General features: G+C 72.8%; 46 protein-coding genes (1 of these 46 running past the window's edge). 32 read left to right on the top strand and 14 right to left on the bottom strand.

Annotated features, from left to right (window positions below; translation table 11 throughout):
• Positions 1 to 92: 92 nt before the first annotated feature.
• From AC1WTP_RS01255 to AC1WTP_RS01245, 3 genes are all read right to left on the bottom strand, one after another.
• Positions 93 to 791: an L-ribulose-5-phosphate 4-epimerase gene (locus tag AC1WTP_RS01255; RefSeq protein WP_481647388.1), complete on the bottom strand. Its 699-nt coding sequence runs from the start codon at positions 789 to 791 to the stop codon at positions 93 to 95.
• A complete protein-coding gene (araB, locus tag AC1WTP_RS01250; RefSeq protein ID WP_481647387.1) occupies positions 788 to 2,485 on the bottom strand; it encodes a ribulokinase in 1,698 nt (565 codons plus the stop codon). Before araB ends, AC1WTP_RS01255 begins: the two co-directional genes overlap by 4 nt.
• Before the next feature lie 472 nt (positions 2,486 to 2,957).
• Positions 2,958 to 6,056 carry a beta-L-arabinofuranosidase domain-containing protein gene (locus tag AC1WTP_RS01245; RefSeq protein ID WP_481647386.1) on the bottom strand — a complete coding sequence of 1,033 codons (3,099 nt, stop codon included), beginning with the start codon at positions 6,054 to 6,056 and terminating at the stop codon, positions 2,958 to 2,960.
• Positions 6,057 to 6,528: 472 nt separating this feature from the next.
• On the opposite strand from AC1WTP_RS01245, the gene AC1WTP_RS01240 reads away from it, so the two are divergent.
• On the top strand, positions 6,529 to 7,719 hold the full coding sequence (locus AC1WTP_RS01240) for a cytochrome P450 (protein WP_481647385.1): 1,191 nt from the start codon (positions 6,529 to 6,531) through the stop codon (positions 7,717 to 7,719).
• A gap of 138 nt (positions 7,720 to 7,857) precedes the next feature.
• On the opposite strand, the gene AC1WTP_RS01235 is transcribed toward AC1WTP_RS01240, so the two are convergent.
• The gene (locus AC1WTP_RS01235; RefSeq protein ID WP_481647384.1) at positions 7,858 to 8,847 is read right to left on the bottom strand and encodes a LacI family DNA-binding transcriptional regulator; all 990 of its coding nucleotides are present in this window, start codon (positions 8,845 to 8,847) and stop codon (positions 7,858 to 7,860) included.
• 308 nt (positions 8,848 to 9,155) lie between these two features.
• Between AC1WTP_RS01235 and AC1WTP_RS01230 the strand changes: the two genes are divergently transcribed.
• The 12 genes from AC1WTP_RS01230 (at position 9,156) to mmsB (ending at position 23,038) form a co-directional block, all read left to right on the top strand.
• Complete coding sequence (locus AC1WTP_RS01230; protein ID WP_481647383.1) at positions 9,156 to 10,508, top strand: alpha/beta fold hydrolase; 1,353 nt, start codon at positions 9,156 to 9,158, stop codon at positions 10,506 to 10,508.
• Positions 10,501 to 11,829, top strand: a complete 1,329-nt coding sequence (locus AC1WTP_RS01225; RefSeq protein ID WP_481647382.1) for an aminopeptidase P family protein — start codon at positions 10,501 to 10,503, stop codon at positions 11,827 to 11,829. The genes AC1WTP_RS01230 and AC1WTP_RS01225 overlap by 8 nt, the downstream gene beginning before the upstream one ends.
• 44 nt (positions 11,830 to 11,873) lie before the next feature.
• A complete protein-coding gene (locus tag AC1WTP_RS01220) occupies positions 11,874 to 12,779 on the top strand; it encodes a dihydrodipicolinate synthase family protein (protein WP_481647381.1) in 906 nt (301 codons plus the stop codon).
• Positions 12,776 to 13,777 carry a proline racemase family protein gene (locus AC1WTP_RS01215; protein WP_481647380.1) on the top strand — a complete coding sequence of 334 codons (1,002 nt, stop codon included), beginning with the start codon at positions 12,776 to 12,778 and terminating at the stop codon, positions 13,775 to 13,777. The genes AC1WTP_RS01220 and AC1WTP_RS01215 overlap by 4 nt, the downstream gene beginning before the upstream one ends.
• On the top strand, positions 13,774 to 14,457 hold the full coding sequence (locus AC1WTP_RS01210) for a GntR family transcriptional regulator (protein WP_481647379.1): 684 nt from the start codon (positions 13,774 to 13,776) through the stop codon (positions 14,455 to 14,457). The genes AC1WTP_RS01215 and AC1WTP_RS01210 overlap by 4 nt, the downstream gene beginning before the upstream one ends.
• Entirely contained in the window at positions 14,454 to 15,611 is a 1,158-nt protein-coding gene (locus AC1WTP_RS01205; RefSeq protein ID WP_481647378.1) for an NAD(P)/FAD-dependent oxidoreductase, read from the top strand. The genes AC1WTP_RS01210 and AC1WTP_RS01205 overlap by 4 nt, the downstream gene beginning before the upstream one ends.
• Positions 15,608 to 15,913: a (2Fe-2S)-binding protein gene (locus AC1WTP_RS01200; RefSeq protein ID WP_481647377.1), complete on the top strand. Its 306-nt coding sequence runs from the start codon at positions 15,608 to 15,610 to the stop codon at positions 15,911 to 15,913. The genes AC1WTP_RS01205 and AC1WTP_RS01200 overlap by 4 nt, the downstream gene beginning before the upstream one ends.
• A complete protein-coding gene (locus AC1WTP_RS01195; RefSeq protein ID WP_481647376.1) occupies positions 15,897 to 17,396 on the top strand; it encodes an FAD/NAD(P)-dependent oxidoreductase in 1,500 nt (499 codons plus the stop codon). Before AC1WTP_RS01200 ends, AC1WTP_RS01195 begins: the two co-directional genes overlap by 17 nt.
• Positions 17,389 to 18,915 (top strand): aldehyde dehydrogenase (NADP(+)), encoded by a 1,527-nt coding sequence (locus AC1WTP_RS01190; protein ID WP_481647375.1) that lies wholly within the window; start codon positions 17,389 to 17,391, stop codon positions 18,913 to 18,915. The genes AC1WTP_RS01195 and AC1WTP_RS01190 overlap by 8 nt, the downstream gene beginning before the upstream one ends.
• Positions 18,916 to 19,038: 123 nt before the next feature.
• On the top strand, positions 19,039 to 20,181 hold the full coding sequence (gene chvE, locus AC1WTP_RS01185; RefSeq protein WP_481647374.1) for a multiple monosaccharide ABC transporter substrate-binding protein: 1,143 nt from the start codon (positions 19,039 to 19,041) through the stop codon (positions 20,179 to 20,181).
• An 80-nt stretch (positions 20,182 to 20,261) separates the two neighbouring features.
• Entirely contained in the window at positions 20,262 to 21,800 is a 1,539-nt protein-coding gene (mmsA, locus tag AC1WTP_RS01180) for a multiple monosaccharide ABC transporter ATP-binding protein (protein WP_481647421.1), read from the top strand.
• Entirely contained in the window at positions 21,797 to 23,038 is a 1,242-nt protein-coding gene (gene mmsB / locus AC1WTP_RS01175) for a multiple monosaccharide ABC transporter permease (RefSeq protein ID WP_481647373.1), read from the top strand. The genes mmsA and mmsB overlap by 4 nt, the downstream gene beginning before the upstream one ends.
• Positions 23,039 to 23,143: 105 nt before the next feature.
• Here the strand turns inward: mmsB and AC1WTP_RS01170 are convergent, their stop codons facing one another.
• Positions 23,144 to 24,088: a GlxA family transcriptional regulator gene (locus AC1WTP_RS01170; RefSeq protein ID WP_481647372.1), complete on the bottom strand. Its 945-nt coding sequence runs from the start codon at positions 24,086 to 24,088 to the stop codon at positions 23,144 to 23,146.
• Positions 24,089 to 24,230: 142 nt separating this feature from the next.
• On the opposite strand from AC1WTP_RS01170, the gene AC1WTP_RS01165 reads away from it, so the two are divergent.
• The 5 genes from AC1WTP_RS01165 (at position 24,231) to AC1WTP_RS01145 (ending at position 27,783) form a co-directional block, all read left to right on the top strand.
• On the top strand, positions 24,231 to 24,701 hold the full coding sequence (locus tag AC1WTP_RS01165) for a DUF2269 family protein (RefSeq protein WP_481647371.1): 471 nt from the start codon (positions 24,231 to 24,233) through the stop codon (positions 24,699 to 24,701).
• A 2-nt stretch (positions 24,702 to 24,703) separates the two neighbouring features.
• Positions 24,704 to 24,979 carry a DUF3817 domain-containing protein gene (locus tag AC1WTP_RS01160; protein WP_481647370.1) on the top strand — a complete coding sequence of 92 codons (276 nt, stop codon included), beginning with the start codon at positions 24,704 to 24,706 and terminating at the stop codon, positions 24,977 to 24,979.
• A gap of 93 nt (positions 24,980 to 25,072) precedes the next feature.
• A complete protein-coding gene (locus AC1WTP_RS01155; protein ID WP_481647369.1) occupies positions 25,073 to 25,528 on the top strand; it encodes a VOC family protein in 456 nt (151 codons plus the stop codon).
• A gap of 140 nt (positions 25,529 to 25,668) precedes the next feature.
• Positions 25,669 to 26,214 carry a carboxymuconolactone decarboxylase family protein gene (locus tag AC1WTP_RS01150; protein ID WP_481647368.1) on the top strand — a complete coding sequence of 182 codons (546 nt, stop codon included), beginning with the start codon at positions 25,669 to 25,671 and terminating at the stop codon, positions 26,212 to 26,214.
• 267 nt (positions 26,215 to 26,481) lie between these two features.
• Positions 26,482 to 27,783, top strand: a complete 1,302-nt coding sequence (locus AC1WTP_RS01145; RefSeq protein ID WP_481647367.1) for an MFS transporter — start codon at positions 26,482 to 26,484, stop codon at positions 27,781 to 27,783.
• A gap of 19 nt (positions 27,784 to 27,802) precedes the next feature.
• Here the strand turns inward: AC1WTP_RS01145 and ligD are convergent, their stop codons facing one another.
• Positions 27,803 to 28,768, bottom strand: coding sequence for a non-homologous end-joining DNA ligase (gene ligD, locus AC1WTP_RS01140; RefSeq protein WP_481647366.1), 966 nt, complete (start codon positions 28,766 to 28,768; stop codon positions 27,803 to 27,805).
• A 142-nt stretch (positions 28,769 to 28,910) separates the two neighbouring features.
• Here ligD and AC1WTP_RS01135 point away from each other — a divergent pair, with 142 nt between their 5' ends.
• The 4 genes from AC1WTP_RS01135 (at position 28,911) to AC1WTP_RS01120 (ending at position 32,749) form a co-directional block, all read left to right on the top strand.
• Entirely contained in the window at positions 28,911 to 29,435 is a 525-nt protein-coding gene (locus AC1WTP_RS01135; protein ID WP_481647365.1) for a hypothetical protein, read from the top strand.
• A 63-nt stretch (positions 29,436 to 29,498) separates the two neighbouring features.
• Complete coding sequence (locus AC1WTP_RS01130; RefSeq protein ID WP_481647364.1) at positions 29,499 to 30,245, top strand: hypothetical protein; 747 nt, start codon at positions 29,499 to 29,501, stop codon at positions 30,243 to 30,245.
• A 193-nt stretch (positions 30,246 to 30,438) separates the two neighbouring features.
• Positions 30,439 to 31,326 carry an ion transporter gene (locus AC1WTP_RS01125; protein WP_481647363.1) on the top strand — a complete coding sequence of 296 codons (888 nt, stop codon included), beginning with the start codon at positions 30,439 to 30,441 and terminating at the stop codon, positions 31,324 to 31,326.
• Between the two features lie 199 nt (positions 31,327 to 31,525).
• Positions 31,526 to 32,749, top strand: coding sequence for a multidrug effflux MFS transporter (locus tag AC1WTP_RS01120; RefSeq protein ID WP_481647420.1), 1,224 nt, complete (start codon positions 31,526 to 31,528; stop codon positions 32,747 to 32,749).
• A 48-nt stretch (positions 32,750 to 32,797) separates the two neighbouring features.
• Here the strand turns inward: AC1WTP_RS01120 and AC1WTP_RS01115 are convergent, their stop codons facing one another.
• From AC1WTP_RS01115 to AC1WTP_RS01085, 7 genes are all read right to left on the bottom strand, one after another.
• Entirely contained in the window at positions 32,798 to 34,036 is a 1,239-nt protein-coding gene (locus AC1WTP_RS01115; protein WP_481647419.1) for a golvesin C-terminal-like domain-containing protein, read from the bottom strand.
• Positions 34,037 to 34,619: 583 nt separating this feature from the next.
• Entirely contained in the window at positions 34,620 to 36,554 is a 1,935-nt protein-coding gene (locus AC1WTP_RS01110; protein ID WP_481647362.1) for an NHL repeat-containing protein, read from the bottom strand.
• A 209-nt stretch (positions 36,555 to 36,763) separates the two neighbouring features.
• Positions 36,764 to 37,384: a LutC/YkgG family protein gene (locus AC1WTP_RS01105; protein ID WP_481647361.1), complete on the bottom strand. Its 621-nt coding sequence runs from the start codon at positions 37,382 to 37,384 to the stop codon at positions 36,764 to 36,766.
• Entirely contained in the window at positions 37,371 to 38,834 is a 1,464-nt protein-coding gene (locus AC1WTP_RS01100) for a lactate utilization protein B (protein ID WP_481647360.1), read from the bottom strand. Before AC1WTP_RS01100 ends, AC1WTP_RS01105 begins: the two co-directional genes overlap by 14 nt.
• Positions 38,831 to 39,562, bottom strand: coding sequence for a (Fe-S)-binding protein (locus AC1WTP_RS01095; RefSeq protein ID WP_481647359.1), 732 nt, complete (start codon positions 39,560 to 39,562; stop codon positions 38,831 to 38,833). The genes AC1WTP_RS01100 and AC1WTP_RS01095 overlap by 4 nt, the downstream gene beginning before the upstream one ends.
• 1 nt (position 39,563) lies before the next feature.
• Positions 39,564 to 40,235, bottom strand: a complete 672-nt coding sequence (locus AC1WTP_RS01090) for a GntR family transcriptional regulator (RefSeq protein ID WP_481647358.1) — start codon at positions 40,233 to 40,235, stop codon at positions 39,564 to 39,566.
• Positions 40,236 to 40,349: 114 nt separating this feature from the next.
• The gene (locus tag AC1WTP_RS01085) at positions 40,350 to 41,963 is read right to left on the bottom strand and encodes an FAD-dependent monooxygenase (RefSeq protein ID WP_481647357.1); all 1,614 of its coding nucleotides are present in this window, start codon (positions 41,961 to 41,963) and stop codon (positions 40,350 to 40,352) included.
• Between the two features lie 130 nt (positions 41,964 to 42,093).
• On the opposite strand from AC1WTP_RS01085, the gene AC1WTP_RS01080 reads away from it, so the two are divergent.
• Positions 42,094 to 46,731: a family 78 glycoside hydrolase catalytic domain gene (locus tag AC1WTP_RS01080; protein WP_481647356.1), complete on the top strand. Its 4,638-nt coding sequence runs from the start codon at positions 42,094 to 42,096 to the stop codon at positions 46,729 to 46,731.
• A 57-nt stretch (positions 46,732 to 46,788) separates the two neighbouring features.
• On the opposite strand, the gene AC1WTP_RS01075 is transcribed toward AC1WTP_RS01080, so the two are convergent.
• Positions 46,789 to 47,823: a LacI family DNA-binding transcriptional regulator gene (locus AC1WTP_RS01075; protein ID WP_481647355.1), complete on the bottom strand. Its 1,035-nt coding sequence runs from the start codon at positions 47,821 to 47,823 to the stop codon at positions 46,789 to 46,791.
• A gap of 220 nt (positions 47,824 to 48,043) precedes the next feature.
• Between AC1WTP_RS01075 and AC1WTP_RS01070 the strand changes: the two genes are divergently transcribed.
• The 9 genes in view from AC1WTP_RS01070 to AC1WTP_RS01030 are tightly spaced (at most 55 nt apart) and all read left to right on the top strand, a layout consistent with a single transcriptional unit that may run on beyond the window.
• Positions 48,044 to 49,540 (top strand): sugar ABC transporter ATP-binding protein, encoded by a 1,497-nt coding sequence (locus AC1WTP_RS01070; RefSeq protein ID WP_481647354.1) that lies wholly within the window; start codon positions 48,044 to 48,046, stop codon positions 49,538 to 49,540.
• A 55-nt stretch (positions 49,541 to 49,595) separates the two neighbouring features.
• Positions 49,596 to 50,639: an ABC transporter permease gene (locus tag AC1WTP_RS01065; protein WP_481647353.1), complete on the top strand. Its 1,044-nt coding sequence runs from the start codon at positions 49,596 to 49,598 to the stop codon at positions 50,637 to 50,639.
• Entirely contained in the window at positions 50,629 to 51,639 is a 1,011-nt protein-coding gene (locus AC1WTP_RS01060; RefSeq protein ID WP_481647352.1) for an ABC transporter permease, read from the top strand. Before AC1WTP_RS01065 ends, AC1WTP_RS01060 begins: the two co-directional genes overlap by 11 nt.
• Positions 51,640 to 51,653: 14 nt before the next feature.
• The gene (gene rhaS, locus AC1WTP_RS01055; RefSeq protein WP_481647351.1) at positions 51,654 to 52,706 is read left to right on the top strand and encodes a rhamnose ABC transporter substrate-binding protein; all 1,053 of its coding nucleotides are present in this window, start codon (positions 51,654 to 51,656) and stop codon (positions 52,704 to 52,706) included.
• Between the two features lie 20 nt (positions 52,707 to 52,726).
• A complete protein-coding gene (locus AC1WTP_RS01050) occupies positions 52,727 to 53,068 on the top strand; it encodes an L-rhamnose mutarotase (protein ID WP_481647350.1) in 342 nt (113 codons plus the stop codon).
• Positions 53,065 to 54,246, top strand: a complete 1,182-nt coding sequence (gene rhaI, locus AC1WTP_RS01045; protein WP_481647349.1) for an L-rhamnose isomerase — start codon at positions 53,065 to 53,067, stop codon at positions 54,244 to 54,246. Before AC1WTP_RS01050 ends, rhaI begins: the two co-directional genes overlap by 4 nt.
• Before the next feature lie 4 nt (positions 54,247 to 54,250).
• Positions 54,251 to 56,281, top strand: a complete 2,031-nt coding sequence (locus tag AC1WTP_RS01040) for a bifunctional aldolase/short-chain dehydrogenase (protein ID WP_481647348.1) — start codon at positions 54,251 to 54,253, stop codon at positions 56,279 to 56,281.
• A 39-nt stretch (positions 56,282 to 56,320) separates the two neighbouring features.
• The gene (locus tag AC1WTP_RS01035) at positions 56,321 to 56,536 is read left to right on the top strand and encodes a helix-turn-helix domain-containing protein (RefSeq protein WP_481647347.1); all 216 of its coding nucleotides are present in this window, start codon (positions 56,321 to 56,323) and stop codon (positions 56,534 to 56,536) included.
• A 30-nt stretch (positions 56,537 to 56,566) separates the two neighbouring features.
• A protein-coding gene (locus AC1WTP_RS01030; protein ID WP_481647346.1) for a rhamnulokinase crosses the window boundary here: on the top strand, positions 56,567 to 57,671 show its 5' portion. Its footprint extends 377 nt past the window's final position; 1,105 of the gene's 1,482 nt are visible here — the first part of the coding sequence; its start codon is at positions 56,567 to 56,569; its stop codon lies off the right edge, out of view.

Raw genomic sequence — 57,671 nt, 5'->3', positions numbered from 1 at the left:
TGGACGGTCAAGCCACTGGTGGTGCCGGACGGAGGTGCGTCGGACCAGGCCGACCCGGGGGGAGCGCGGGGCCGGCCGGGGGACCGGCCGCGCTACCGGCGGGCCGACGGGATGCTGGTCTGGCCGTAGACGTTCTGGTAGCGCGCGTGGAGCGAATCGATGTCCTGGGCGGCGATCGGCAGCGGTTCGCCGAGCGCCCGGGCCAGGTGGGCGGTACGGGCGACGTCCTCACACATCACCGCGGCCTTGACCGCCGCCTTGGCGTTCGGCCCGATGGTGAAGACGCCGTGGTTGCGCATCAACACCGCCGGTGAGCGGTGCCCGGACAGGGTGGCGACGATGCCCTTGCCGATGTCGTCGCCGCCGATGAGCGCGAACGGGCCGACCGGGATCTCACCGCCGAACTCGTCGGCCTGCGCCGTGAGGTGGCAGGGGATCGACTCGCCCCGGGCGGCCCAGGCGGTCGCGTAGCTGCTGTGGGTGTGCACGACGCCACCGACGTCGGGCATCGCCCGGTAGACGTAGGCGTGCGCGGCGGTGTCGCTCGACGGCGACAGGTCTCCCTCGACCACGACTCCGTCCAGGTCGCAGACCACCATGTTGTCGGGCCGCAGGTCGTCGTACGACACGCCGCTCGGCTTGATCACCATCAGGTCCCGACCGGGCACCCGCGCGGAGACGTTCCCCGCCGTCCAGGCGACCAGGTTGTACCTGACCAGCTCGGCGTGCAGGGCGGCCACCGTCTCGCGCAGCCGCGCCACCTCGGCGCCCATGACCGACCGGTCGCTCATGCCATCACCTCCAGGGAAAGCGCGGCCTCGTCGGCCGGCGGGGGAGTGGCCGCCGATCGGGCGGCGTTCCGAATGGCGCGCAGGCGCAGCAGCACGTCGTCGCCGCCCCGGCCGAAGTGGTCGTGCAGTCGCCGGTACTCGGCGTACAGCGCGTCGTAGGCGCGGACCCGCTCCGGATCGGGCAGGAACGCGTCGCGGTCGACCCGGCCCATCGCCGCGGCGGCCGTCGGTACGTCGGGATGGGCCCCGGCCGCGACCGCCGCGTGGATCGCCGAGCCCAGCGCCGGACCCTGGGTGGAGCCGATGATGCCCAGCGGCCGGTCGGTCACGTCGGCGTAGATCTGCATCAGCAGGGGATTGCTGGTCAGTCCGCCCGCGACGATCAGCTCGTCCACCGGCACACCCGCCGCCGTGAACGCCTCGATGATCATGCGGGTCCCGTACGCGGTGGACTCCAGCAGCGCACGGTAGATGTCCGGCGGCCGGGTGGCCAGGGTCAGCCCGACGATCACCCCGCTCAGGTCGTGGTTGACCAGCAACGACCGGTTGCCGTTCCACCAGTCCAGCGCCACCAGCCCGTGCGCGCCCACGGGTTGCGCGGCGGCCTGCTCGCTGAGCAGCTCGTGCGAGGCGTACCCGTCGGGTGCGGCGTGCTCGACGTACCAGCCGAAGATGTCGCCGACCCCGCTCTGGCCGGCCTCGTAGCCCCAGTGGCCGGCGCTGATGCCGCCGTCGACCACGCCGCACATGCCGGCAACCTCGGCCAGCTCCCTGCCGTTGACGACGTGGCAGGTGGAGGTGCCCATGATGGCGACCAGCCGGCCCGGTTCGAGGGCCTGCGCGGCCGCGGCGGTGACGTGCGCGTCCACGTTGCCGACCGCCACCGCGATGCCCTCGGGCAGGCCGGTCCACGCCGCGGCCTGCGCGGTCAGCCCACCGGCCCGCTCACCCAACGCCGCCAGCGGACCGTCGATCTTTTCGACGAAGTCGGCGAAGTCCGGGTTCAGCGCGGCCAGGTACTCCCGGGACGGATAGCGGCCGTCCTGCCGGATGCCCTTGTATCCCGCGGTGCACACGTTGCGGGTCTCGGTACCGCACAACTGCCAGACGATCCAGTCGGCGGCCTCGATCCACCGCTCCGCCCGGGCGTAGACCTCGGGGTCCTCCTCGAGCAGCTGCAACGCCTTGGCGTACTGCCACTCGGCGGAGATCTTGCCGCCGTAGCGACCGATCCACGGCTCCCCGCGCTGGTGGGCCAGGGCGTTGATCCGGTCGGCCTGGTGCTGGGCGGCGTGGTGTTTCCACAGCTTGACGTAGGCGTGCGGGCGGACACGCAGGTCGGGCAGCTCGCACAGCGGGGTGCCGTCGGCCAGGGTGGGCAGCACCGTGCAGGCGGTGAAGTCGATCCCGATGCCGATGACCTGGTCCGCGGCGACACCGCTCGCGGCGAGCGCCGCGGGGACGGCGTGCCGCAGCACGTCCCGGTAGTCGTCGGGATCCTGCAGGGCCCAGTCGGCCGGCAGCGCCTGCCCGTCGGCGGCCAGCACCTGGTCCATGACGCCGCTGCGGTAGGCGTGCACCGCGGTGCCCAGTTCGGCGCCGTCACGCACCCGTACCACCAGGGCACGCCCGGACAAGGTTCCGAAGTCGACGCCGATGACGAACCGGTCGTCCGGCTCCGCCGACACGCTCATGACATCCTCCGCTCGCCTGCTGGGCATTAGTGTTAGCGCTCACATTCGTGCTCGTCAAGGGGCCTGTTGGAAACATGCTCGCAACGCCGCTGCCGCCGACCGTCGTACCAGCGACTATCCGGTTTGTGCGGCCCAGTGCGGTCCCCGGCAGGTGAAGGGCCGACGCCGCTGTTGTCGCGGCCGACCAGACATGTGCGCGCTCACCGGCCGCGACTGGGGGGTGTCATCGCCGAGCTCGGGCGCGACCGGCCCCCGGCCGCGCCAGCGGATGTCGACGGCTGTCCTTCGACGGGCATCGGCCTCTGCCGTCACCCGCGTCTGTGAGCGCGCGCCGGGACGGCGGCGTTCCTGATCGCCCCGGCCCGGGCACGGCCGGGGCGGCGGTCCGGTCGACGAGGTCGTCCGAACCGCCGCCCGCCAGGGGGTCGGTGCCGGTCAGGGGTCGGTCCCCGACGGGACGCCCCCGGTGCGCCTACGGCGCGAGTTCGCCGCCCGCCCGGGCGGCGTTCGAGACGACGCGGTCCTTCTCCGCACCGGTGAAGATCCCCGCGTCGAGGAACGCCTCCGCGGTGCGGGCGACGACCGACACGAACTGCCCGTGCTCGGCGAAGGGCGCCTCGTCCCACACCAGGTCGAGGAAGGTCGGACCGTCGGTGCCGGGCGAGGGGACACCCGTCACGGGGACGTCGTAGCGCGGCAGTCCGTCGTTCCGCTTGTAGTTGGGCACGCCGGTGTCGATGGACCCGAACACGATCGTCGGCTCGACCCGGCGGAAGTACGACGACACCGGCTGCGAGTCGCTGATGTGGTACGGCCGCAGGGTGAAGCCGTGCGTGGTGAAGAGCGGGTCACCGGCCCCGGTCGTGCTTGCGTGGGTGATCGCCGAGCGGGCGTAGTCGCCGTCCCGCTTGAGGTGGCGGTAGAGGGTCAGTTCGCGGTAGCCGCCGTTGCCCGGGTTCCCCAGGATCTGCATGAGGACGGGACCCCAGAAGATCGCCTGCGTGTCGGGGCGGTCCAGCGCCCGCTCGATCCTGATGCTGAACGGCATCCGGACCTCGATGGTGTCTCCCGGCGACCACGACCGGCTCAGCGTCAGGTAGCTGCCCGGCTTGGCCTCGACGTTCTGGGCGACGCCGTTGACGGAGACGAAGAACCCCTTCTGCACCCATCCCGGGACCCGCAGCTTGATGTCGAGCCGGCCGCTGCCGTTCACGACCAGCCTGGTGCGGTCGCTGCGGGGGTAGCTCGTCTCCTGGGTGATGGTGAAGCCCTTCTCGGCCCAGGTCAGCGTCGACGACGCGAACAGGTTGACCCACAGGGTGCTGCCGTCGGCGGACCTGAGGTAGATCGTCTCCTGGTACTTGGTGTGGTTCTCCAGGCCGGTCCCCCCACAGCAGGTGCCGGTGTTGCCGTAGCTGCGGTTCGCGCCCGGGGTCAGCGGCTGGAAGTAGGTGACCTGCGGGTTGCTGACGCTCGTGGTGTCCGCGCGGGAGCCGGTGATCATGTTGAGCAGGCCCCGCTCGTAGTAGTCCATGTACGCCGGGTCGTGCTCGTGCAGGAACAGGTTGCGGGCCAACTTGATGAGGTTGTACGTCGTGCAGGTCTCCGCGCCGCCCTGGGCGATCGCGTTCGCGATGTTGCCCCGGTTCTGGAACAGCTCGATGTTGTTGTTGGAACCGGGGTAGTTGCCGCTGGTCCCGCCGTTGGCGAACATGCGGTGCGGGACGACCATGCCGAAGAAGTTCTTCGCCGCCTGGAAGTACTCCTGGTCACCGCTGTGCTCGTAGACGCGCAGGTATCCGATGAACTGCGGCACGTGCGTGTTGGCGTGCAGCCGCTCCGGACGGCGACGGCCGGGCCGGTTCTGCGGCGTCACGACGAGGATGTCCCGGTTCTCCACGCAGGCGCCGAACAGCGACTCCCGGTTGTCGAAGCACTTGGCGGTCTCCAGGTGCTTCGCGTCGCCGGTGAGCGCGTAGATCTCGGGGAACACCTCGTTCGCGCCCCCGAACTCGCCGGCGATGTAGAGGTCCCACATGTAGTTCAGGTTGTCCCGGGTGATCGGACCGGTGTAGTTGGGATGGTTCTTGTCCCCGACGGTCAGCGCGAGATGCGCCCAGTTGGCCATCTTGACGACCACGTCGAGTGCCTTCTGGTTGTCGGTGTGGTAGTAGGCGTCGAGCAGACCACGCATGATCTTGTGCTGGGTGTACCAGGGAGCCCAGGTGTTGGTGCTCGCGTTGCCGCCGTAGACGGCCCACCGCGGCGGGCCGAGCCGGAGCACCGCGTCCTCCGGGATGGCGCCCACGTAGCCCGGGTGGGTGGGGATCCACAGCTGCGTCCCGCCGCTCTGGCTCGGCACGATGCCGCCGTCCCGGCCGTTCGGGGAGGCGTCGCGGATGGTGGTGCCCCCGTCCTCGTCGAACCGGTACCAGGCGATCGTCCCACCGCCGGTGGTGCCGGCCGGCGAGTCCAGCAGCGACTGGATCTGCTGCTGGGTCAGGGCCCGGTCGAAGATGTGGAACTCGTCGACGGTCGCGTCCAGGAACGGGTCGCCGTACTGCGACCGCCCGATCCACCGGTTTCCCGGGTTTCCGAGGTTGGACGGGTTGAGGGTCATGTTCGCGTTCGTGCCGGCCACCTGACCGTTGACGTACAGCGTCCCGGTGTTCTGTGACAGCGTGACCGCCAGGTGGACCCACTGGTTCGTCGGCAGTGCCGCGTTGCCGTTGATCTGCTGCTCGCCGCCGGACCCGCCGACGGTGATCGCGAACCGCGGCACGTTGCCGGTGACGCCGGCACGCGGGGTGAGGAACATGTTGACCGTGGTGTTCTGGCCGAAGTCGAACAACCGGCTCCAGTTCTGGGCGGACGCGAGGTTCACCCAGGTGGCGATGGTGAAGTCGCTGAGCTGGCTGATCGCCTCCTGGGGGAGGGTCACGTACTGCGCCCGGCTCGGGCCGTTCAGGCGCAGCCCGCTGCCGAACCGGCCCGGCACGCGGCCGATCTGCGGCTCGTCCGGATCCTCCTCGCCGGGGCCGCCGGTGCCCATCCGGGCGGTGATCGCGGCCTGGCAGGCGGCCAACTCGTCGACCATCCAGTCGAGCTTGGTCTTGAAGATGGGCTCGCGCTGGTCGGCGTAGCCCTGTGCCAGGGCCGTCATGAAGTGGCCGGCCCAGTGGCCGCTGAGCAGCCCGCCGTCCTCCCAGCCACCGGGCACCGCGACACCCGGCGGGTTCGGTCGACCGGCCTGGTTGTTGAACAGCACCAGGAAGCGTCGCTCGTCGTACTGCCGCAGGAAGTTCTTCATGCGGTCGCGCTTCTCCTGGAGCAGGCCGTTGCCCAGCGTCACGTCGCGCAGCGGGAACGGCCGGACCGGGGCGGTGCCGCCGGGACCGGGGTCGGGCGGGGTCAGGCTGAGCGCCGTCGGGCCGGTCGCCGTTCCGGTCTCCGGTGCCGCCTGGGCAGCGGCCGCCGGAAGAACACCGGCGCCGGCCACCGCGGCCGCACCGATCGCTGAGGCCTGGAGCAGTTGACGTCGATTGACGGAGAGCTTGTCGGACTGGGCCACTTTGGATCGTCCTTCCAGGTGGGTGTCGGGGGCAGACCGCCTGCCCAGGCGTCTGCTCGCGGTATCCGGATCCACAGGATCGGGTGACCCCGGCAACGTGCCGGCCGGTGTCGGGCGGATGCCGTCGGGCCAGTTCGGGGTCGTCAAGCTCGGCCAGTTGTCGGCGGTTCCAACTGCGGGTCGGGCGGGTCGGCGGAAGCCGGCGTCCCGGGGTCCGGAGAGGTGGGTGCGGCACCTGCATCCGGGCCACCGTTGTCAGGAGTGTGAGCGTTAACTTGAGCAGCCGTCAATCCCTACGGACAGGTAAAGTTCCGTGTTTGACACGGCCCTGAAACGTATCTATGTTAACGCTAACTGAGCTGCCTGGCCTCGCGCGGGTGCCGTACCCGGCGGGCGTTTCCGACGCCCCGGGCCGCCGGCACCCGGCCGGAGGCGGGTGGGCGGCGGTCGTGAACCCGATCGAGGAGGCAGCGTGGCCGCCACGTTCGACCTGTCGGAGCTGTGGTGTCCGGCGGTCCACCGCGACCCCCACGAGTTCTACGACCGGGTACGCGACAGCGGGGGACCGGTGCTGCAGATCGACCCCGCGGGCAACCGGCTCTGGGTGGTCGCCGGCCATGCCGACGTGCTGGCGGGGCTGCGTCATCCGGCGATCGGGCACGAGGTGTACCGACACCACCCCGACCTGCACCCGCCACCCGGGCACCAGCTGGACGAGATGGCGAGGATCGAGGCCCGCCAGCTCATCAACCTGGATCCGCCGGACCACACGCGGCTGCGCGGGCTGGTCAGCGGCGGCTTCACGGCCCGCGCGGTGGCCCGGTTGGAGCCGTGGATCGGCGATCTCGCCGACCGGCTGGTCGCGGACGCGCGCCGGCGGGGACGGGTCGACGCGGTGACCCACCTCGCCGATCCGGTGCCGGTGAACGTCATCGCCGAGCTGGTGGGCATTCCGGAGGCGGACCGGTCGCGGTTCCGGGCCTGGTCCGCCGCGATCGTGTCGGCCAGCATGGACGGCCCGGCGGCCACCATCGCGTTCGCGGCCTACCTCGACGAGCTGGCCGCCCGGCGTCGGGCGGCACCGGCGGACGACCTGATGTCCGAGCTGGTGGCCCTCGAGGACCAGGGTGACCGGCTCGACCGTGACGAGTTGGTGGCCCTGGTGCAACTGCTGCTCATCGCCGGCCAGGAGACGACCGTCGACCTGATCGTCAACGGCCTCCGGCTCCTGCTCACCCACCCCGAACAGTGGCACGCGCTGCGGGCGGAGCCGGCGCTGGCGGCTGCGGTGGTCGAGGAAACCCTCCGGTTCCGGGGGCCGGTCGAGATCGTGCCACCGCGGTTCGCCTTCCAGGACGTCGAGATCGCCGGTGGCCGCATTCCGGCGTTCGACCGGGTCGGGTTGTCGCTCTGGGGAGCCAACCGGGACCCCGCGGTGTTCGACCAGCCGCACGAGTTCGACATCCACCGCTCGGACGTCCGGAGGCACCTCGCCTTCGGGTACGGGATCCACTTCTGCCTGGGGGCCCACCTCGCCCGGCTGGAAAGTCGGATCATGTTCGAACGGATCGCGCAGCAGCTCCCCAACCTGCGACTCGCGGCCGGTCCGGGTGACCTCGACGCCTTCCGTCTCCACCGGAACCAGCTGCCGCTGCAGGTGTGACGGCGGACCCGGTGCGCAGCCGAACGGAGAACGAGCGCTCGACGATCCTGCGCGCGCCGCCGGGGAGCTGCTCCCGGCGGCGCGTCCGCGACCGCCGGGCCGACCCGGCGCGGTGCTCCGCCGCGCGCGACCGTCCGGTCAGGCCCGTGCGCTACCGGCGCTCTCCCGCCGGATGAGTTCGGGCTCCAGCAGCATGTGCTCGGCCGAATGACCGGTTGAGCCGATCCTGCGAAGCAGCATGTCGATGCTGCGCCGGCCGAGTTCGGCGAAGTCCTGGCGGACCGTGGTCAGCGGAGGCAGGAAGTATTCGGAGTCGGGCATGCCGTCGAACCCGACGACACTGACGTCTTCGGGCACCCGCCGGCCCGCCTCGTGCAGTGCTCGGAGCACACCCAGCGCGATCTGGTCGTTGGCGCAGAAAATCGCGGTGACGGTCGGGTCGGCAGCCAGCTGCCGGCCCTGCTCGTAACCCGATCGGGCGCTCCATTCCCGGGGCCGGATCGGTGGCACGACCGCGCCGGCCGCGTACAGGGTGTCGCGCCAGCCGTCGACCCGCTCCACCGCCTCGGGCCAGTCCGGCGGGCCGGCGACATGGTGCACGGTCGCGTGACCGAGCTCCAGGAGGTGGCGGGTGGCCAGGGCCGCGCCGGCGCGATTGTCGACCCGGACCGTCGGGACGCCGTCGTCGCCGGGGCCCCCGCCCACGCCGACGCAGGTGAGAACCGGCGCCACCTGAACCAACGCGTTGGTGACGGCCGGTTTCGGCGAGATCGCGATGATGCCCTCGACCGACTGCTGGGTGAGCCGGTCGACCGCGTCCAGGACCGACTGCCGGTCGAGCCGGCGGACCGTCGCCACGCTGACGAAGTATCCGGCGGCGCGGGCGGCGTCCTCGATGGCGTACAGCATCGAGGCGGGCCCGAACAGGGTGCTTTCGAATCCGACGATGCCGAGCGTCCCCGAGCGTCGGGTGACCAGCGTGCGGGCGGCCAGGTTGCGGCGGTAGTTGAGCGCCTCCATCGCCTGGACGACGCGCTCCCTGGTCTCCTGCCGCACGTTGGGATGATTGTTGAGCACCCGGGAGACGGTCTGGTGGGAAACCCCGGCGAGCCGCGCGACGTCCTGCATGACCGTGGCGCGCGGCCGGCTCGCGCTGCCGGTTCCCGCCTGACTCGCTGAACCGCCTCCGGACAACTGCTCCCGCCTTCTGTTCGACGTCGTCGATCACTGTAACGCTGCTGGGAGCGCCCCATGCTCCGGCGTTGCCGACGGGTGTCGGCGAGCCGCCGCCCTGCCCCGCCCGCCCGGCCTGGTCGCGTTCGAGTGGCAGCAGATCCCGAGGAAGAGTCGCATTCCCCTCTTGGCAGGTGCTGCCGGTCATGCATAGGGTTCAGTGCAATGGCACACCTTACTGAAGCCCCAGCGGCTGATGCCGGATGACCGTCACCGCTAGCTACACCATCCCCGGCATGCGCATCCGGGACCATGTGAGCGAGGTGCCGCTGGACTGGTCCGACCCGGCGCGGGGCACCATCCAGATCTTCGCCCGAGAGATCGTCGATCCGGTGCGGGCCGGCGAGGACCTGCCGTGCCTGGTCTACCTGCAGGGTGGTCCCGGCGGGAAGGGCCCGCGTCCGCTCGACCGGTCGGGCTGGCTCGGCCAGGCGCTGCGCGAGCACCGCGTCGTCCTGGTCGACCAGCGTGGCACCGGCCGCAGCACCCGCGTCGACGGTCGCCGGATGAGCGCGTTCGCGTCGGCCGAGGCGGCTGCCGCCTTCCTCGCGTGCTTCCGGGCCGACTCGATCGTGGCCGACCACGAGCACCTGCGGAAGACCGTCTTCGGCGGCAGGCGCTGGTCCACCCTCGGGCAGTCGTACGGCGGCTTCATCACGCTGACCTACCTGTCGACGGCCCCGGAAGGCCTGAGTGCCTGCTACGTCACCGGCGGCCTGCCCGGTCTCGACCCGTCGGCCGCGGAGGTCTACCGGCGCACCTATCCCCGCGTGGAGGGGAAGAACAGGGAGTTCTACCGGCGGTATCCGCATCAGGTCGGCCAGGTGGGTCGGATCGCCGACCGGCTGGCCGAGGGCGACGTGCTGCTGCCCGACGGTGACGTGCTCACGGTCCGGCGGCTGCAGTCGCTCGGCATCGACCTCGGCATGAAGCCCGGTTACCAGCGCATGCACTGGCTGCTCGACGAGGCCTTCGCCGGGGACGAGCTGTCGGCGACGTTCCTGCACCAGGTGCTCGCCAGGAGCGCGTACAGCGAGAACCCGCTGTTCGCCGCCCTGCAGGAGAGCATCTACGGGCACGGCTCGGGCGCCACCGGTTGGGCGGCGCAGGCCGAACGGGGCAGGCACCCGCAGTTCGCCGAGGAGGCCAGGCCGCTGCTGTTCACCGGCGAGATGATCTATCCCTGGATGTTCGAGGAGATCGCCGAGCTGCGCCCGTTCCGCGCCGCCGTCGAGCTGCTGGCCACCCGGGACGAGTGGCCGCGGCTGTACGACCTCGACCGGCTGGCCGCCAACGAGATCCCGGTCGCCGCCGCCGTCTACTACGACGACATGTACGTGGACGCGGGCCTGCAACTGGACACCGCCGCCCGGGTCGGCAACGTCCAGACCTGGATCACCAACGAGTACGAACACGACGGCATCCGCGACGACGACCGGGTCTTCGCCCGGCTGACCGAGCTGGTCCGCGACGTGGGTGGCGGAGTCACCGGGACCGGGGGCGCCGTCAGACGGCCCGACCGGGGCCGGTCGCGGGAAGGAGCTCCCCATGCGTGACGGCAGGCCGCCGAAGCTGTCGGAGATCCCGGCGTTCGCGGAGTACATGACGACGGGCTGGGGCGTGCCCGACCGTACCCCGCCGGTCGTGCCCGGCGCCGCCGAGGCGGCCGCCGCCCACCGGGCTCGGCTGGCCGAGGCGCTCCCCGGCCGGACCATCGTGCTGGCGGCGGGGGAGGCGCCCGTGCGCAGCAACGACACGACATACGACTTCCGTCCGGACAGCGACTTCTTCTGGGTGACCGGCTGTGCGGCGGAGAACGCCACGGTGGTGCTGCGCGGCGGCGAGGCCACCCTCTACCTCCCGCCGCCCGCCCATCCCGGTGACCCGGGGTTCTTCACCGACGCCCGGCACGGCGAGCTGTGGGTCGGGGCCGCACCGGGGTCGGCCGACTGGGCGCGGGCGCTGGGCGTCGAGGTCCGGCCGCTCGCGGAACTCACCGAAAGGGTGACCCGGGACGAGGAGGTCGCCCGCACCCTCGCGGAACTGCGCATGCACAAGGACGAGTGGGAGATCGGTCAGCTCCGGCAGGCGGTGGACCGCACGGTCGAGGGCTTCGCCGCGGTCGTCCGCGAGATCCCGACCGCGATCGCGGGACCTGGGGAGCGGTGGCTGCAGGGCACCTTCGACCGGCACGCCCGGGCGTACGGCAACGGCCCCGGCTACGCCACCATCGTCGGCAGCGGCCGGCACGCGCCCACACTGCACTGGGTGCGCTGCGACGGTCCGGTGCTGCCGGACGAGGTGCTCCTGCTCGACATGGGCGTCGAGGTGAACAGCTACTACACCGCCGATGTCACCCGCACGTTTCCCGCCTCCGGGCAGTTCTCGCCCGTCCAGCGGCAGGTGCACGACCTGGTGGAGCAGGCCCACCGGGCCGGGCTGGCGGCGGTGGGACCGGGCCGCCGGTTCACCGAGTTCCACCACGCGGCGATGGAGGTGATCGCACGGGGACTGGCGGACTGGGGACTGCTGCCGGTCTCGGTGGACGAGGCGCTCTCGGACACCGGGCAGCACCACCGGCGCTATCTGGCGTGCGGGATCGGCCACCACCTCGGGCTGGACGTGCACGACTGCGGCCGGGCCGCGGCCGAGGCCTATCAGGGCGCGGTCGTGGCACCCGGCATGGTGCTCACGGTCGAGCCCGGGCTGTACTTCCACGCGCACGACCTGACCGTGCCGCCGGAGCTGCGCGGGATCGGCGTGCGCATCGAGGACGACCTCCTGGTCACGCCGGACGGCCGGGAGGTGCTGTCCAGCGCGCTGCCGCTGGAGGCCGCCGGCCTGGAGAAGTGGATGGCGGCCGCTCAAGCTGTGTGACACGGCACCGCGAGCGTCCCCTACGAGCGCTGAGGAGAGCCAGCATGACCACCCCCGCACGGACCTGGCGCGGCGTACACGTGGCGACGGCGCTGCCCCTGCACGACGACCTCTCCATCGACTACGACGCGTTCGCCGAGCACGTCCGGTTCCTCGCCGCCGCCGGCTGCGACGGGGTGACGCCCAACGGCTCGCTCGGCGAGTACCAGACGCTGACCCCGCAGGAGCGGGCGCGCGTCGTCGACACGGCCGTCCAGGCCGCCCCCGCCGGATTCGGCGTGATGCCGGGCGTCGCCGCCTACGGCGCGCTGGAGGCCCGCCGCTGGGCCGAGCAGGCCGCCGCGGCGGGAGCCACCTCCGTCCTGCTGCTGCCGCCGAACGCCTACCGCGCCGACCGCCGGGCGGTCGTCGAGCACTACCGCGAGGTCGCGCGGGTCGGGCTGCCGGTCGTCGCGTACAACAACCCGGTCGACACCAAGGTCGACCTGACCCCCGCGCTGCTCGCCGAACTGTTCCACGAGGGACTGGTCGTCGGCGTGAAGGAGTTCACCGGCGACGTCCGCCGGGCGTACGAGATCGCCGAGCTGGCCCCCGGCCTGGACCTTCTGGTCGGCGCCGACGACGTGCTGCTCGAACTGGGCGTCGCCGGAGCCGTCGGCTGGATCGCCGGCTACCCGAACGCGATTCCGGCGAGCACCGTCGAGCTATACCGGCTGGCCACCTCGGGCGACCCCGCCGACATCGCCCGGGCGCTGCCGATCTACCGCGACCTGCACCCGCTGCTGCGCTGGGACTCCCGGACCGAGTTCGTCCAGTCGATCAAGCTGTCGATGGACGTCGCCGGCCGCAGGGGCGGAGCCTGTCGCCCGCCACGCCTGCCGCTGCCGCCCGAGGTGGCGGCGCGGATCACGGCCGACACCGAAGCCGTTCTCAACAAGGGCTACAAATGAGGTCCCGGCGCACGTTCCACGCCGTCGACTCGCACACCGAGGGGATGCCCACCCGGGTCGTCGTCGGCGGCATGGGCACGATCCCGGGGGCGACCATTGCCGAGCGCCGGCTGTGGTTCATGGCGAACAGCGACGACGTCCGCACGTTGCTGATGTACGAACCGCGGGGCCACGCCGCGATGAGCGGTGCGATCCTGCAGCCGCCGACCCGCCCGGACGCCGACTACGGCGTGCTCTTCATCGAGGTCTCCGGTCTGCTGCCGATGTGCGGCCACGGCGCGATCGGCGTCGCGACGGTCCTCGTCGAGACCGGGATGGTGCCCGTCGTCGAGCCGGTGACCACGATCCGGCTCGACACCCCCGCCGGGCTGGTCGTCGCGTCCGTGGCGGTACGCGACGGCGCGGCGGAATCGGTCACCATCCAGAACGTTCCGTCGTTCGTGCACGCGTTGGACCGGACGGTCGGGGTGCCGGGCTTCGGCCCGGTCGGGTACGACATGGCCTTCGGCGGGAACTTCTACGCGATCGTCGACCTGGCGGAGCTGGGATTGCCGTTCGACCGCGCCCGCGCCGGTGACCTGCTCGCTGCCGGCCTGGCGATCATGGACGCGGTGAACGAGCAGGACCGGCCGGTCCACCCCGAGCGCGACGACATCAACGGCTGCCACCATGTCTACCTGAAGGCCCCCGGCTCGACCGCCCGGCTGTCGCGGCACGCCATGGCCATCCACCCCGGCTGGTTCGACCGTTCCCCCTGCGGCACGGGCACGAGCGCCCGGATGGCGCAGCTGCACGCGCGGGGCGAACTGGGCATCGGTGCCGACTTCGTCAACGAGTCGTTCATCGGTACCCGCTTCACCGGGCGGCTGCTCGGCGAGACCACGGTCGGGTCGCATCCCGCGGTGCTGCCGTCGATCACCGGCCGGGCATGGGTCACCGCGACCTCGCAGTTCCACCTCGACCCCAGCGACCCGTTCCCCGCGGGTTTCCTGCTGTGAGCCCGGCGCCCGTCCCGGATCTGCCCGGCGTCGGCCGCAGGGAGAACCTCCGCGACCGGATCAGGGACGCCCTGCGCGCGGCGATCATCTCCGGCCGGCTGGAGCCCGGCGTGGTGTACTCGGCTCCGGCGCTCGGCGCGCGGCTCGGCGTCTCACCCACCCCGGTCCGGGAGGCGATGCTCGACCTGGTGAAGGCAGGCCTGGTCGTCCCGCAACCGAACAAGGGCTTCCGGATCACGGAGGTGTCCGACGAGGACCTGGACAACCTGGCCGGCGTGCGGCTGCTCATCGAGCCGCCGACGGTGCGGAACGCCGTGGCGGTGATCCCGAAGGAGGACTTCCCCGAGCTGCGGACGCTGGCCCAGGCCATCGTCGACGCGGCGCAGCGCGGCGACCTGATCGGCTACATCGAGGCCGACCACGTCTTCCACCTGACCCTGCTCGGCTACAGCGGTAACCGTTTCCTGGTGGACGTCGTCTCCGACCTGCGGTCGCGGACCCGGCTGCTCGGCCTGACCCCGCTGGTGGAGAGCGGCAGGTTGGCTCGCTCCGCCGCGGAGCACCACGAGCTGCTGGACCTCGTCGAGGCCCGCGACCCGGCCGGGGCCGAGCTGCTGATGCGCCGCCACATCGGCCACGTACGGGGTCTGTGGGCCGGCGGCGCCGAGGACCCGGCATGAGCGTGGACCTCGTGGTCGTCGGGGCGGGCGTGGTGGGCGCGGCCAGCGCCTACTTCGCCACGCTGGCGGGGCTGCGGGTGGTCGTCCTGGAGCGCGGCGCGATCGCCGGCGGCACCTCCAGCGCCGGGGAGGGCAATCTGCTGGTCTCCGACAAGGAGCCCGGCCCCGAGCTCGACCTGGCGCTGTACTCGCGGCGGATCTGGCGGGCGGATCTGGCCGAACACGGCGACCTGTGGGAGTTCGAGGCGAAGGGCGGGCTGGTCGTCGCGGCGTCGGAGCAGAGTCTCGCGTCGCTGCGCGAGCTCGCCGTCCACCAGCGCCACGGCGGGGTGGCGGTCCGCGACGTCGGGCGGGCCGAGTTGCGCGATCACGAGCCGCATCTCTCCCCGCGGCTCGCCGGCGGCGCCTTCTACCCGCAGGACGCCCAGGTCCAGCCGATGCTGGTGACGGCCCACCTGCTCCGCCTGGCCCGCGAGCGCGGCGCGCGGGTGCGCACCCGCACCGAGGTGACGGGGTTCCTGCGCGACGGCGCCCGGGTGACCGGCGTGCGGACCCCCGCGGGTGACATCCCCGCCGGCGCGGTCCTCAACGCCGCCGGCACGTGGGCCGGGGCCGTCGCCGGCCTCGCGGGGGTGCGCGTCCCCGTGCTGCCCCGGCGCGGCTTCATCCTGGTCACCCAGCCGATGCCGCCAGGGACGATCCGGCACAAGGTGTACGCCGCCGAGTACGTCAACGACGTCGCCAGCTCGGATGCGGCCCTGCAGACCTCGCCCGTGATCGAGGCGACCGCCGGCGGCACCATCCTCATCGGCGCGTCGCGCGAACGCGTCGGATTCGACCGGACCGTCTCCGTCGCCGCGATCGGCGCGCTCGCGGCCAAGGCGATCGCGCTGTTCCCGATGCTGTGGCAGGTCCGGGCGATGCGCAGCTACCTCGGCTTCCGCCCGTACTGCCCCGATCACCTGCCGGTCGTCGGTCCCGACCCCCGTGCGCCCGGCCTCTGGCACGCCTGCGGCCACGAGGGCGCCGGCATCGGCCTGTCCGCCGGGACCGGCAAGCTGATCGCCCAGGCGCTGGTGGGGGAGGAGACCGACCTGGACCTCACGCCGTTCGCCCCGGATCGGTTCGCCGAGGCCGAGGAGACGGACCGATGACGTACCGGTTGACCTTCCGCGGTGCCGCCGTCGCGGCCGAGCCCGGCCAGAGCGTCGCCGCCGCCCTGGTCGCCGCCGGCATCCTGGACTGGCGCACCACCCGCAGGGGCGGCCGGCCGCGGGGACTCTTCTGCGGCATCGGCATCTGCTTCGACTGCCTGATCACCGTCGACGGCGTGCCCGATCAGCGCGCCTGCCTGGTCGCCGCCGCCGACGGCATGACCCTCGGCGACGCCGCCGGGCCGGGCGCGGACCTCGACGACGCCGGCGAACGGGGGAGCGGCGATGCCGCGCGGGCATGACGTCGCCGTGGTCGGGGCGGGCCCGGCCGGCCTCGCCGCCGCCGTCGAGGCCGCCGAAGCCGGGCTCGGCGTCGCCCTGATCGACGCCGCCGCGCAGCCCGGCGGGCAGTACTGGCGGCACTACGACCAGAACCACGCCCGCCCCGACGATCCCGCCGGCCACCACGGCTGGTCGAGCTTCAGCCGGCTGCGGGACCGGATGGCCGCCCTCCGTGCCGGCGGCCGGATCCGCTATCTCCCCGGCCGTCAGGTCTGGCTCGTCACCGGGGAGGCGGGCGCGTTCACCCTCCGGGTGACGGCCACGTCGACGGTCACCGCCGGGCCTGTCCTGGACGATCGGATGCTCGTCGCGCGAGCGCTGATCGTGTGCCCGGGCGGATACGACCGGCAGCTGCCCGTCCCCGGCTGGGACCTGCCCGGCGTGCTGACCGCGGGGGGAGTGCAGGCCCTCCTCAAGGGGCATCGCACGCCGGCGGGGCGGCGCGCGGTCGTCGCCGGCACCGGCCCGTTCCTGCTGCCGGTGGCCACCGGCCTGGCGCGGGCCGGGGTGCGCGTCGCGGCCGTCGTCGAGGCCAACGGCACGCGGGGCTGGCTACGGGACCCGGTCGGCGCGATGTCCGCGCCGGGCAAGGGCGTCGAGGCACTGCGGTACGCGGCGCTGATGGCCAGGTACCGCATCCCGTACCGGACCAGGACCGTGATCCGCGAGGTGCTCGGTACGGACCGGGCGGAGGCGGTGTGGATCGCCCGGGTGGACCGCGACGGTCGCCCGGCCGGACCGGACGAGGAGATCGCCGCCGATCTCGTGGCGTTCGGTTGGGGATTCACCCCGTCGCTGGAACTGCCGCTCATGCTCGGCGCCGAGACGGCCAAGGACGCCGACGGGTCGCTCGTGGTGACGGTCGACGAGCGTCAGCGCAGCAGCGTCGAGGGGCTGTACGTCGCCGGCGAGGCGACCGGTGTGGGCGGCGCGGCACTGGCCGTCCACGAGGGTCGGCTGGGCGCGCTCGCCCTCGCCGCCGCGCAGGGCCGCCGGGCCGATCCGGCCGTGCTGAGGCGGTTGCGCAGCGCCGTCCGGCGGGGGCGCCGGTTCGCCACCGCGATGCACCGGACCTACCCGGTGCCACCCGCCTGGCCGCAGTGGCTGTCGGCGGGGACGCTGGTCTGCCGCTGCGAGGAGGTCTCCTACGGTGACCTGCGCCGGGCGCACCACGACCTCGGTGCGGAGGACGCGCGCACGCTGAAGATGCTGGCGCGGCCGGGGATGGGCTGGTGCCAGGGACGGGTGTGCGGATTCGCCACCGCGGGGATCGCGGCCTGCCTGAGCGGGCGGGAGGCCACCCCGGAGGAACTGCGCCCGCTGGCCACCCGCAGTCTCGCGGTGCCGGTGCGCCTGGGTGAGCTCGCCGACCTGGCCGAGGGCCCGACGCCCGTCCGGGCGGCGGAGGACGCGACGGAAGAAGGAGGACGAGACGGTGAGTGACGTGCTGAGCGTGGATCCCCGTACCGGTAGGCCACGGGGACGCGTCGCGACCGAGTCGACAGCGCGGGAGGTCGATCGGGCGGTGCGCGCCGCCGCGGCTGCCGGGCCGGCACTCAGGGACCGCGCCCGACGCGCGGACCTGCTCCGCACGGCCGCCACGCTCCTGGAGAAGAACGGCGAGGAGATCATCGCGACCGCCGACGCGGAGTCGGCGCTCGGCCCGGTGCGGCTCACCGGCGAGCTCGACCGCACGTGCTACCAGCTCCGCGCGTTCGCGGACGTGGTCGAGGCCGGCGCCTACCTGGACGTGATCATCCACCACGCCGACCCGTCGGCGCAGCCCGCGCCCCGGCCGGACCTGCGGCGTTACCAGGTGCCGCTGGGCGTGGTCGCGGTCTTTTCGGCGAGCAACTTCCCGCTGGCCTTCAGCGTGCCGGGCGGCGACACCGCGAGCGCGCTGGCGGCGGGATGCCCGGTGGTGGTGAAGGCGCACCCGGACCATCCGGCCACCTCGGTCCGGTGCACCCGGGTTCTCCGCGCGGCCGCGGCCGAGGTCGGGTTGCCCGAGGACGTCGTCGGCCTGGTCCACGGCTTCGACGCGGGTCCGGAACTCGTCCGCCACCCGCTGACCGCGGCGGTGGGATTCACCGGCTCGGTGCGCGGCGGCCGCGCGCTGTTCGACATCGCGTCCGCCCGGCCGCGGCCGATCCCGTTCCACGGCGAGCTGGGCAGCCTCAACCCGGTGGTGGTGACCGCCCGAGCGGCCGAGACCCGGGCGGACGAGATCGGAGCGGGGCTGGCGGCCTCGTACACCCAGGGCCTGGGTCAGTTCTGCGTCAAGCCGGGTCTCGCCCTCGTCCCCGAGGGACCGGCGGGTGACCGGGTCGTCCGGGCGGTCGTCACGGCGGCGGTCCCGTCCGGGCCGTTACTCGACCCGCGTATGCGCGCGGCGTTCCTCGCCGGAGTGCGCTCCCGTGCCGCCCTGCCGGGCGTGGCGGAGGCGCTGGTGGCGAGCGAGGCCGGCGACGACGCGACACCGCTGGCCGTACGGCCGGGCGTGCTGACGGTCGCGGCGTCGCGGCTCGTCGCCGGCGGGCCCCACCGGGAGCTGCTGGAGGAGTGCTTCGGACCGGTCACCGTCCTGGTCCGCTACGGCTCGGTGGCCGAACGGGACGCGGTGCTCGCCGCCCTGCCGGGCAACCTCACGGCGACCGTGCAGCTGGCGGCCGACGAGCGGGACGGCGCGGCGGCGGACCTGGTCGCCGCGCTGAGCGGGATCGCGGGACGGGTCGTCGTGGACGGCTGGCCCACCGGGGTGACGGTCTCGCCCGCCATGCAGCACGGCGGGCCCTACCCTGCCGCCACGAGTGCCTCGACCTCGGTGGGCAGCACCGCGATCGAGCGGTGGCTACGCCCGGTCTGCTTCCAGAACGTCCCCGACCCGCTGTTGCCTCCGGAGTTGCGCGAGGCCAACCCGCTCCGCCTGCCCCGCACGGTCGACGGCGTCCGGACGACCTGACCGGCACCGTTACGAGACCGTGACGGGCGCATTTCGCGGACGGGTGTTGACGCCGCCATTGTGAGCGCTAACACTACGGCAGGGTCGCCCGTGTCCGGCGGGTCCGGAGAGGAGAGACAGCTCGTGGGTAGACGATTTCTGGCCGCTCTCGGTGGGACGGTGCTGGCCCTCGGCCTCGCGGCCTGCAGCGGCGAAGGAGCCGGTGGCGGCGGCGACACCAGCGGGGACCGGCCCGCCGACCTGACCATCGGCGTCTCGATGCCGACGCAGACCTCGGAGCGGTGGATCGCCGACGGCAACTCGGTGAAGGAGAAGCTGGAGGCGAAGGGATACAAGGTCGATCTCCAGTACGCCGGGGACGACATCCCCACCCAGTCGCAGCAGGTCGACCAGATGATCACACAGGGCGCCGACGTGCTGGTCATCGCCGCGATCGACGGCACCGCGCTCAGCGGGCAGTTGCAGGCGGCGGCGGAGGCCAAGATCCCGGTCATCGCGTACGACCGGCTGATCCGGGACAGCCCCAACGTCGACTTCTACGTCAGCTTCGACAACTACAAGGTCGGCGTCGCCCAGGCCACCGCGCTGCTGGCCGGCCTCGGCCTGCAGAACAAGGACGGCTCCAAGGGCTCGGCCGCCGGGCCGTTCAACGTCGAGCTGTTCGCGGGCTCGCTCGACGACAACAACGCCCACTTCTTCTTCGACGGGGCGATGGACACGCTCAAGCCGTTCCTCGACGCCGGCACCCTGCGGGTGAAGTCCGGGCAGACGAAGATCGAGCAGGTGGCGATCCTGCGGTGGCAGCAGGAGACCGCGCAGAAGCGGATGGAGGACCTGCTGACCTCCAGCTACAACGACGGCACCCGGGTCGACGGGGTGCTGTCCCCGTACGACGGCCTCTCGCGGGGAATCATCACGGCGTTGCAGAACGCCGGGTACGGCGGCGCGCGCACCAAGATGCCGGTGGTGACCGGCCAGGACGCCGAGATCGCCTCGGTCAAGCTCATCAACGACGGCGTCCAGAACTCCACGATCTTCAAGGACACCCGGCTGCTGGCCGAACAGGCGGTGCTCGCCGCCGAGGCGTTCCTGCAGGAGAAGCAGCCGCAGGCCAACGACACCACCACCTACAACAACGGGGTCAAGGTCGTCCCGTCGCACCTGCTACCGGTCCAGACCGTCTACAAGGACGACATCAAGCCCGTCCTCGTCGACTCCGGTTACTGGACCGCCGAGGAGGTCGCCGCCGGCCAGGCCAAGGGCTGACCGGCCGCCGGGCTCGGTGGCGCATCCCCACCGAGCCCGGTCGCACCGCAGTCGAGCCCGCAACGATCAGGACGGTGACCATGGACGACCACATCCTCGAGATGCGGCAGATCACGAAGACCTTCCCCGGGGTGACGGCGCTGCGGGACGTCTCGCTCGCGGTGCGACGCGGAGCGATCCACGCGATCTGCGGTGAGAACGGCGCCGGCAAGTCCACCCTGATGAAGGTGCTGTCGGGCGTCTATCCGTCCGGCAGCTACGACGGCGAGATCGTCTTCGACGGCGAGCCGGTGCACTTCCGGGGCATCCGCGACAGCGAGGCGCGCGGCATCGTCATCATCCATCAGGAACTCGCCCTGGTGCCGTACCTGTCGATCGCCGAGAACATCTTCCTCGGTAACGAGCGGCGCGGCGCCGGCGGCCTGATCGACTGGAACCGGACCAACGCCGAGGCGGCGCGGCTGCTGGAGTCGGTGGGGCTGCACGAGAGCCCCGTCACGCCGGTCATCCAGCTCGGCGTGGGCCAGCAACAGCTGGTGGAGATCGCCAAGGCGCTGTCCAAGAAGGTCCGCCTGCTCATCCTCGACGAACCGACCGCCGCGCTCAACGACATCGACTCCACGCATCTGCTGAACCTGATGCGCCGGCTCCGGCAGCAGGGGATCACCTGCATCATGATCTCGCACAAGCTCAACGAGATCACCGCGATCGCCGACTCGACCACCGTCATCCGCGACGGGCGGACCGTCGAGACGCTGGACGTGCGCTCCGCCGCCGTGACGCAGGAGCGGATCATCCGCGGGATGGTGGGCCGTGACCTCGCCAGCTTCTACCCGGAGCGGGTGTCGTCGCCGGGGGCGGAGGTGCTGCGGATCGAGGACTGGACCGTGCGGCACCCGACCCAGGACCGGAGGGTGGTCGACGGGGTCAGCCTGAACGTCCGGGCCGGCGAGGTCGTCGGCATCGCCGGACTCATGGGTGCCGGGCGGACCGAACTCGCCATGAGCGTGTTCGGCCGGTCCTACGGGCGCGACATCGCCGGCCGGCTGTTCGTGCACGGCCGCGAGGTCAGGGCCCGCACGGTGGCGGAGGCGATCGACAACGGCATCGCGTACGCGACGGAGGACCGCAAGCGCTACGGACTCAACCTGATCGACGACGTACGCCGCAACATCTCGGCGGCGGCGCTGGGCAAGCTCGCCCGCCTGGGTTGGGTGAACGGCAACCAGGAGATCAAGGTCGCCGAGGCGGGCCGCCGTGACATGAACATCAAGGCACCGAGCGTCATGGCGCTGGTCGGCAAGCTGTCCGGCGGCAACCAGCAGAAGGTCGTCCTGTCGAAGTGGCTGTTCACCGACCCGGACGTGCTGATCCTGGACGAGCCGACGCGCGGCATCGACGTCGGGGCGAAGTTCGAGATCTACACGATCGTCAACCGCCTGGTGGCGGACGGCAAGGCCGTCATCCTCATCTCCTCGGAACTGCCGGAACTGCTCGGGATGTGCGACCGGATCTACACCCTCGCGGCCGGCAGGATCACCGGCGAGCTACCGGTCGGGGAGGCCACCCAGGAGAAACTCATGGAACTCATGACGAAGGACAGGGAACCCGTCGGATGACCAGCACCAAGCCTCCCGCGGCTCCGCACCGTACGTCGTCCGACGGCGCGGCCGCCGCCCTGCACACCGGGACCAGCAACCCACGAACCCTGATCCTGGGCAACCTTCGGCAGAGCGGGATCTACATCGCCCTCGTCGTGATCGTCGCCCTCTTCGCGATCCTGACCGACGGCGTGTCACTCAGCCCCGGCAACATCACGAACATCGTCCTGCAGTACTCGTACATCCTGGTGCTCGCGATCGGCATGGTCATCGTGATCATCGGGGGACACATCGACCTCTCGGTGGGGTCCGTGGTCGCGCTCACCGGCGCGGTCTCCGCCGTGCTCGTCATCCGGGAGGGCTACCCCTGGTGGATCGGCGTCCTGGCCGCACTGGCCGTCGGCATCGCGGTCGGGGCCTGGCACGGGATCTGGGTGGCCTACGCGGGAATACCCGCCTTCATCGTCACCCTCGCCGGCATGCTCCTGTTCCGCGGGCTCACCCTCCGCGTGCTCGACAACATCTCCCTGTCGCCGTTCCCGGCCGAGTACCAGCGGGTCGCGGCCGGGTTCCTCAACGGGCTGCTCGGCGGCCAGGGCTACGACGCCTTCACCCTCCTCATCGGGGCCGTCGCGGTGGCGGGCTACGCGGTGAGCGGCTTCCGGACCCGGGTGGCCCGCATCCGCTACGAGCAGCCCGTCGAATCGTTCCCGCTGTTCGTCGCGCGGGTGACGCTGGTGGCCGCCGTCGTCATGTACTTCGCCTGGCAACTGGCCCACGCCCGTGGGCTCCCCATCGTGCTGATCGTCCTGGCCGTGCTCGTGCTCGTCTACGGCCTGCTCACCCGGCGTACGGTCTTCGGTCGACAGGTCTACGCGATCGGCGGCAACCTTCCGGCGGCGATGCTCTCCGGGGTGCGGGTTCGTACCGTCAACTTCTGGGTCTTCGTCAACATGGGCTTTCTCTCCGCCGTCGCCGGGGTGATCTACTCGTCGCGATCCAACGGGGCCCAACCCGCCGCCGGCAACATGTTCGAGCTGGACGCGATCGCGGCGGCCTTCATCGGCGGCGCGGCCGTCACCGGCGGGGTCGGCACCGTCGTGGGCGCCATGGTGGGGGGCCTCATCATGGCCGTGATGAGCAATGGCATGCAGCTCATGGGGGTCGACCAGTCGGTGCAGTCGGTGGTGAAGGGACTGGTGCTGCTCGTCGCCGTGGCCTTCGACGTGTACAACAAGCGGCGCGCCGCCCGTTGACGCCGGGAGATGGCATCGAGCCGGCCACCGCGGCGTGGTCAGGGAGTTCGGCGAACAGCCTGGGCGCCACCACCACGTGGCGCGTGAGAGTCGGTCGTCACCGGCCTAGCTGGCGCGGAAGGCGGCCCGGTACGCCTGCGGGCTGGTCCCGACGACCCGCTTGAAGCGGTCCCGGAAGGCCGTCGGTGAGCCGAACCCGACCTGCGCGGCGATGCGTTCCACGGGGTACGTCGTCGTTTCGAGCAGGTGTTGGGCCTGCCGGACGCGGGTCCGCTGCAACCACTGCAGCGGACTGGTGCCCGCCTGCTCTCGGAAGTACCGGTTGAGGCTGCGGGTGCTCATCCCGGCGTGCGCGGCGATGTCCCGCAGGGTCAGGTCCCGGTCGAGGTTGTCCTGCATCCACCGCAGCACCGGTTCGAGGACAGAGCCCTTCGGCGCGGGCGGGGTGTCGTGGACGATGAACTGTGCCTGGCCGCCCTCGCGTTCCAGAGCCATCACCGCCAGCCGGGCGGCGTCGGCGGCCACCGCGGAGCCGAAATCCCGGCGGACCAGGTGCAGGCACAGGTCCAGGCCGGCGGCCGCGCCGGCCGAGGTGAGGAGTTGTCCATTGTCGACGTAGAGCACGTCGGGATCCACCCGCACGGCGGGATGCCGGCGCGCGAGCAGGTCGGCGACGAGCCAGTGGGTGGTGGCGCGCTGCCCGTCGAGCAGCCCGGTCGCGGCGAGGACGAACGCGCCGACGCAGATGGACGCCAAGCGGGTGCCGCCGGCGGCGGTCTGTCGGAGCGCCTCCAGCACCACGTCGGGTACGGGCGCGGCGGGGTCGGCGCGCCCGGGCACGACGACGGTGTCGGCCTGCGCCAGCGCGTCGAGACCCCAGGGTGCGTGTAGGCGGAACAGGCCAGCCTCGATCATCGGGGTGGGCGCGCACACCCGGACCCGGTACGCCTGGCCCCCGCCGGGCAGGCGGGCCCGGCTGAACACCTCGATCGGGGTCGCCAGGTCGAACGGAATGAGCCCGTCCAGCGCGAGCACGGCCACGGTGTGCATGGCACGACAATAGGGAGCCCGCCGGTTCGCGCCAAGCGTGCCGACGAGCCCAATCGATCCCGATCCCGGGCTGGCGAGAATCCGTTGAAAGGTGGCAATCCCGCCGCTGGCCGATGATCCTCGTGGGCTCTAGCGTCGGCCCGTGACCAAGCTCCTGCTCTCCCTGCACGTCCTGGCCGCGATCCTGGCGGTCGGACCGGTGACCGTGGCGGCCAGCATGTTCCCGGCGGCGGTCCGCCGGCTGCGCGCCGACCCGACCGCCCGGCGGGCCGCCGCGCCGGCCCTGCTGCACCGGATCTGTCGCGTCTACGCGATGCTCGGCGTCAGCGTCCCGATCTTCGGCTTCGCCACCGCCAGCAGTCTCGGCGTCCTGGGTGACCCGTGGCTGATCACGTCGATCGTGCTGACCGCCGTGGCCGCGGCGACCCTGGCCTTCGGCGTACTGCCCGGCCAGGCGGCGCTGCTCGCCGACCCGGCTGCCGCCCTGGGCGGGCCGGCCCCGGCCGGGCGACCGGCAGCCCGGCTCGCGATGCTGACCGGCGTGTTCAACCTGGCGTGGGCCACGGTCACCGTGCTGATGGTCTGGCGTCCCGGCTCCACCACGGGAGGGTGACCGTGGACAGCGGGATCCGGCTGCTCCGCGTCGCCGCCCTCGTCGAACTCGCCTCTCTGGTCGTCCTGCTGGCCAACCTCGCCACGGCGCACTGGTCGGCCGTGTCGTCCCTGGCCGGGCCGGTGCACGGATGCGCGTACCTCTTCGTGGTCGGCGTTGCCGCGAGCCGTCGCCCGGTGACAGCCGGAACGATCCTGACCGCGCTCATCCCGGGTGTCGGTGGGTTGCTCCTCGACCGCAGACTCATGTCGGCCCGGGTCGACGAGCCGGTGCGGTAGTGCCTGCCAGCAGAGTGCACCCGCCCGCCCGCCGGCAGGTGTGCCGGCACCGCGAGCGGGTACGCCCTGCCGACCGGACCGGGGGAGGCGTGGATGGCGACCGAGGCGCCGGACTACTTCCAGCCCGAGGGCGGGCTGGTGCTCACGCACCTGCTGATCGTGCGGGACGTGGACCGTTCGCGGGAGTTCTACCAGCGGGTGCTGGGCGCGACGGTGGTGCGGGAACGCCAGCCGGCGATCCTGCGGTTCCACAACAGCTACATCGTGATCAACGACGAGGGCGGCCCGACCGACGACAAGCCCGACGTACGCGCACAGGCGCCGCCGGATCCGAACACGCTCAGCGGCGCGATGAACGTCCGGGTCACCGACGTCCGGAAGGTCTACGAGCTGTGGCGGTCCCGGGGTGGGGAGTTCCTGACCGAGCCGAAGGACCACGGCGTCGAGATCCGCTGTTACCTGCGGGATCCGGACGGCTACCTGATCGAGCTCGGGCAGGGCACCGGCATCCTCGCCGAGATGGGCCGGGCCGGCCCCGCCGCGGCCTGACGAGCCGCCAACCCGGCACGCGCGGCATCGTCGCGCCCACCTCCGGACGAGAGCGGGGGAGCGCCGGAGAGACAGCGCGAACGGGCCGGCTGTGGCAGGGTGCGGGGCACCCACCCCAGACCTGACCGGAGCGTGACCGGATGGCGCACATTCCCCTTGGAGTCGACGAGCAGCAGTTCCCCGGCATCGTCGGGCTGATGCGGTTCCGCCCCGAGACGGCGCGGCCGCTCAACGAACTGGCCGAGGTCCTGCTGCGCGCCGAGCCGCACCCGTTGACTCCGGGGGAGCGCGAGCTGATCGCCGCCTACGTCTCCCGGCTGAACGGGTGCGGCTACTGCGCGTCAGGTCACTCCGCCGTCGCCGCGGCCCGACTCGACGGCGGCATGACGCTGGTCGAGCAGGTCCACGCCGATCCGGAGAACGCGCCGATCCCCGGCAAGCTGCGCGCCCTGCTGCGCATCGCCGCCGCCGTCCGGCAGGACGGCCGCAAGGTGACCACCGACCTGGTAGCGGGGGCGCGCGCCGAGGGCGCGACCGACCTGGAGATCCACGACACGGTGCTGATCGCCGCGGCCTTCTCCATGTTCAACCGGTACGTCGACGGTCTGGGCGCCGTCGCGCCCGCCGACCCGCAGGCGTACGCGGCGGCGGCGCGCCGGATCGTCGACCACGGTTACGCACCCTGACCGGTCCGGGCCGGACGTGCCCGTGAAGGGCGGGCACCACCCAGGCGAGCGCGGACCGGGCGGCCTCCGGGTAGGACGGTGATCGCGGTGCGGCCACGGGCACGTGCCGGGGCATCCTACGAAGGTGCGGTGCGGCGAGCACCGGCGTCGCCGCACTCGCCTATGGTCTGACTCGGGGCGAGACTCCGAGCGGGCGGTATCCGGACCGCCCGGAGGCGCCGCGCGTAGCCAGCCCACGCGGCGGGTCCCGCCTCGGGGAGGCGTTTGATGGCGGCACAGATCGACGCCCCGCCGGGCCCCGGCGGCGGCCGGAGAGCGCACGCGTGGCGGGCCTCGGCGCCGTACCGGCCGCTGATGGTGCTGATGCTGGTCAGCTCGACGGCGTCGTTCGCGGCGCTGGGCGTGCTGGCGCTGTACGCCCGCACCGAGTTGGGCGCCTCCGACACCGAGGTGACGGTCAACTTCGCCCTCGTCGCGGTGGCCAGCATGGCGGCGCTGCTCGCGACCGGCCACCTCTCCGACCGCGCCGGCGTCCGACGGCTGCTCATCCCCGCCGGTCTCGGGTGGCTCGGGATCGGCTACGCGATCCTGGCGAGCGTCCGGTCGTACCCGGCGATGCTCGCCGTCGGGATCGTCTTCTTCTGCGCGGTCGGCGTCCCCAACGCGCAGCTGATGGCCCACGCCCGTGACCTCGTCGACCGGCAGCGGGACAGCGCCACGTCCACCGCCGTGATCGCCCTGCTGCGCATGCTGTTGTCGATCGGTTCGTTCGCCGGATTCGGCCTCGGCGGTCTCGGTCTGGCCTACCTCGGGCCACGGTCGCTGCTGCGGGCCGTGGCCGTCGTCTGCTTCTGCTGCGTGGCGCTGTCGTGGTACCTCCTGCGCGTGGGCGACATCCGCGTCGCCGGGACACCGCCTCCGGGCCTGCCCGAGCACACCGGCGGACCCGCCGCCGCCCGGACGAGAACGGGGAGCGGTCAGCGGCTGCTGCTCGTCCTCGCGGTCGTCATGGTGTTGTTCTCCAGTGGACGCGTGATGCAGTTGGCCCAGCTGCCGATCCTGATGAGCGTCTCCCTGCACGCCCCGCCGCAGCTGACCGGCCTCGCGCTGGCGGTGCCACCGCTGTGCGAGCTGGTGCTGATGCCGGCGATGGCGTTCGCGGCCCAGCGCTGGGGACGCGGCACGGTGTTCCTGGCCGGCGGTGCCGCGAGCGTGCTCTACTACGGCGGCCTGGTCGTCGTGGCCACACCCGGCCAGCTGATGCTGTTGCAGGTCGGGTACGCGATCTTCGGCGCGGCCACCGTGATGGTCGGCATCGACCTGGCGCAGCGGTTGATGCGGGGACGGCCCGGCGCGGCGACGTCGATGTATCTCAGTCACGAGAACGTGGCGACGGTCAACGGCAGCCTCGTGGCGACCCTCTCCGTCGCCGCGCTCGGCCACCAGGTCGGCTTCGCCGTCCCGGGAGCGCTGTGCCTGGTGGCGCTCGCCCTCGCGGCGTGGATGTTCGCCCGGCATCCGGACGCGTTCGACCTGCGTCGCCGGCGCCCGGCGCAGCAGCGGCCCTGACGCCCGCGGCGGCTCCGGTTCAGCGTCGCAGCCGGATCTCGGTGGGTTCGCGGTCGCTGCGGAGCCCCTTCCAGGACGGGTGACGCAGTCGCTGATCGGGGGTCCAGGACCGGAAGGTGACGTCGCCGACCAGGACCGGGTCCACCCAGACGGCGTGCCGGGCGTGCGCACGCGGCACCGGAGAGTCGAACGGTGGGTCCGGGCGGCGTAGCGGGTTCAGCCGCTGCTGCAGGTCGCTTAGCGCGGTCTGGGTGAAGCCGGTGCCGACGTGGCCGATGTAGGTCAGCCTGTCGGTGCTGTCGTACATGCCGAGCAGCAGGGAACCGATGGTGCCGGCGCGCCGGCCGGCGCCGGGCTGGTAGCCGCCCACGATGACCTCGACGGTGTCGTTGAGGGGCACCTTCACCCAGGCCGGAAAGCGGCGGCCAGGTTCGTAGGGTGCGCCGAGTCGCTTGGCCACGACCCCTTCGAGGCCGAGGTCGGCGGCGGCCGTGGCCAGGTCCCGACCGGCGTCGCCGGTCCAGTAGGGCGGGGTGTCGACGCCCTGCCCACTGAGGTCGAGTTCCTGCAGCGCGCTGCGGCGCTCGGTGTACGGCAGGGCGGTGAGGTCCCGCCCGTCGAGGTGCAGGAGGTCGAACAGGTACAGCCGGACCGGGGTCGCGGTGACCAGTCCGGCGGACGGCGCCCGGACGTGCATGCGGCGCTGCAGCGCGGAGAAGCTGGGCCGGCCCTGGTCGTCGAGGGCGACGATCTCGCCGTCCAGCACCGCCCGGCGGCCCGGTAGCAGCCGGGCCAGCTCGCCCAGTTCCGGGTACGCCCGGGTGACGTCGCGGTCGTTGCGGCTGAGCAGCCGCACCTCGCCGGCGACGTAGGCGATCGCGCGCACGCCGTCCCACTTGAACTCGTACCCCCAACCGGACCCGCCGGGCAGGGCGCCGCTGGTGGCGAGCATCGGGCGCACGAGGGTCGGCATCCTGGCAGTCACGCCTCGATCATGACCAACTCCACGTCCCGAGATGCGGCCTTCGGTCAAGCCGGCGCACCGGGTTCCGCCGGGGAACCCGGAAGACCCGGCCGGTGTCCTGATAACGGCAGGAGTCAACGGCGGGCACGACGGGGGGCGCGAGATGCGGTCATGGGGCAGGTTGTTGCTGGGGTCGGCGGTCCTGCTGGCGGCGTGCACGCCCACGGGCCGCCCGACCACACCGGCCGGCGCCTCGGCCACCACGGCCCCGGCGGGCGCGGCGGCGGGGGCCGCGACCGGGTGCGGCTCGCGGATCGAGACCGGGTCGCTGCCTGACTGGGCGGACGCCGGGTTCAGCGGGGACGCCCGCGTCCCGCACGTCTTCGGCGCGAAGGGTGACATCGTCGCGGTGCTGTTCGGTCACCCGCTTCGCCCGGACCGGAAGGACGGGTCCAACAACAAGATCCTCTGGGTCTCCCGTACCGCCGACACCCCGTCCGACCCGACGTCGTCGGCCACCTTGACGATCGCCGCGACGCTCGACGGCACCGACACCCGGGTGACCCGCGAGGTCGCCGGCGGTCCGGGCCCGTCGATCATCGACATGCCGCGGGCGGGCTGCTGGCGCCTCGACCTCCGCTGGTCCGGGCGCACCGACACGCTGGACCTGGTCTACGCCGACAGCTGAGCGATCCTGAACAGCGGGGACACCGGGGGTTGGACCGGCGGCCGGTCCGGGTACGCGGCGCGGGTGGCCGAACTGCTTGAGGACGGGGACATCTACTTCTTCTACCGCCCGCGGGTGGCGGAGGAGCACGTCGACTCGCTCGACGAGGTGCAACGGCTGTTGGTGGTGATGCACCCGTGGCGGGGGCGGCACCTGCGGCTGCTCGTGGTCGGGCGCAAGCGGCTGCCCGGTATCGACGAGCACGACCGGTTCTGGGCGTTCGTCGACGAGGTGGTGGAGCGGCCCGAGCAGTTGCACGAGACGCTGCGGACGCGCACGTACCGGACGAAGACCCGCGACCGGCGGGAGCAGCCACCGGCCCGGCCCGCGGCGGAGGGGGCGTACGTGATCGCCCGGCACGACGACCACACCCACCTCGCGTACGAACTCGAACTGCCCCTGCACCCCGGCCCACCGCAGCACGAACTGAGCATCGAGCCGGAGGCGAGCTACATCGTCACGGTGAAGAACCCGCAGGCGCCCTCCCCGCCCGGGGTCGGCCTGCGGGGCTCCCGGAAGGTCACGCTGCCCGCCACGTTGCAGGAGAAGTTCCACGGCCGCCGCTTCGCCCCGCTCGACCCGCCCGGCTTCCTCGACCACGCCGGGACCGAAGTCGTCCTCATCGGCGCGGCGCACGACGCCTCCGAGGAGTTGCAGATCGACCTGGACGCGGAGGTCGAGCGGGCGGAGCGGAGCACCGTCTTCGGGGACCTGCGGATCGGGCGCCGGGAGCGCCCGGTCGAGCCGCTGTTCGAGGGGAAGTGGGCCTGAGCACCGGCGGCACACCGGCGGAATCAGCCCCGTCACCGTCGGGCGGCGCCGCTTAGGCTGTCGGCATGCTTGCCCGGCGCCCTTCCGATGCCCGGTCCGCGGTCTGCGCTGCGCGTGCGGACGTGTGGGGGCGGTGAGCCGGCCGTCCCTACCCGTGCAGCGGGGTTCCGGTCGGCAGCCGCCTGCCGGGCCCGTGAGCCTGGCGGAACGCTGTGCGCGCATCGCCGGGTCCCGCCCGTTCGAGGCGGTCATCGTCGTCGCCATCATGGCCAACGGGGTGGTGCTCGGTGTCGAGACGTACCGCGATCTCGGGGCGGCGGAGCCGGTGCTGCACTGGCTGGAGCGGTTCTTCCGGCTGGTCTTCGTCGTCGAGATCGCGATCCGGGTGCTGGCGTACGGCCGCCGGCCGCAGGACTTCTTCCGGCACGGCTGGAACGTCTTCGACTTCCTGGTGACCGCGGCGATCTTCATCCCCGGGCTGCACGGCGACTCGGCCGTGCTGCGCTTCCTGCGGGTGGCCCGGGTGCTGCGCCTGGTGCGGTTCTCGCCCGGGCTGCGCACCATCGTGGCGGCGCTGTGGCGAAGCCTCCCGGGCGTCGCGGGCTTCCTCGCCCTGGCGGCGGTCACCCTCTACGTCTACGGCATGGCCGGCTGGTTGATCTTCGGGGAGCGGTTTCCGGAGCAGTACGGGGACATCGGCCGCTCCCTGCTCACCCTGTTCGTGCTGTTGTCGCTGGAGACCCTGCCGGATCTCATCCAGCAGGGCATGACGGTGTCACCGTGGACCCTGCTCTACTACGTCAGCTACGTGATGATCACCGTGAACCTGCTGTTGAACATCCTGATCGCGGTCATCGTCAACTCGATGGAGGAGGCGCGCCGGCTGGAGATGACCGAGCGGCTGTCGCCCGACTACGACGAGGACGGCGACGGCGTGCCCGACGAGGTGGACCGGATCGCGCTCACCCAGCGACTGGACGACCTGCGGGCGGTCATCGTCGAACTGGAGCGGGAACTGCGGATCGACCGCGACGACGGGCCCGGCCGGCCGCGCCCGCACCAGGGCGAGCGCACGAGCTGAGGGCGTCGGCGCGCGCCGCGGCCCGGCTGTGACCTGCGGCACCTCCCACCCGATCGGGAATCAGATCACCGGATCGGGACCTGGAGTCAGATGTGACTCCTGCGCTGTTTCCCGCCCGCCGGCCCGACGACCGGCCGGAGCTGACCCGATGACCGCCGGCGTCGAGGCTCCGGCGGCTCCGCCGACGCCGGGTGACCTGATGAGCCCCCGGCAACGCCTGCGCCTCGTCCTCGTGCTCGGATCGCTGATCGCGGTGGGGCCGCTGACGATCGACATGTACCTGCCCGCGCTCCCCGCGATCGTCGCCGACTTCCAGACCACGTCGGCGGCGGTCCAACTGACCCTCACCGGCACGCTGGCGGGGCTCGCGCTCGGCCAGTTGCTGATCGGCCCGCTCTCCGACGCCGTCGGCCGGCGCGCACCGCTGATCGCCGGCATCGCGTTGCACGTCGTGGCGTCGGTGCTCTGCGTCCTCGCACCGAACATCACGGTGCTGGGCGCGTTGCGGGTGCTGCAGGGCCTCGGCGTCGCCGCGGCCACGGTGGTCGCGATGGCCGTGGTCCGCGACCTGTTCAGCGGCGCGGCCTTCGCCCGGCTGCTCTCCCGGCTGCTGCTGGTGATGGGGGCGGCGCCGATCCTCGCGCCGACCCTCGGTGGCGGGGTGCTGCGCTGGACGGACTGGCGCGGCGTGTTCGTGGCGCTGGCCGCCTTCGGTGCGCTGCTCATCGTGGTCGCCGTGCTCGGCCTGCGCGAGACGCTGCCGGCCGACCGCCGCCAGCGCGGCGGGGTGGTCGCCACGCTGACCGTGTACGGCTCGCTGCTGCGGGACCGGACCTTCGTGGGCCTGGTCCTGGTCGCCGGGCTCGCCATGGCGGCGCTGTTCGCCTACGTGGCCGGGTCGTCGTTCGTCCTGCAGGAGCAGTACGGACTGGACGAGCAGCAGTTCGGGCTGGCCTTCGGCGCGGGCGCGGTCGGGCTGATCGCGGCGACCCAGGTCAACGTACGACTGCTGCGCCGTTACTCACCGCAGCGGATCCTCGTCACCGCCCTGGGCGTCGGGACCGCGGCCGGTCTGGCGCTGCTCGCCTTCGCCGCGACCGGCCTCGGCGGCCTGCCGAGCCTGCTGGTGTCGCTGTGGGTGGTGCTCGCCGCGGCGGGCCTCGCCATGCCGAACGCGCCGGCCCTGGCCCTGTCCCGGCACGGGGAGGCGGCCGGTACGGCATCCGCGCTGCTCGGCGCCGTGCAGTTCGGCGTCGGCGCGCTGGCCGCACCCCTGGTGGGTGTGCTGGGCAACGGCGCGGTCGCGATGGCCCTGGTCGTCGCCGGCGGCATGGTGGCGGCGATGGTGGTGCTGTTCGTGGTCGTACGCCCGGCCCGGCTCGTCGACCTCGAACCGGACGCGCTGGTCGTGCCGGCGCACTGACGGTGCGGACGGTGGCGACGCTCGTGACGCCGCCACCGCCGGCCCCGGTCAGACGCGGGTGATGCGGACGGCGTCGGCGATGACGTAGCCGGTGCCGCTGGTCCACCGGCTCACCCCCACCTTGTCGCCGTCGCCGCCGGCCAGGGTGAACACGCCCAGCGACACCCACTGACCACCGTTGACCCGCTGGTTCACCCGCACGGTCTGGTTGCCGCCGGTGGTGGCCACGACGTACGGGGTCGAGTCGTTGTAGCCCGCGTCGGCCGGATACCAGACCGAGACCTGGTAGCTGCCGGTCTCCGGCAGGTCCGCCTTGTACCAGGCGACATCGCTGGCCGGGGTCGGCGTGGCGAACCGGTAGTCGGGACCGAGCCGTTGACTGGAGTAGGTCGAGGTGCCCCAGTTCGCGCTCGCGGTGAACCGGCCCGTGGTGGTGTTGTCGACCGTGACGCTGAAGCCCGGCGGGGGTTCCGTGGTGCCGGTCGAGACGTCGAGATAGTCGCGGTCGATGTAGATCCGCACGCCGCCCCAGGTCTCGTAGCTGTCACCGGTGTACTGGTGGATGCGCTGACGGTTGGCGTAGTACCCGTCCGGGCAGTAGTCGCCGGCGTCGGTGTCCGCCGCGCCGTTCCACCAGGCGAAGAAGAGGTGGTCGACCCGGGTGTACCGGGTGTCGTGGTAGGCGCCGCAGAGATCCCGGAAGCCCGAGGAGCCGCTGGAGTACATGCCGGAGAGGTAGCCCAGCGCGTGCAGCCGTTCGGTCCAGCCGGAGAGGTACGACAGCACCGCCGCCTTGCACGACTCACTCGACGGGTAGTGCTCGATGTCATTGTAGATCACGCTTCCGGCGGGGATGCCCAGCGCCTGAGCCGCGCTCACCGCGCTGGTCGCCCGGGTCGCCCCCTCGGACCGGGCGGTGGCCGGGTCGTACGACATCTTCGGCGTGCGGGTGCCGCACGGCGCCTGACGGTCGAGCTCGATCGGGATGAGGTGCCAGCCGTTGTTGGTCTGGTTGGTCACCCAGGTCGAAGTGAGGTTGGCCTGGGCGCAGGACCGGCTGGCGCCGCTGATGTAGATGCCGACCGCACGGTAGGGCGACGCGTTGCGCCACGTGTTCATGGTCGACTGCGACGGGGCGGTACACGTGTCGAAGCCCTTGCCGGTGTAGGTGCCCGGCTGTGGACCGGACGCCGCCAACGGCAGCGCCGTGGCGGGCTTCGAGGCGGCGCGCACGGCGTCCAGCGACACCGGCGTGGCGCCCGGTCCGAGCCGGGCGGAGTCCAGGATCCGCCGGACCGTCGACTCGGTCTCCGGGGTGTGGAAGGCCGTGACGAGCACGCCCGCGTCGCGGACCGCGACCTGGATCGATCCGTCGCGGGACACCGGGCGCTCCGCGGTCGCCCGGCCGCTCGTCGTGACGGCGGTGTCCGTGCCGACCCGCTCGGCGGTGACGGCGTCGATCGGCTCGATGATCAGCCCCGCCGTGCGCCCGACCAGCCCGGACGGGCACCAGGGCTCGTCGCCCGGATGGCCGAGGTAGACCGCGGGCCGGTCGAACCGGACGCACGCGTGCGGGTCGGTGGAGAGGTCGACGATCTGCCAGTCCGCCGGCACCGGCACCCGGTAGCCGTGGTAGCTGACGACCCGGTCGTCCGTGGGGGCGGCCCGGGTTGGGGTGGCCGCCACCGCCAGACCGACGATGGCGGCCGCCAGGCCGGCCATGATCCTGCTTGTCCTCATCGACGCCCCTCCGTGGGAAACCTTCGCACACGATGGCTTCTTTGGCAGATTCCTACCATGAGAGGACGCGCAGCGCCAGAGACCGACGTCAATGTGGTGGCCCCCGGCCCGACCGGTGACGGATCGCCGGTCAGCCGGGCAGGTCGATCAGTGCCAGGTCGCGGTCCACCGCGGTCCACGCCTTCCGGGCGCCGGCGACCGGCTCGATCCGGGGAACCGTGTACCAGTTGGTGCCGATGCCGGTGTACAGCGGCACCGCCGACTCCAGCCCCGGCCCCAGCTCGTAGATGTTGTCGCCGAAGTTCGCTGCGGCGTAGACCCGGCCGTGGTGCGCGACGACCTCCCCGTACCCGCTGAGCCTGCCGGACCGCAGCACGCTTCGGGTGGTCAGGTCGTACGCGGTCCACGTGCCGCTCGTGCGCTTGTACAGCGCGTAGAGCACGCCGTTGAACACGTCGACGTGTTGCACGCTGGGCTGGTTGGGCAGCGGCGCGAACCGGTCGACCACCTCCCGGCGGTTGAGGTCGAAGACCGCCACCTGGGAGGTCGGCTCGGTGGGCGGGGTGCCGTTGCCGCCCCAGGTGTCCCCGGCGAGGTAGGCCAGGTCCCCGTCCAGCGCGATGGCGTTCAGCGCCTGGTTCGGCAGGATGTCGAGGCGTACCTCCATCTGCCCGGTCGCCGGGTCCAGCAGCGTGAGCGCGCCCTGCAGGCTGCCGTACCGCGGGGCCGAGGCGATCAGGACGAGGCCCGACGGCTTGTGGTGCACCACGTCCCAGGGTCGCTGCTGGTTGTGGCCGATCCTGCCGAAGCTGCGGACCCGACCGGTGCGGGGGTCCAGTTCGACGACCTCGCCGCTCGGGTACAGGGCGCTGATCATCCGGTCCCGCCAGGCGACGATGTCCTTCGCCTCGCCCGCGACCGGATAGCGACGGCTGACGCCACGGGCCGGCTCGTGCACGGTGATCGCGAAGTGCCCGCCGACGTACACCGAACCATCGGGAGCGGCGCACATCGACTGGAGGAGTTCGGGTCCGGCCGCCCGCGCGTCGTCGGTCAGGTCGTCCTGCTCCACCGCGTCCCGGCCGGGCGCGAGGATCGACACCCGACCACTGCCGTTCGCGGCGAAGACCGTCCCGTCGGCAAGCAGCGCCACGCCGCGTCCCTCGTCACCGGTCGGGCCCTGGGCGATGGCGGCCAACCGGTCGCCCTCGCGGCGGAGGATCGATCCGGTCAGCCGTCCCAGGGCGAGCAGCCCACCGCCGTCGGTGACGGTGAGCGAGTCGACCAGGTACTCCCCGTCGGCGGGCACCTCGACGTAGCCGGTACCGTCGCGGGCGATGTCGTGGACGCCGAAGGCGGATGCGGCGTAGACCCGCCCGCCCGCCGCGGCCAGCGCGCCGAGGCCCGCGTCCAGCGGGGTACCGACGGGCATGATGTCGACCTTCGCCCCGGTGCCCCGGTCGATCCGCACGATGTGCGCCGGGATCGTGCCCGCGTACACGTAGCTCTCGTCGGCGGCCAGCAGCCGGGCGTACTGGGACCCGGGAAACGCGCGCCCGAGGTTGGTCAGGGCCCCGGTCGCCGGTTGCAGGGACCAGACCTCACCCCGGGGGTAGGTGCCGAAGTAGACGACGCCGTCCGGGGCGGTGGTGGCGGCGAACACGATCGTGCCCGACGGGCCGATGCTGCCGAGCCGCCGGGCGGTCCTGCTCGCCGGGTCGTACTCGACGATGTCGCCGAACGAGTACGTGCCGATGTAGACCTTGCCGCCGGAGACGGTGCAGGCCCACGCCCCGTCGCCCCGTTCGAGCGACACCACGTCGGTCACGGCACGGGCCACGATGTCGTACGTGACCACCTTCGGCGGCGTCTGCCCCCGGGTGACGAAGTAGGCCGTGGTGCCGTCCACGGCCATGCCGACGATCGCCGCGCTCAGCGACGCCGGGCCGAACCGCCCGGGCTGGCGCGGGCTCCCGGCCGCGGCCGGCAGCTCGCCGAGCGCGGCGCCGCCGAGCGCGGACAGGGCCGTGAGCCGGATCAGGTTACGCCGGTTGAGATGCGTCATGGCGCATGCTCCTCATCGGTAGGTGAGGTCTCGGGAAGGGCGTCGAACCGCGACCGAGCGAACCTTTCGGTCGGGACCGTAATTGCGGCAAAGTCTAGTACGGTCGCTGCCTTTCGAGACAGGGATGAAGAGGACCCTCTAGTGGGGAATTTACGGACGGCCCGTAACCGGCGCTCAGGCCGGGTGGCCGTGGCGTCGTGCCCGTCGGCTCACGAGCCGTCCACGATCACGACCTGCAACCGGCGCGGGCCGTGCACCCCTTCCACCCGGTCCAGTTCGATGTCGCTGGTGGCGGACGGGCCCGAGATCAGGGTCAGCGGGCGGGTCGGGTCGGCCAGCCGGGCCAGCCCCTCCGGCAGGCCGCCGACGATCTGACCGGTGTGGACGACGCAGATGTGGTGGTCGGGCACCAGTGACAGCAGCCGGCGTCCCTGCTCCGGCCCGGTGTCCAGGATCAGGGTGCCGGTCGCCGCGATCGCGACCGCGCAACCGGTGAGCACGGCGAGCCCGGGGGCGTCCAGGTCGGTCACCGCGAGCGGCCGCGCCGGGTCGTCGCGCCGCACCGTCCCGGGGTAGCGGGCCAGCCAGCCGGTCGGCGCCGCGGCCGGTACGGCCACCGCCGGCACCTCCGCCAACAGCCGCGCCAGCACCGCCGGCAGCTCGCCGGCCGCGCACCGGTGCACCGTGGCCCGGTAGTCCGCCACCCGGTCGACGAACAGGCCCACCGGGTCCGCGTACCCCGTCGTGCGGTCGTACCCCCTGGGCACCTCCACCGGCGCGGCCGGCCGGGCCGCGCGGAGCCGGGCCAGGATCTCCTCACGCGCGTCCATCGCGTTCCCCATCTCGGGCCGCCCACCAGTCACGGAAGGTCTGCCGGGCCGGCAGCGGCGCGTCGCGGCTGTCGGTCCACGCGGAGAGCGGCCAGGGGAGGCGGCGCAGGGCGGCCCGGTCCCCGGCGACCAGCCGCAGCGGCGCCGCGCCCCGTCGGGCGGCGCGCAGCGCGGCGGCGTACCGCTTGCGCTCGCGCATGACCCAGGACATGGTCCGCATCGCGGTCCGTTCGGCGGACGGTCGGCCGCGGCGCGCGTCCACCCCGGCCTGGCGCAGGTGGACCAGCACCTCGGGGATGTTGATCCGGACCGGGCAGGCGTCGTAGCAGGCGCCGCAGAGGGTGGACGCGTACGGCAGGGTGCGGTTCGCCCCACCGCCCGGGCCGGTCAGCTGGGGGGAGAGGATGGCGCCGATCGGCCCCGGGTAGACCGAGCCGTAGGCGTGGCCGCCCACCTTCTCGTAGACCGGGCAGACGTTGAGGCACGCGGAACAGCGGATGCAGCGCAACGCCTGGCGGCCGACGCCGTCGGCGAGGGTGCCGCTGCGGCCGTTGTCGACGAGCACGATGTGGGCCTCGCCCGGGCCGTCCCCGGCGGTGACCCCCGTCCACATCGACGTGTAGGGGTTCATCCGCTCGCCGGTGGAGGAGCGCGGCAGCAGTTGCAGGAAGACCTCGAGGTCGGTGAAGCGCGGCAGGATCTTCTCCACCCCGACCACCGAGATCAGCGTCTCGGGCAGGGTCAGGCACATCCGGCCGTTGCCCTCCGACTCCACCACCACCAGGGTGCCCGTCTCGGCGATCGCGAAGTTGGCGCCGGAGACGGCGACCCGGGCGGAGAGGAACCGCTGCCGCAGGTGCCGGCGGGCCGCTTCGGCCAGCGCCGCCGGCTCGTCGGTCAGCCGGCCCAGCTCCACCCCGGGCATCCGGCGGGCGAAGATGTCGCGGATCTGGGCGCGGTTGTAGTGGATCGCCGGCACCAGGATGTGCGAGGGCGTGTCCCCGGCCAGCTGCACGATCAACTCGGCCAGGTCCGTCTCGACGGCGCTGATGCCGGCCTCGGCGAGCGCCTCGTTCAACCCGATCTCCTGGGTGGCCATCGACTTGACCTTGACCACCTCGTCGGCCCCGGTCCGCCGGACCAGCCCGGTGACCAGCTCGCACGCCTCGGTCGCGTCGCGCGCCCAGTGCACCACGGCGCCGGCCGCGGTCGCGGCGGCCTCGAACTGCTCCAGCAGCTCCGGCAGCCGGCTGAGCGTGTCGTCCTTGATCGCGGCCCCGGCCAGCCGCAGCCGTTCCCAGTCGTCGACCTCGCCGACGACCCGCAGCCGCTTGTCCCGGATCGTCCGGGTGGCCCGGTGCAGGTTCGCCCGCAGCTGCGGGTTCGCCAGCTGCTCGCGGGCGGCGGTGGGGAAGGGGAGCCGAGCGGTGATGTTGCCGGTGCCGGTCACGTGCTGCCTCCCGTACTGGCCAGGATCTCGGCGTAGTGGACCGGTCGGGGCGCACCGGCCCGGCGGGACAGCCCACCGCCGATGTGGGCCAGGCAGGAGTTGTCGGCCGCGGCCAGGAACTCCGCCCCGGTGTCCACCGCGGCGGTGCACTTGTCGGCGAGCATCGCGGCCGACACCTCGCTGTTCTTCACCGCGAACGTGCCGCCGAACCCGCAGCACTGCTCCGCGTCGGCCAGCGGCAGCAGGTCCAGCCCGCGCACCGCGCGCAGCAACCGCTGCGGCCGGTCGCCCAGGCGCAGCATCCGCAGCCCGTGGCAGGTCGGGTGGTAGGCGACCCGGTGCGGGAACTCGGCGCCGACGTCGGTCACCCCGAGCACGTCCAGCAGCAGCTCGGAGAACTCGAAGGTCCGCGGGGCGAGGGCGGCGACCGCCGCCGCCAGCCGCGCGTCCGGTGCCGCCAGCCGGGGGTACGCGTCCCGGACCATCGCCACGCACGAGCCGGACGGGGCGACCACCACCTCGTACCCGGCGAACGTCTCGACGAAGCCGCGCACCATCGGCAGCGCCTCGGCCCGGTAGCCGCTGTTCGCGTGCATCTGCCCGCAACACGTCTGCGCCTGCGGAAAGTCGACGGTGTGCCCGAGGCGTTCCAGCACCCGCACCACCGCCTGCCCGGTGCCCGGGAACATCAGGTCGTTCACGCAGGTGACGAAGAGCGCGACCCGCATCTCACGCTCCTTCGAAGTAGGGCAGGTGGCGCTCGCGGGCGGCGAGCAGGTGGGCGCGCATCGCGGCATCGGCGTCGTCGGGGTCGCCGGCGCCGACCGCGCGGACGATCCGGTGGTGCTCGGCCGTGCTGACTCCGTAGTGGCTGGTCGGGAAGTGCAGCCGGAACAGGTGCAGGTGGGCGCGGAGCCGGACCACCGCCTGGTGCAGCATCCGGTTGCCGGCCAGGTCGGCGAGCAGGTGGTGGAAGCGGGCGTCCTGGGCGGTGAACGCGGCGATCGCCGCGAACCCGGTCGCGTCGGGGGTGGCGCCGGGCAGGTCGGCCTCGCAGCGGAGCCGGGACAGGCCGTCGGCGGCGATCGTGCCGGCGCCGACCGCGGTGGCGGCCCGGCGGGCGGCGGCGGTCTCCAGGACCAGTCGCATCTCGACCAGATCCTCGAACTCGGCGCGGCTGAGCAGCGGGGTGGCGGTGTAGCCGGCCAGCGGGCGTTTGCGGACCAGCCCGTCGGACTCCAGCCGGGCCAGTGCCTCGCGGACCGGGGTCGGTGACACCGCCAGCCGCCGGGCGAGCGCGTCGATGCCGATCCGTTCGCCGGGGGCGACCTCGTGATCCATGATCAGGGCCTGGATCGCGGTGTAGACGTCCTCGGTGAGGATCCGCCGGCCCGGGCGCATGGCCGGATCCTATAGGATCCGCAGTCCACGGCGGAAGGCGTCGCGGCCAGCCGTCCGGCCGCCGCCGGGCGAAGCGGCTCGGTGACCTCCGCGCCCGGCGGACGGCTGCCGGCGTCACCGGTCCCGCGAGCCGGGCAGCCACTGCGCCAGGTAGCGGGTCAGGCCGTCCAGGTTCGTTCCCCCCGACCGGTAGCCGACGTGCCCGTCGGGTCGGATCAGCCAGGCGGCGGTGTCGGCCGGCGTCAGGCCGAGCCGCCGCAGCGCCCGGCCGGTCGGGTCGTGCAGGACACCGACCCCGTCGCCGGCGGTCAGCCGGTGCACGGCGACCACGCCGGCCAGCCGGTCCGTCACCGGGGCGGGCCAGCCGTCACCCGGTCCACAGAGCAGCAGGTGCCAGCCCGGAGCGCGCAGCGCCTCGTGCAGGGTGGTCGTCGCCCCGTCCCGCACGACCGGGGCGTCGGGCAGCCGGTCTCCGGCGCGCGGGCCCCGCCGGGGCGCGCCCGCGCCGTCGCGCGACAGCGGGCTGCGGCGGTACCTGATGGTCAGTTCCGACACGCGGCGGAAGGCGGTGCCGCGGGCCCGCAGCGCCAGGGGGGCGACCACCGGGGCGAGGTGGGTCCGCGCGAAACCGATCACCGGGTTGGTGGAGGTGGCGACCCGGAAGGCCCGGTCGGTGAACCGCACCACCGTCCGGCCCACCGGCGCCCGTTCCGGTTCGTAGGTGTCCAGCAGGCGCGGATCACCCCGACCGGTCAGCGCGTCGGCCAGCTTCCAGCCGAGATTGACCGCGTCCTGGATCCCGGTGTTCATGCCCTGCGCGCCGACCGGGCTGTGGATGTGCGCGGCGTCGCCGGCCAGGAACACCCGTCCGGCGCGATACCGGGTGGCGGCGCGGTGGTGCAGTCGGAAGTTCGTCATCCAGGCCGGGTCGTGCAGCCGCACCGAGCCGCCCGTGTAGCCGTCGGCGAGGGCCTGGACCTCGTCGAGGGCGAGCGGGGCCGCCGGGGGCGTCCGGTCGGTCGGTGGCCGCATCGCGATCAGCCGCCAGCTCGTGGGCGAGCCCAGGGGGAGGATCAGCAGCACCCCCAGGTCCGCGAGGAACGCGTGCCCCGCGCCGGGTTCCACGCCGTCGGCCTCCACGTCGGCCAGGACGAAGGTCCGCGGGTAGCGGCCGCCCTCGAACCCGATCCCGGCGAACCCGCGAACGGCGCTGTGCGCGCCGTCGCAGCCCACCACGTACCGGGCGGAGACCTCCTGCTCGCCGCCGTCGGCGCCCCGCAACCGGCACCGGATCCCGTCCTCCCCGGTGGTGAGACCGATCAGCTCGGTGTGGCGCTCGATCCGGATGCCGGCGGCGGCCAGCCGGTCGCCGAGAATCCGTTCGGTCTCCGCCTGGGACAGGAACAGCAGGTACGGGTACGCGGTGTCGGCGAGGCCGAGGTCGAACAGCGGCACCGGGACGACCCGGCGCGGGGTGTGCAGACACAACCGGACGGTCGGATTGCCCCGGGCGACGAGCTGGCCGGTGACGCCCAGGCCGGCGAGCACCTCCAGGGTGCGGGGCTGGATGGCCAGGGCCCGGGACTCGTGGACGCGGTCGCCCGCCCGGTCGACGATCCTGGGCCGGACGCCGTGGGCGGCGAGCTGCGCCGCGAGCGCCAGGCCGGTGGGGCCCGCGCCGACGACGAGCACGTCGACGTCCCCGGGCGGGTGCGGGCGAGTGGTCACCGCTTCACCGTACGACCGGTGGGCCGTGCCGGATCCGGCCACGGCGATTTGTTGCTCCCGGCCACCGGACTTGTCACGATGCAGATCGATGGGTCATTAGAACGTTTCATAGAGGGTGGGGACTCGGCGTATGAAACTCACAAGACGGCCTCGGCCCGGACTGCCCGCCGTACTGGCGTTGCTGCTCACCCTCACCGCGACCGTGCCCGCGGCCGGCCCGGCCGCCGCCGAGCCGGCGGTCCACGAACTGGCGGCCGCGGACCTGACCACCGAGCGGGCGACGAACCCGATCGGACTGGACGTCGCCCGGCCGCGGCTGGGCTGGACGATCACCGCCGCCGCCCGGGGCGTGCTCCAGCAGGCCTACCAGCTGCGGGTGGCCACCAGCGAGGCCCGCCTCGACGACCCCGACGTCTGGGACAGCGGCCGGGTCACCTCCCGGCGCAGCTCACTGGTCGGCTACGGCGGGCCGCCGCTGCAACCCCGGACCCGCTACCTCTGGCAGGTCCGGGTCTGGGACACCGCGGGCCGCACCTCCGACTGGAGCGCCCCGGCCTCCTGGGAGACCGGCGTCAAGGGCGCCGACGGGTGGCGGGCCGACTGGATCGGCATGCCGTCGCCCACCGAATCCTGGACCGACTACACCATCCAGACCACCGTGCGGCTGGAGGCGGAGGCCGCGGGGGTCTTCTTCCGCGCCCGCGGGCCCGCCAACGCCTACATGTGGCAGTTCTCCATCACCGGCGGCACCGCCAAGCTGCGCCCGCACGTGCGCACCGGCGGCAACTGGGCGGTGCTCAAGGAGGTGCCACTGGGCAGCGTGGTGCCGGCCGACAAGCTCACCACGCCGCACAGCCTGCGCATCACCGCCGCCGGTGACACCATCACCACCTGGGTCGACGGCGTACAGGTCGACGTCACCCGCAGCACCGCGCACCGCGCCGGCTCGGTCGGCCTGCGCACCAACGGGCCCGAGTCCGCCGTCTTCTCGGATCTCTCGGTGACCAGCGGGGACGGCACCCTCTACGCCGCTCCGCTCACCGACGGCGAGAACCCGTTCGCCGGTGGCTCCCCGACCCCCGCCGGGCTGCGCGTCTCCGGCAACACCGAGGCCATGCTCACCGCCCTGGACGCGAACCCGCTGCTGCGCCGCGGCTTCCAGGTCGACGGCGAGGTCGCCCGGGCCCGGGTCTACGCCACCGCGCTCGGCGTCTACGAACTCTCGATCAACGGCCAGCGCGTCGGCGACCACGAGCTGGCCCCCGGCTGGACCGACTACCACAAGCGGGTGCAGTACCAGACCTACGACGTGACCGGCCAGCTCCGCCGGGGCGACAACGCCTTCGGCGCGATGCTCGGCGACGGCTGGTACTCGGGCAGCATCGCCTGGTTCGGCACCGACAACTACGGCTCCCGGCCGCACCTGAGCGCGCAACTGGTCATCGACTACACCGACGGCCGGACCGAGACGGTCCGTACCGACGGCACGTGGCGGGTGACCCCGGGGCCGTTCGCGCAGAGCGACCTGATCCACGGCGAGACCTACGACGCCCGCCGGCTGCCGGCCGGCTGGGACCGGCCCGGTTTCGACGACTCCGGCTGGGCACCGGCCACGGTCGACGACACCGGCGCCACCGGGAAGCTCGTCGCCCAGGTCGACCCCCCGGTGCGGGTCGTGCAGGAACTGCCCGCCAGGACGCTGACCCAACCCACGCCGGGCACGTGGATCTTCGACCTCGGCCAGAACATGGTCGGCAAGGTCCGGCTCACCGTCGACGGGCCCGCCGGCGCCACCGTGCGCATCCGGCACGCCGAGGTGCTCAACCCCGACGGCACCGCCTACACCGCCAACCTGCGCTCGGCGCAGGCCACCGACCACTACCGGCTGGCCGGCGGTGGTCCGGAAACCTACGAGCCGACCTTCACCTTCCACGGCTTCCGCTACGTCGAGCTGACCGGCTTCCCGGGCACCCCCGACCTCGGCACCGTCACCGGCCTCGTCATGCACACCGACGGGGCACTCACCAGCGAGTTCGAGACCTCCAACGCGATGGTGAACAAGCTGCACAGCAACATCACCTGGGGCCAGCGCGGCAACTTCCTCTCCATCCCCACCGACACCCCCGCCCGGGACGAGCGCCTCGGCTGGACCGGCGACATCAACGTCTTCGCCGAGACCGCCACGTTCAACATGGACAGCCTGACCTTCCTCACCAAGTGGCTGCAGGACCTGCGCGACGCGCAGTCGGCCAACGGCGCCTACCCCGACGTGGCTCCCCGCGCCTGCTGCGGCGACGGCGCCACCGGCTGGGCCGACGCCGGCACCACCGTGCCGCACACGCTCTGGCAGCGCTACGGCGACACCCGGGTGATCGAGGAGCACTACCCGTCGATGGTGCGCTACGCCACCTGGCTGGAGAACACCAGCTCGGGCCACCTGCGCACGAACGCCGGCCCGTACCTCGACTGGCTCAACCTCGACGACCCCACCCCCGCCGGTGTCATCGGCACCGCCTACTACGCCCACAGCATCCGCCTGCTCGGCGAGATGGCCGCCGCCATCGGGCGGACCGCCGACGCCCGGCGCTACGCCGCGCTCGCCACCGACATCGCCGAGGCTTTCGTCGCGGAGTACGTCGCCGCCGACGGGACCGTGCGGGGCGACAGCCAGACCGGCTACGTCCTGGCCATCGGCATGGACCTGCTCCCGGACGGGCTGCGCGCCAGGGCCGCCGACCGGCTGGTCGCCAACGTCGAGCGCCACGACTGGCACCTGGCCACCGGCTTCCTCGGCACTCCCGACCTGCTGCCGGCGCTCAGCGACACCGGGCACCTGGACGTGGCCTACCGGCTGCTGCTCAACGACACCTACCCGTCGTGGGGCTACGAGATCGCCAAGGGCGCCACCACGATCTGGGAGCGCTGGAACTCGATCATGCCGGACGGCAGCTTCGGCGACGTGTCGATGAACTCCTTCAACCACTACGCCTACGGTGCGGTGGGCGACTGGATGTACCGCACGGTCGCCGGCATCCAGCCCGACCCGGCGCATCCCGGCTACGTCCACGTCACGTTCGCCCCCCGACCCGGCGGCGACCTCACCGCGGCCCGCGCGTCGTACCGCTCCGGGCACGGCGCCATCAGCACCGACTGGACGCTCGACGCCCGCGGCGACATGCGGTTGACCGTGACCGTTCCGGCCAACACCACGGCGACCGTCCGGATCCCGGCGCCGAGCCGCCACGCCGTCACCGAAGGCGGCGGGGCGGCGGAGCAGGCCGCCGGGGTGCGGTTCGTGCGGATGGACGGCGACACCGCGGTCTTCGACATCGGCTCCGGGTCGTACGCCTTCGCCGTCGACCGGGTGCTCGGCGACCTCGGTGACGCCGCCGACGCGGTACGGGCCGCGGTCACGCTGACCGACGAGGTCGCGGGCGAGCTGAACCGGGGCGTGGTCGAGGCGCTGCGGGCGCGGTTGGCGAAGCTCACCGACGAGACGGCGACCGCCCGGACGTCGTACCCGGCGGGGGAGAGGCCCGCCACGGCGGCGGACGTGCACCGGGCCCTGGCCACCGGATCCGACCTCGGTCGGTGGCTGCGGACGCAGGTCACGGTCGACCGCATCCCGAAGGCGACCGCCGACCGGTTCGCCGCGCTGCTCAACCGGGTCGACGAGCGGCTCTCCGCCGCGTCCTCGGCGCTGATCGGCGCCGTGGGGAAGCTCGACCTCCCGGTCGGCGAGCGGCTGCCCGGCGACGTCGTACGGGCGACGGTGCTCATCTCGAACGGCGGCACCACGCCGCTGACCGGGGTGAGCTCCACGCTGAGCGCCGGTGACGGCTGGACCGTCACGCCGGTGGACGGACGCGCCACCAGCATCCCGCCGGGCGAGACGGTCAGCCACCGGTACGACCTGACCATCCCGGCCGGGCAGGCACCCGCGACGGTGCCGGTCACCGGCTCGACCAGCTACCGCCACCAGGCCGGCACCGCGACCCTGCCGGTCGCCGGCACGCTGACCACGGTGCCCGCGGTCGCGATCGTGTCGACCGCCGCCACACCGACCACGGTCACCCCGGGCACCCCGACGACCGTCCGTACCGTGCTGCGCAACCGGGCGACGGTGCCGGTGACGGGTCAGCTCACCACCACCGCTCCGGACGGGTGGACCGCCGAGCCGGCCGCGAGCACCTACCAGTTGCCCCCGGGCGCCGAGACCACGGTGTCGACAGTGGTCACCGCGCCGCTGGCGGTCGGCGAAGGCCCGGCCGACGTCACCGTCGCCACCGGCGCCACGGCCGCGGAACGCCGCACCCTCGCCGTGCCCGTCCGGTTCACCAATCCACCCGCCGTGGTGCTCGACCACGTGGACCTCGGCGACCCGGCCTCCGAGCAGGCCCACCGTCTCGCCGCGTCGACCCACTCGGGCAGCAACACCGAGGCCGGCCTGACCCGCCGCTACACCAACGTCAGCCATCCCGGCGGCTGGTTCGAGTTCGACCTCGCCGTCACGCCGGGCAGGCCGTTCGTGCTACGGGCGGTCGAGACGTACGACCGGGCGCAGCTGAAGGACTACCAGGTCCTCGTCGACGGTGCGGTGGTGCACACCCGCGCCCACCAGCGCACCGCCGGCGGCGTCGGCACCGTCAGCTACCAGTTCGTGGTGGACCGGCCGGAGGCGACGCGGGACGGGGTCGTCCGGGTCCGGTTCCAGGACGTCGGCGAGGGATACGACCCGTCGATCGCCGACGTCTGGTCGATGCCGTGACGCGGGCGCCGGGGGAGTGAACGGCGGTCGGCCCGCCCCGGGGTGGGCCGACCGCCGTCACCTGCGGGGTGTGGCGCGGGCGGGCCGCCGGCGGCTGCTCGACTCGCGGACCACCAGCTCCGGCTGGAACACCACGTGCCGGTGCCGGTGCCGGCCCCGGTCGTTGACCTCCTCCAGCAGCAGCTGGGTCGCGGTGCGGCCGAGCTGCTCGCGGGGCTGGCGCACCGACGACAGCGGCACGGCGGCCGCCGCGGCGAACTCGATGTCGTCGTAACCGACGATGGCGATGTCGCGGGGAACGCGCACGCCGCGCAGGGTCATCTCCTGCAGGACGCCGAGGGCGAGCAGGTCGTTGGCGCAGAACACCGCGGTGGGCCGGTGTCGCGCGGGCAGGTCGGCGATCTCGCCGGCGGCGCGCCGACCGGCGGCCACGGAGAGCGTCGCCGTCTCGACCACCCGCAGGTCGCCGGCCGTGCCGACGGCGTCGACGAGACCGGCGAGCCGGTCGGCGACCTGCCGGATGGAGACGGGTCCGCCGACGTACGCGATCCGGGTGTGGCCCTGCTCGAGCAGGTGCGCGCCGGCGAGCCGGCCGCCGAGCACGTCGTCGACCGCCACCGAGCAGCGGTTGTGGTGGCCGGTGCCCCGGTCGACCAGGACGACCGGGGTGCCGCGGGCGATGAGCTGCTCCAGGCGGGAGTCGGGGCCGTCGTGCACCGGCGTGATGAGCACACCCTGGACCCGCTGTTCCTCCAGGATGTCCAGGTGGCGGCGTTCCCGGGTGGCGTCCTCGCCGCTGTTGCAGACGACGACCACCCCGCCGGCCTGCTCGGCCTCCATCTCCGCGCCGCGGACGACGTCGGCGAAGAACGGGTTGGCCACGTCGAGGACGACGATCGCGATGGTGCGGCTGCGGCCGGCGCGCAACTGCCGGGCCGAGTCGTTGCGGACGTAGCCGAGCTGGTCGATGGCGTCGAGCACGCGCTGGCGGGTCGTCGGCGCGACCGCGTCCGGTCGGTTCAGCACGTTGCTCACCGTGCCGATCGACACGCCCGCGTACCGGGCGACCTCCTTGATGCTCGTGGTCGGCATGCTCACCAGTCTCTCGGTCGGGCACCAGGGTCGCGTGGACGGGGCGGGTGTGAACCGTTCCACTGCGGACGTTGCCGGTGGGTGCACGTAACGACCAGGTAACTCCCGGGAAACCCTTGACGTATCGATGCGGTCGTCCCTAGTGTCGTGGCCACGAAGATATGAAACGTTTCATTGCTTCGTCAAGTCGTCATCCCTCGATGTCGCGAAGGGGGCCGCGGTGGGACCGGTGCTGTCACTGCACGGCGTGCGCAAGTCCTTCGGCGCGGTCGCCGCGTTGCGCGACGTCCGGCTCGACCTGCACGCCGGCGAGGCGCACGCGCTGGTGGGGGAGAACGGCGCCGGCAAGTCCACCCTGGTGAAGATCCTGGCCGGCGTCCACCGGCCCGACGCCGGCACGGTGACGCTCGACGGACGCGAGGTCGTCTTCGGCGGCCCCGCCGACGCCCGGGCCGCCGGCATCGCCGTGATCTACCAGGAGCCGACCCTCTTCCCCGACCTGTCGGTGGCCGAGAACATCTTCATCGGCCGGCAGCCCCTGCGCGGCCTGCGTCGCATCGACCGCGCGGCGATGCGCTCCCGGACGGGGGAACTCTTCGCCCGCCTCGGGGTGCACCTCGATCCGGACCGGCCGGCCCGCGGGCTCTCCATCGCCGACCAACAGCTGGTGGAGATCGCCAAGGCGCTCTCCTTCGACGCCCGGGTGCTGGTGATGGACGAGCCGACCGCCGCACTCTCCGGAGTGGAGGTGGAACGACTCTTCGCGGTCGCCCGGTCGCTGCGGGACAACGGCGCGGCGGTGCTGTTCATCTCCCACCGGTTCGACGAGGTCTACGCCCTCTGCCAGCGCATCACCGTCATGCGCGACGGCCAGTGGGTCTCCACCGACCCGGCGGCCGAGCTGACCGTCGACCAGTTGGTCCGGCGGATGGTCGGCCGGGACGTCTCCTCGCTCTACCCCAAGACGCCCGCCGAGATCGGCGAGGTGCGGCTGGAGGTGCGCGACCTGACCCGGCACGGCCACTTCGACGGTGTGAGCCTCACCGTCCGCAGCGGCGAGATCGTCGCCCTCGCCGGTCTCGTCGGCGCCGGCCGCAGCGAGGTCGTCCGGGCCATCTTCGGCATCGACCGCTACGACCGGGGCGAGGTCCTCGTGGGCGGACGCCGGCTACCGGCCGGCAACACCCCGGCGGCGATCGCCGCCGGCCTCGCGCTGGTGCCCGAGGACCGCCGCCAGCAGGGCCTCGTGATGGACCTGTCGGTGGCGCAGAACACCACACTGCCGCGGCGCTGGTCGCTGAGCCGGCTCGGCCTGTTGTTCGGCCCGGCCGAACGCCGGTCGGCGCGGACCTGGACCGGGCGGCTGCAGGTGAAGGCGGCCCGGCTGACCGACCCGGTCGCCACCCTCTCCGGCGGCAACCAGCAGAAGGTCGTGCTGGCCAAGTGGCTGTCGACCGCGCCCCGGGTGCTCATCGTCGACGAACCCACCCGCGGCATCGACATCGCCACCAAGGCCGAGGTGCACCGGCTGCTGTCCGGGCTGGCCGCCGAGGGCGTGGCCGTCCTGATGGTCTCCAGCGAGCTGCCCGAGGTGCTCGCCATGGCGGACCGGGTGCTGGTCATGCACGAGGGCCGGCTGGTCAGCGAGATCGACCGCGACCGGGCCGACGAGGAGTCGGTGATGTTCGCGGCAACCGGACAACGGGAGGGATCGTGAGCGCGAGCGGCGCAGCACGGCCGGGCACCGCCGGCGCGAACCGGGGCGGGCGCCCGTGACCACCACCGACGTACGCCGGGCCGAGCCGACGGCCGCGGCCGGGGCCGGCGCGCGGGCCGCGCACCGCCTCTTCGTCGTCCGAGAACTCGGCATCGCGCTCGCCCTCGCGCTGCTGGTCGCCGGCACGGCGCTGACGAACCCGAGGTTCCTGTCCGCGCAGAGCGTCAAGGACCTGCTGCTGGGCTCCACCATCCTGGCGATCCTCGCCGTCGGCCAGGCCATCGTCATCATCACCCGCAACGTCGACCTGTCGGTCGGTTCCATCCTCGGCCTGTCGGCGTTCGCGACCGGCACCCTGTTCCTCGCCGCCCCCGGCCTGCCCATCCCGGTCGCCGTCGCGGTCGGTGCCGCGCTCGGCGCGGTCTGCGGCGCCGTCAACGGCGCCCTGATCGCCGCCGCCCGGGTGCCCGCGCTCGTGGTCACCCTCGGCACGCTCTACGTCTTCCGCGGCATCGACTACACCTGGGCCACCGGCCGGCAGATCAACGCCGCCGACATGCCCGCCGGATTCCTCCGGATGGGCACCGCCACGGTGCTCGGCGTCCCGGTGCTCACCCTGTTCGCCGTCGCGGTGCTGCTCGTCGCCGGGTTCGTGCTGCGCTCGTACCGCGCCGGCCGTGAGCTCTACGCGATCGGCTCGGATCCCGACGCCGCCCGCCTCGCCGGCATCCCCGTCGGCCGGCGGGTCTTCGTCGCCTTCGTGGTCAGCGGCGCGCTCGCCGGGCTCGCCGGCGTGCTCTACGCCGCCCGCTTCGGCACCCTCGACGCCAACGCCGGCCTCGGCTCCGAACTCAACGTCGTGGCGGCGGTCGTGGTCGGCGGCGTGGCCATCTTCGGCGGCAGCGGCTCCGTCTACGGCGCCGCGCTCGGCGCCGTGCTGCTCACCACCATCGGCAGCGCGCTGCCGGTGCTCGGCATCAACCCGTTCTGGCAGCGCGCCGCCGTCGGCGCGCTGATCCTCGCCGCCATCGGGCTGGACCGCGCGCTCGCCGTGCGGATGGCCCGCCGACTGCAGGGAGGCAAGGCCCGTGGCGCCTGAGCAACCCGTGCCCACCCGGCCGGCCTGGCGGTCGGTGCTGGGATCCTGGGACGCCGTCGTCATCGTCGCCCTCGTCGCCGTGATCATCGTGGGCAGCCTGACCATCGACGGCGTCAGCAACCCCCGGTTCTACCGGTTCCTGGTGCTGGAAGCCATCCCGATCGCCCTGATCGCGCTGCCGCTGACCCTCGTCGTGATCACCGGCGAGATCGACCTGTCGGTCGCGAGCACCGTCGGCCTGACCTGCGCCGTGCTCGGACAACTCTGGCACCTCGGGGTCAGCTCGCTGCCCGTGCTCATCGTCGCCAGCCTCGCGCTGGGTGCCCTCCTCGGCGCGGTCAACGGCCTGTTCGTCACCGTGTTCGGGCTCCCCTCGCTCGCGGTCACCATCGGCACCCTGGCCCTCTACCGCGGCCTGGCCTACGTGGTGCTCGGCGACCGCGCGGTGGCCGACTACCCGACCGACTGGACCCGCCAGGCGATCAGCCCGATCCCGGGCACCACCATCCCGTGGTTCGTCCTCGTCGTCGCCGCCCTCGCGGTGGGTTTCGGCGTGGTCCTGCACGCCACCCCGATCGGCCGGGGCCTCTACGCGATGGGCAACAACGCCGAGGCGGCCACGTTCTCCGGCATCTCGGTGGCCCGCACCAAGTTCTGGCTCTTCGTCGCCACCGGCGCCGTCTCCGCGCTGGCCGGCGTGTTCTGGACCTTCCGGTTCGCCAGCGCCCGGGCGGACAACGCCACCGGCCTGGAACTCTCCGTGGTCGCGGCGGTCCTGCTCGGCGGGGTGTCCATCTTCGGCGGGCGCGGGGGTCTCGTCGGAGTGCTCGCCGCCGTCGCCCTGCTCGGAACCCTGCGCAACGCGCTGCAACTGGCCGACGTGCCGGCCAACGCGCTGACCATCGTGACCGGATCCCTGCTCATCCTCTCCGTCGTCGGGCCGAACGTCGTACGCCGGGCCCGTGACCGGCTGAGCCGGCGACGACCAATCCCCGCCTGAGAAAGGACACCCCCATGAGCACCAGACGCATACGGACGATCGCGTCGGCGGCGTTGCTGGCGCTGCTGTTCACCACCACCGCCTGCGCCGACGACTCCGGCTCCGGCAGCGGCGACTCCGGCTCCGGCGACGGCACCATCAAGTCCGGGCTGAAGATCGCCTTCCTGCCCAAGCAGGTGAACAACCCGTACTTCGACACCTCCGACAACAAGGGCGGCAAGGTGGCGGTGGAGGAGTTCAAGGGCTCCTACAGCCAGACCGGCCCGTCGGAGGCCAGCCCCTCGGCGCAGGTGAGCTACATCAACACCCTCTCCCAGCAGCAGACCGACGTCATCGTGGTTTCCGCCAACGACAAGGACGCGATCTGCGGCGCGCTCGAGGAGGCCCAGCAGAACGGGGCGAAGGTCGTCACCTACGACTCGGACACCAACCCGTCCTGCCGGGACTTGTTCATCAACCAGGCCACCGCCGAGGGCATCGCCAAGTCGCAGATCAAGCTGATCTCCGAGGCGGTCGGCCCGGAGGGCGGCGAGATCGCCATCCTCTCCGCCACCGCGAACGCGACGAACCAGAACGCCTGGATCGAGATGATGAAGACCGAGCTGGCCAGGCCGGAGTACGCCAAGCTCAAGCTCGTCGACACCGTCTACGGCGACGACGACGACCAGAAGTCGTTCCAGGAGGCACAGGGCCTGCTCGCCAAGCACCCCAACCTCAAGGGCATCATCTCGCCGACCACCGTCGGCATCGCCGCGGCCGCCCGCTACCTGTCCGGCTCGACGTACAAGGGCAAGGTGCAGCTGACCGGCCTCGGCACCCCGAACCAGATGCGCGCGTACGTCAAGGACGGCACGGTGCAGTCGTTCGCCCTCTGGAACCCCGCCGACCTGGGCTACCTGGCCGCGTACGCCGGCGGCGCGCTGGCCTCGGGCCTGATCACCGGCAAGGAGGGGGAGACGTTCACCGCCGGCAAGCTCGGCGAGTTCACCGTCGGCGCGGAGGGCGTCGTCGTCCTCGGCGACCCGTTCACCTTCACCGCCGAGAACATCGACCAGCTCAACTTCTGACCAACCGCGGGAGGCTTGGCGTGCGCCGGATCTGTTTCACCCTCCAGGTCCGTCCGGAGCGACTGGAGGAGTACCGGCGCCGCCACGCCGCGGTGTGGCCCGAGATGCTGACCGCGCTGCGGGCGGCGGGCTGGCACGACTACGCCCTCTTCCTCCGCGAGGACGGCCTGCTGGTCGGCTACCTGCACACCGACGACTTCGCCGCCGCGCTGGCCGCGATGGACGCCACCGACGTCAACCGCCGCTGGCAGGCGGAGATGGCCCCGTTCTTCGCGGACCTGCCCGACGGGCGCCCCGATCGCGGCATGCACGTGCTGGCCGAGATCTTCGATCTGAACGAACAACTGGGGAGACACGGATGACTGACCTGGCCCCGGCGACCCGGGCACGGGTGGCGGCGGCGCTGCGCGACCAGCGGATCGAGACGGCGTCCTGGGCGTACGGCAACTCGGGCACCCGGTTCAAGGTGTTCCCGCAGGAGGGCGTGCCCCGCGACCCGTACGAGAAGGTCGCGGACGCGGCCACCGTGCACCGGTTCACCGGCGTGGCACCCACCGTCGCGCTGCACATCCCGTGGGACCTGGTCGACGACTACGCCGCGCTGGCCCGGTACGCCGCCGAGCAGGGCATCGCGCTGGGCACCATCAACGCCAACGTGTTCCAGGACAACGACTACAAGCTCGGCAGCGTCACCAACCCGGACCCGGGGATCCGCCGCAAGGCGATCGGCCACCTGACCGAGTGCATCGGGGTGATGGACCGCACCGGGTCCCGGGACCTGAAGCTGTGGTTCTCCGACGGCACCAACTACCCCGGCCAGGACGACGTGCGCGCCCGGCAGGACCGGCTGGCCGCGGCCCTGCGGGAGACCTACGACCGGCTCGGCCCCCAGCAGCGGATGCTGCTGGAGTACAAGCTGTTCGAGCCGGCGTTCTACCTGACCGACGTCCCCGACTGGGGCACCGCCTACGCCCACTGCCTCGAACTCGGCGAACGGGCCCAGGTGGTGATCGACACCGGCCACCACGCCCCCGGCACGAACATCGAGTTCATCGTGGCGTTCCTGCTGCGCGCCGGGAAGCTCGGCGGCTTCGACTTCAACTCCCGGTTCTACGCCGACGACGACCTGATGGTGGGCGCCGCCGATCCGTTCCAGCTGTTCCGCATCCTGCACGAGATCGTGCTCGCCGACGCCCTGCGGCCCGGCGCGGGCATCGCGTTCATGCTCGACCAGTGCCACAACATCGAGCCGAAGATCCCCGCGGTCATCCGCTCGGTGATGAACGTGCAGGAGGCGACCGCCAAGGCGCTGCTGGTCGACCACGAGGCGCTGCGCGCGGCGCAGGCCGGCGGCGACGTGCTGACCGCCAACGCGGTCCTGATGGACGCCTACCACACCGACGTCCGACCGCTGTTGCGGCACCTGCGCGAGGACATGGGCCTGGATCCCGACCCGATCGCGGCCTACCACCGCTCGGGCTACTTCGAGAAGGTCAGGACCGAGCGGGTCGGCGGGCGGGCCGCCGGTTGGGGAGCGTGACGGGATGTCCACGGCAGACGACCTGGTGGCCCGGTCCCGACGGCTCGGGGCGGACCCCCGCAACACCAACTACGCCGGCGGCAACACCTCCGCCAAGGGCCGCGGCGCCGACCCGGTCACCGGCGGCGACGTGGAGCTGCTGTGGGTGAAGGGCTCCGGCGGAGACCTCGGCACCCTCACCCCCGCCGGCCTGGCCGTCCTGCGGCTGGACCGGCTGCGGGCGCTGGTCGACGTCTACCCCGGCGTGGACCGCGAGGACGAGATGGTCGCCGCCTTCGACTACTGCCTGCACGGGCGTGGGGGAGCGGCACCGTCGATCGACACCGCCATGCACGGCCTGGTCGATGCCGCCCACGTGGACCACCTGCACCCCGACGCGGGCATCGCGCTGGCCACCGCCGCCGACGGTGAGGCGCTGACCAAGGAGTGCTTCGGCGACCGGGTGGTGTGGGTGCCGTGGCGACGCCCCGGCTTCCAGCTCGGTCTGGACATCGCCGCGGTGCACCGGGCCAACCCGCGCGCCGTCGGGGTGATCCTGGGCGGGCACGGCATCACCGCCTGGGGGAGCACCAGCGAGGAGTGCGAGCGCAACTCGCTGGAGATCATCCGTACCGCCCAGGCGTTCCTGGACCGGCGTGGCCGGCCGGAACCGTTCGGCCCGGCGCTGCCCGCGAACGCGGCGCTGCCCGCCGCCGAACGGCACGCCCGCGCCGCGGCCCTCGCCCCGGTCATCCGTGGCCTGGCCGGCACCGACCAGCGCGTCGTCGGCCACTACGTCGACAGCGACGTCGTGCTCGACTTCCTGGCCGGGGCGAACCATCCCCGGCTGGCCGCGCTCGGCACCTCCTGCCCGGACCACTTCCTGCGCACGAAGGTCCGCCCGCTGCTGCTGGACCTGCCGCCCACCGCGTCGCTGGGCGACGTGGTGGCCCGGTTGCGGGAACTGCACGCCGCCTACCGGGAGGACTACCGCGCCTACTACGAGCGGCACGCCGGCCCGGACACACCCCCGATGCGCGGCGCGGATCCGGCCATCGTGCTGGTGCCCGGCGTGGGCATGTTCTCCTTCGGCCGGGACAGGCAGACCGCCCGGGTCGCCGGTGAGTACTACCTCAACGCCATCAACGCGATGCGCGGCGCGGAGGCGGTGTCCCGGTACGCGCCGATCGACGAGGCGGAGAAGTTCCGCATCGAGTACTGGGCGCTGGAGGAGGCGAAGCTGCGCCGGATACCGCCGCCGAAGCCGCTCGCCACCCGGGTGGCGTTGGTGACCGGCGCAGGCTCGGGGATCGGCCGGGCCGTCGCTCGCCGGCTCGCCGAGGAGGGCGCGTGCGTGGTGCTCGCCGACCGGGACGCCGACGCGGCGACCCGGGTGGCCGGCGAGATCGGCTCGGCCGACCGTGCGCTGGCCGTGCCGGTCGACGTCACCGACGAGACCGCGGTACGGGCGGCCGTCGCCGCGGCGGCGCTGCGCTTCGGCGGCGTGGACCTGGTCGTCAACAACGCCGGGCTGTCCGTTTCCAAGCCGCTGCTGGAGACCACCAGCGCCGACTGGGACCGGCAGCACGACGTCATGGCCCGTGGCTCCTTCCTCGTCTCCCGCGAGGCGGCCCGGGTGATGATCGAGCAGGGCGGCGGTGGCGACATCGTCTACATCGCCAGCAAGAACGCCGTCTTCGCCGGCCCGAACAACGTCGCGTACGGAGCCGCCAAGGCCGACCAGGCGCACCAGGTGCGGTTGCTCGCCGCCGAACTCGGGGAGCACGGCATCCGCGTCAACGGCATCAACCCCGACGGGGTGGTCCGCGGGTCCGGGATCTTCGCCGGCGGGTGGGGCGCCCAGCGGGCCGCCGTCTACGGCGTGCCCGAGTCCGAACTCGGCGCGTTCTACGCCCAACGCACCCTGCTGAAGAAGGAGGTCCTGCCCGAACACGTCGCGGCCGCCGTCATCGCGCTGACCGCCGGCGAGTTGCCGCTCACCACCGGCCTGCACATTCCCGTCGACGCCGGCGTCGCGGCGGCGTTCCTGCGGTAGGCCACCGACCGTGCCGTCCAAGAGGAAGGAATGGTCCCCGTGACCACGCCGACCATGGAGCACCGACCACTCGACGACGACGACCTGACCCTGCTCCGCCTGCTCGCCGAGGGACTGCCGATGGACGCGGTGGCCCGCCGGCTCGACACCTCCGAACGCACCGTACGCCGCCGGGCCCGGGCGATCTGCGACCGGCTCGGCGTACCGGCACCGATCGCCGCGGTGGTGTGGGCCGCCCGCCGCGGGCTGCTGTAGCACCTGCTGGCCGTTTCCGGGGAGGAGCACGTGACCGTCACACCCGTCACCGTCGCCGCGGTGGACCTCGGCGCCGCCAGCGGCCGGGTCATGGCCGGCCGGCTCGGACCGGAGACGCTCGACCTCGCCGAGGTCGAACGGTTCGACAACGTCCCGGTCCGCGCCGGCGGCGTCCTGCACTGGGACATCCTGCGGATCTACCAGGGTGTCCTGGACGGGCTGCGCGCCGCCGGCCGGCACGCCGGTCCCGTCGCCTCGGTCGGGGTGGACTCCTGGGCGGTCGACTACGGGCTGCTCGACGCCGACGGCAGGCTGCTCGGCAATCCCGTGCACTACCGCGACGGGCGCACCGACGGCATCGCCGACCGGGTGACCGCGACGGTCCCGGCCGCGGAGCTCTACCGGCGCACCGGCGTGCAGTTCCTGCCCTTCAACACCATCTACCAGCTCGCCGCCGCGGCGGGCACCGCCCAGCTCGCCGCGGCGTCCACCCTGCTGCAGATCCCCGACCTCGTCACCTACTGGCTGACCGGCGCCGCCGGCGCCGAACTCACCAACGCCTCGACCACGCAGCTGCTCGACGCCCGCACCGGGACCTGGGCCACCGACCTCATGCGCAGGCTGGGCATCCGGCCCGAGCTGTTCCCCGCCCTGCGCCGCCCGGGCGACCCGATCGGCGAGCTGCTGCCCGACGTCGCCCGGGCCACCGCGCTGACCGGACCGGTGCGGGTGACCGCGGTCGGCTCACACGACACCGCCTCCGCGGTCGTCGGCGTACCGGCGCGGGGGGAGCGGTTCGCGTACGTCTCCTGCGGCACCTGGTCGCTGGTCGGTGTCGAGCTGCCGGCTCCGGTGCTCACCGAGGAGAGCCGGGCGGCGAACTTCAGCAACGAGGTCGGCGTCGACGGCACGGTCCGCTACCTGCGGAACGTGATGGGACTGTGGCTGCTGCAGGAGTCGATCCGCGGTTGGCGGGCGGCCGGTCTCCCCACCGACCTGGCGACGCTGCTGCGCGAGGCCGCCCGGGTGCCCCCGTTCACCGCCGTGATCGACCCCGACGACCCGGCCTTCCTGCCCCCCGGCGACATGCCCGGCCGCATCGCCGACGCCTGCCGCACCCTCGGACAGCCGGTGC

It is taken from the genome of Micromonospora sp. R311, assembly GCF_056780015.1.
This window is presented reverse-complemented; position numbering and strand designations above follow the sequence as displayed.

What these genes read in the sequence shown, in the direction of transcription:
- AC1WTP_RS01230 (WP_481647383.1), top strand. Translation starts at nt 9,156, where the DNA reads ATGACCGTCACCGCTAGCTACACCATCCCCGGCATGCGCATCCGGGAC.
- mmsB (WP_481647373.1), top strand. Translation starts at nt 21,797, where the DNA reads ATGACCAGCACCAAGCCTCCCGCGGCTCCGCACCGTACGTCGTCCGAC.
- mmsA (WP_481647421.1), top strand. Translation starts at nt 20,262, where the DNA reads ATGGACGACCACATCCTCGAGATGCGGCAGATCACGAAGACCTTCCCC.
- AC1WTP_RS01120 (WP_481647420.1), top strand. Translation starts at nt 31,526, where the DNA reads ATGAGCCCCCGGCAACGCCTGCGCCTCGTCCTCGTGCTCGGATCGCTG.
- AC1WTP_RS01075 (WP_481647355.1), bottom strand. Translation starts at nt 47,823, where the DNA reads ATGCCGACCACGAGCATCAAGGAGGTCGCCCGGTACGCGGGCGTGTCG.
- AC1WTP_RS01145 (WP_481647367.1), top strand. Translation starts at nt 26,482, where the DNA reads ATGGCGGCACAGATCGACGCCCCGCCGGGCCCCGGCGGCGGCCGGAGA.
- AC1WTP_RS01080 (WP_481647356.1), top strand. Translation starts at nt 42,094, where the DNA reads ATGAAACTCACAAGACGGCCTCGGCCCGGACTGCCCGCCGTACTGGCG.
- AC1WTP_RS01205 (WP_481647378.1), top strand. Translation starts at nt 14,454, where the DNA reads ATGAGCGTGGACCTCGTGGTCGTCGGGGCGGGCGTGGTGGGCGCGGCC.
- AC1WTP_RS01105 (WP_481647361.1), bottom strand. Translation starts at nt 37,384, where the DNA reads ATGGACGCGCGTGAGGAGATCCTGGCCCGGCTCCGCGCGGCCCGGCCG.
- AC1WTP_RS01135 (WP_481647365.1), top strand. Translation starts at nt 28,911, where the DNA reads ATGCGGTCATGGGGCAGGTTGTTGCTGGGGTCGGCGGTCCTGCTGGCG.
- rhaI (WP_481647349.1), top strand. Translation starts at nt 53,065, where the DNA reads ATGACTGACCTGGCCCCGGCGACCCGGGCACGGGTGGCGGCGGCGCTG.
- AC1WTP_RS01235 (WP_481647384.1), bottom strand. Translation starts at nt 8,847, where the DNA reads ATGCAGGACGTCGCGCGGCTCGCCGGGGTTTCCCACCAGACCGTCTCC.
- AC1WTP_RS01220 (WP_481647381.1), top strand. Translation starts at nt 11,874, where the DNA reads ATGACCACCCCCGCACGGACCTGGCGCGGCGTACACGTGGCGACGGCG.
- AC1WTP_RS01200 (WP_481647377.1), top strand. Translation starts at nt 15,608, where the DNA reads ATGACGTACCGGTTGACCTTCCGCGGTGCCGCCGTCGCGGCCGAGCCC.
- AC1WTP_RS01225 (WP_481647382.1), top strand. Translation starts at nt 10,501, where the DNA reads ATGCGTGACGGCAGGCCGCCGAAGCTGTCGGAGATCCCGGCGTTCGCG.
- AC1WTP_RS01040 (WP_481647348.1), top strand. Translation starts at nt 54,251, where the DNA reads ATGTCCACGGCAGACGACCTGGTGGCCCGGTCCCGACGGCTCGGGGCG.
- rhaS (WP_481647351.1), top strand. Translation starts at nt 51,654, where the DNA reads ATGAGCACCAGACGCATACGGACGATCGCGTCGGCGGCGTTGCTGGCG.
- AC1WTP_RS01255 (WP_481647388.1), bottom strand. Translation starts at nt 791, where the DNA reads ATGAGCGACCGGTCGGTCATGGGCGCCGAGGTGGCGCGGCTGCGCGAG.
- AC1WTP_RS01090 (WP_481647358.1), bottom strand. Translation starts at nt 40,235, where the DNA reads ATGCGCCCGGGCCGGCGGATCCTCACCGAGGACGTCTACACCGCGATC.
- AC1WTP_RS01195 (WP_481647376.1), top strand. Translation starts at nt 15,897, where the DNA reads ATGCCGCGCGGGCATGACGTCGCCGTGGTCGGGGCGGGCCCGGCCGGC.
- AC1WTP_RS01170 (WP_481647372.1), bottom strand. Translation starts at nt 24,088, where the DNA reads ATGCACACCGTGGCCGTGCTCGCGCTGGACGGGCTCATTCCGTTCGAC.
- AC1WTP_RS01110 (WP_481647362.1), bottom strand. Translation starts at nt 36,554, where the DNA reads ATGACGCATCTCAACCGGCGTAACCTGATCCGGCTCACGGCCCTGTCC.
- AC1WTP_RS01155 (WP_481647369.1), top strand. Translation starts at nt 25,073, where the DNA reads ATGGCGACCGAGGCGCCGGACTACTTCCAGCCCGAGGGCGGGCTGGTG.
- AC1WTP_RS01095 (WP_481647359.1), bottom strand. Translation starts at nt 39,562, where the DNA reads ATGCGGGTCGCGCTCTTCGTCACCTGCGTGAACGACCTGATGTTCCCG.
- araB (WP_481647387.1), bottom strand. Translation starts at nt 2,485, where the DNA reads ATGAGCGTGTCGGCGGAGCCGGACGACCGGTTCGTCATCGGCGTCGAC.
- AC1WTP_RS01150 (WP_481647368.1), top strand. Translation starts at nt 25,669, where the DNA reads ATGGCGCACATTCCCCTTGGAGTCGACGAGCAGCAGTTCCCCGGCATC.
- AC1WTP_RS01215 (WP_481647380.1), top strand. Translation starts at nt 12,776, where the DNA reads ATGAGGTCCCGGCGCACGTTCCACGCCGTCGACTCGCACACCGAGGGG.